This window comes from Chryseobacterium gregarium DSM 19109 (assembly GCF_000430845.1).
GTDB lineage: Bacteria > Bacteroidota > Bacteroidia > Flavobacteriales > Weeksellaceae > Chryseobacterium > Chryseobacterium gregarium.
In genome coordinates, this window is the sequence record NZ_AUMU01000012.1 from 57672 (window position 1) to 115342 (window position 57671).

Annotated in this window: 51 protein-coding genes (2 of these 51 cut by a window edge); 36 read left to right on the forward strand and 15 right to left on the reverse strand. The window is 39.9% G+C overall.

What is annotated here, in order from left to right; translation table 11 throughout:
• The 21 genes from H561_RS0114190 to H561_RS0114290 all read left to right on the forward strand — a co-directional run.
• Positions 1-126 carry the 3' end of a GH3 auxin-responsive promoter family protein gene (locus H561_RS0114190; protein ID WP_027387615.1) on the forward strand. Its footprint begins 1374 nt before the window's first position, so the window shows 126 of its 1500 coding nt (coding positions 1375-1500); its start codon lies beyond the left edge, outside the window; the stop codon is at positions 124-126.
• Positions 127-195: 69 nt separating this feature from the next.
• Complete coding sequence (locus H561_RS0114195; protein WP_027387616.1) at positions 196-561, forward strand: hypothetical protein; 366 nt, start codon at positions 196-198, stop codon at positions 559-561.
• Between the two features lie 95 nt (positions 562-656).
• Entirely contained in the window at positions 657-1892 is a 1236-nt protein-coding gene (locus H561_RS0114200; RefSeq protein WP_034762325.1) for an MFS transporter, read from the forward strand.
• A gap of 90 nt (positions 1893-1982) precedes the next feature.
• Positions 1983-4058, forward strand: a complete 2076-nt coding sequence (locus tag H561_RS0114205) for a T9SS type B sorting domain-containing protein (RefSeq protein ID WP_027387618.1) — start codon at positions 1983-1985, stop codon at positions 4056-4058.
• A 92-nt stretch (positions 4059-4150) separates the two neighbouring features.
• On the forward strand, positions 4151-6496 hold the full coding sequence (locus tag H561_RS0114210; protein WP_027387619.1) for a T9SS type B sorting domain-containing protein: 2346 nt from the start codon (positions 4151-4153) through the stop codon (positions 6494-6496).
• 130 nt (positions 6497-6626) lie between these two features.
• The gene (dnaB, locus tag H561_RS0114215; protein ID WP_027387620.1) at positions 6627-8216 is read left to right on the forward strand and encodes a replicative DNA helicase; all 1590 of its coding nucleotides are present in this window, start codon (positions 6627-6629) and stop codon (positions 8214-8216) included.
• A gap of 33 nt (positions 8217-8249) precedes the next feature.
• Positions 8250-8726: a ribonuclease HI gene (gene rnhA, locus H561_RS0114220; RefSeq protein WP_027387621.1), complete on the forward strand. Its 477-nt coding sequence runs from the start codon at positions 8250-8252 to the stop codon at positions 8724-8726.
• 162 nt (positions 8727-8888) lie between these two features.
• Positions 8889-11147: a T9SS type B sorting domain-containing protein gene (locus H561_RS23370; RefSeq protein ID WP_051349394.1), complete on the forward strand. Its 2259-nt coding sequence runs from the start codon at positions 8889-8891 to the stop codon at positions 11145-11147.
• 177 nt (positions 11148-11324) lie between these two features.
• Positions 11325-13316: a T9SS type B sorting domain-containing protein gene (locus H561_RS23375; RefSeq protein ID WP_027387622.1), complete on the forward strand. Its 1992-nt coding sequence runs from the start codon at positions 11325-11327 to the stop codon at positions 13314-13316.
• A gap of 253 nt (positions 13317-13569) precedes the next feature.
• The gene (locus H561_RS0114235; RefSeq protein WP_027387623.1) at positions 13570-14193 is read left to right on the forward strand and encodes an NAD(P)H-dependent oxidoreductase; all 624 of its coding nucleotides are present in this window, start codon (positions 13570-13572) and stop codon (positions 14191-14193) included.
• 29 nt (positions 14194-14222) lie between these two features.
• Positions 14223-15794: an L-aspartate oxidase gene (gene nadB, locus H561_RS0114240; protein WP_027387624.1), complete on the forward strand. Its 1572-nt coding sequence runs from the start codon at positions 14223-14225 to the stop codon at positions 15792-15794.
• Between the two features lie 11 nt (positions 15795-15805).
• Positions 15806-16666, forward strand: coding sequence for a carboxylating nicotinate-nucleotide diphosphorylase (gene nadC, locus H561_RS0114245; protein ID WP_027387625.1), 861 nt, complete (start codon positions 15806-15808; stop codon positions 16664-16666).
• A gap of 208 nt (positions 16667-16874) precedes the next feature.
• Positions 16875-19466 carry a TonB-dependent receptor gene (locus H561_RS0114250; RefSeq protein WP_027387626.1) on the forward strand — a complete coding sequence of 864 codons (2592 nt, stop codon included), beginning with the start codon at positions 16875-16877 and terminating at the stop codon, positions 19464-19466.
• A 92-nt stretch (positions 19467-19558) separates the two neighbouring features.
• Positions 19559-19996: a hypothetical protein gene (locus H561_RS0114255; RefSeq protein WP_027387627.1), complete on the forward strand. Its 438-nt coding sequence runs from the start codon at positions 19559-19561 to the stop codon at positions 19994-19996.
• Between the two features lie 32 nt (positions 19997-20028).
• Positions 20029-21021: an aspartate-semialdehyde dehydrogenase gene (locus H561_RS0114260; protein WP_027387628.1), complete on the forward strand. Its 993-nt coding sequence runs from the start codon at positions 20029-20031 to the stop codon at positions 21019-21021.
• 55 nt (positions 21022-21076) lie between these two features.
• Complete coding sequence (locus H561_RS0114265; protein ID WP_027387629.1) at positions 21077-22075, forward strand: cation diffusion facilitator family transporter; 999 nt, start codon at positions 21077-21079, stop codon at positions 22073-22075.
• Between the two features lie 257 nt (positions 22076-22332).
• On the forward strand, positions 22333-23352 hold the full coding sequence (locus H561_RS0114270; RefSeq protein WP_027387630.1) for an aminoglycoside phosphotransferase family protein: 1020 nt from the start codon (positions 22333-22335) through the stop codon (positions 23350-23352).
• Between the two features lie 99 nt (positions 23353-23451).
• On the forward strand, positions 23452-23880 hold the full coding sequence (locus H561_RS0114275) for a RapZ C-terminal domain-containing protein (protein ID WP_027387631.1): 429 nt from the start codon (positions 23452-23454) through the stop codon (positions 23878-23880).
• Complete coding sequence (locus H561_RS0114280) at positions 23881-24594, forward strand: nucleotidyltransferase family protein (protein ID WP_027387632.1); 714 nt, start codon at positions 23881-23883, stop codon at positions 24592-24594.
• A gap of 12 nt (positions 24595-24606) precedes the next feature.
• A complete protein-coding gene (locus H561_RS0114285; protein WP_155845800.1) occupies positions 24607-25353 on the forward strand; it encodes an LOG family protein in 747 nt (248 codons plus the stop codon).
• Between the two features lie 57 nt (positions 25354-25410).
• Positions 25411-25881 (forward strand): DUF6702 family protein, encoded by a 471-nt coding sequence (locus H561_RS0114290; protein ID WP_027387634.1) that lies wholly within the window; start codon positions 25411-25413, stop codon positions 25879-25881.
• 126 nt (positions 25882-26007) lie between these two features.
• Here H561_RS0114290 and H561_RS0114295 read toward each other — a convergent pair whose 3' ends face one another.
• Complete coding sequence (locus H561_RS0114295; RefSeq protein ID WP_051349396.1) at positions 26008-27312, reverse strand: DUF5689 domain-containing protein; 1305 nt, start codon at positions 27310-27312, stop codon at positions 26008-26010.
• A 36-nt stretch (positions 27313-27348) separates the two neighbouring features.
• On the reverse strand, positions 27349-30216 hold the full coding sequence (locus tag H561_RS0114300) for a carboxypeptidase-like regulatory domain-containing protein (protein WP_027387636.1): 2868 nt from the start codon (positions 30214-30216) through the stop codon (positions 27349-27351).
• 245 nt (positions 30217-30461) lie between these two features.
• On the opposite strand from H561_RS0114300, the gene H561_RS0114305 reads away from it, so the two are divergent.
• Positions 30462-31652 carry an endonuclease/exonuclease/phosphatase family protein gene (locus tag H561_RS0114305; protein WP_027387637.1) on the forward strand — a complete coding sequence of 397 codons (1191 nt, stop codon included), beginning with the start codon at positions 30462-30464 and terminating at the stop codon, positions 31650-31652.
• Positions 31653-31701: 49 nt separating this feature from the next.
• Positions 31702-32124, forward strand: a complete 423-nt coding sequence (locus tag H561_RS0114310; protein WP_027387638.1) for a DUF6146 family protein — start codon at positions 31702-31704, stop codon at positions 32122-32124.
• A 54-nt stretch (positions 32125-32178) separates the two neighbouring features.
• On the opposite strand, the gene H561_RS0114315 is transcribed toward H561_RS0114310, so the two are convergent.
• A complete protein-coding gene (locus tag H561_RS0114315; protein ID WP_027387639.1) occupies positions 32179-32775 on the reverse strand; it encodes a superoxide dismutase in 597 nt (198 codons plus the stop codon).
• 269 nt (positions 32776-33044) lie between these two features.
• Positions 33045-34868: a transcription termination factor Rho gene (gene rho / locus H561_RS0114320; protein WP_027387640.1), complete on the reverse strand. Its 1824-nt coding sequence runs from the start codon at positions 34866-34868 to the stop codon at positions 33045-33047.
• Between the two features lie 144 nt (positions 34869-35012).
• On the opposite strand from rho, the gene H561_RS0114325 reads away from it, so the two are divergent.
• The 3 genes from H561_RS0114325 to H561_RS0114335 all read left to right on the forward strand — a co-directional run bounded on the left by H561_RS0114325 (position 35013) and on the right by H561_RS0114335 (position 38424).
• Positions 35013-35402, forward strand: a complete 390-nt coding sequence (locus H561_RS0114325) for a DUF4293 domain-containing protein (RefSeq protein WP_027387641.1) — start codon at positions 35013-35015, stop codon at positions 35400-35402.
• Positions 35403-35617: 215 nt separating this feature from the next.
• The gene (locus H561_RS0114330) at positions 35618-36541 is read left to right on the forward strand and encodes a M28 family peptidase (RefSeq protein ID WP_027387642.1); all 924 of its coding nucleotides are present in this window, start codon (positions 35618-35620) and stop codon (positions 36539-36541) included.
• Positions 36542-36594: 53 nt separating this feature from the next.
• The gene (locus tag H561_RS0114335) at positions 36595-38424 is read left to right on the forward strand and encodes an ABC transporter ATP-binding protein (RefSeq protein ID WP_027387643.1); all 1830 of its coding nucleotides are present in this window, start codon (positions 36595-36597) and stop codon (positions 38422-38424) included.
• Positions 38425-38516: 92 nt separating this feature from the next.
• On the opposite strand, the gene H561_RS0114340 is transcribed toward H561_RS0114335, so the two are convergent.
• The 6 genes from H561_RS0114340 to rsfS form a co-directional block, all read right to left on the reverse strand.
• The gene (locus H561_RS0114340; protein WP_155845798.1) at positions 38517-38855 is read right to left on the reverse strand and encodes a T9SS type A sorting domain-containing protein; all 339 of its coding nucleotides are present in this window, start codon (positions 38853-38855) and stop codon (positions 38517-38519) included.
• A gap of 67 nt (positions 38856-38922) precedes the next feature.
• Entirely contained in the window at positions 38923-39576 is a 654-nt protein-coding gene (locus H561_RS0114345; protein ID WP_027387645.1) for a phosphatidylserine decarboxylase family protein, read from the reverse strand.
• 4 nt (positions 39577-39580) lie between these two features.
• Complete coding sequence (locus tag H561_RS0114350) at positions 39581-40453, reverse strand: phosphatidate cytidylyltransferase (RefSeq protein ID WP_027387646.1); 873 nt, start codon at positions 40451-40453, stop codon at positions 39581-39583.
• A gap of 23 nt (positions 40454-40476) precedes the next feature.
• On the reverse strand, positions 40477-41058 hold the full coding sequence (locus H561_RS0114355; protein ID WP_027387647.1) for an LUD domain-containing protein: 582 nt from the start codon (positions 41056-41058) through the stop codon (positions 40477-40479).
• A 135-nt stretch (positions 41059-41193) separates the two neighbouring features.
• Complete coding sequence (gene ftsH, locus H561_RS0114360) at positions 41194-43206, reverse strand: ATP-dependent zinc metalloprotease FtsH (RefSeq protein ID WP_027387648.1); 2013 nt, start codon at positions 43204-43206, stop codon at positions 41194-41196.
• A gap of 14 nt (positions 43207-43220) precedes the next feature.
• Entirely contained in the window at positions 43221-43589 is a 369-nt protein-coding gene (gene rsfS, locus H561_RS0114365) for a ribosome silencing factor (protein WP_027387649.1), read from the reverse strand.
• An 86-nt stretch (positions 43590-43675) separates the two neighbouring features.
• On the opposite strand from rsfS, the gene H561_RS0114370 reads away from it, so the two are divergent.
• Positions 43676-44392, forward strand: a complete 717-nt coding sequence (locus tag H561_RS0114370; RefSeq protein WP_027387650.1) for a biotin--[acetyl-CoA-carboxylase] ligase — start codon at positions 43676-43678, stop codon at positions 44390-44392.
• Here the strand turns inward: H561_RS0114370 and H561_RS0114375 are convergent.
• The 4 genes from H561_RS0114375 to H561_RS0114390 form a co-directional block, all read right to left on the reverse strand.
• Positions 44386-45495, reverse strand: a complete 1110-nt coding sequence (locus H561_RS0114375) for an LptF/LptG family permease (protein ID WP_027387651.1) — start codon at positions 45493-45495, stop codon at positions 44386-44388. The two genes, H561_RS0114370 and H561_RS0114375, sit on opposite strands and share 7 nt — an antisense overlap.
• A gap of 87 nt (positions 45496-45582) precedes the next feature.
• On the reverse strand, positions 45583-46713 hold the full coding sequence (gene tgt / locus H561_RS0114380) for a tRNA guanosine(34) transglycosylase Tgt (RefSeq protein WP_027387652.1): 1131 nt from the start codon (positions 46711-46713) through the stop codon (positions 45583-45585).
• Between the two features lie 74 nt (positions 46714-46787).
• Positions 46788-47159: a DUF4296 domain-containing protein gene (locus H561_RS0114385; RefSeq protein ID WP_027387653.1), complete on the reverse strand. Its 372-nt coding sequence runs from the start codon at positions 47157-47159 to the stop codon at positions 46788-46790.
• Positions 47156-47872 carry a polyprenol monophosphomannose synthase gene (locus tag H561_RS0114390; protein WP_027387654.1) on the reverse strand — a complete coding sequence of 239 codons (717 nt, stop codon included), beginning with the start codon at positions 47870-47872 and terminating at the stop codon, positions 47156-47158. The genes H561_RS0114385 and H561_RS0114390 overlap by 4 nt, the downstream gene beginning before the upstream one ends.
• Before the next feature lie 146 nt (positions 47873-48018).
• Here H561_RS0114390 and H561_RS0114395 point away from each other — a divergent pair, with 146 nt between their 5' ends.
• The 4 genes from H561_RS0114395 to H561_RS0114410 all read left to right on the forward strand — a co-directional run bounded on the left by H561_RS0114395 (position 48019) and on the right by H561_RS0114410 (position 51926).
• Positions 48019-48618, forward strand: coding sequence for a DUF4271 domain-containing protein (locus tag H561_RS0114395; protein WP_228372278.1), 600 nt, complete (start codon positions 48019-48021; stop codon positions 48616-48618).
• Between the two features lie 11 nt (positions 48619-48629).
• Positions 48630-49370: a uroporphyrinogen-III synthase gene (locus H561_RS0114400; RefSeq protein WP_034762357.1), complete on the forward strand. Its 741-nt coding sequence runs from the start codon at positions 48630-48632 to the stop codon at positions 49368-49370.
• 167 nt (positions 49371-49537) lie between these two features.
• The gene (locus H561_RS0114405) at positions 49538-51589 is read left to right on the forward strand and encodes a S9 family peptidase (RefSeq protein WP_027387657.1); all 2052 of its coding nucleotides are present in this window, start codon (positions 49538-49540) and stop codon (positions 51587-51589) included.
• The gene (locus H561_RS0114410) at positions 51582-51926 is read left to right on the forward strand and encodes a hypothetical protein (RefSeq protein WP_027387658.1); all 345 of its coding nucleotides are present in this window, start codon (positions 51582-51584) and stop codon (positions 51924-51926) included. The genes H561_RS0114405 and H561_RS0114410 overlap by 8 nt, the downstream gene beginning before the upstream one ends.
• Before the next feature lie 49 nt (positions 51927-51975).
• On the opposite strand, the gene H561_RS0114415 is transcribed toward H561_RS0114410, so the two are convergent.
• Entirely contained in the window at positions 51976-52467 is a 492-nt protein-coding gene (locus tag H561_RS0114415; RefSeq protein WP_027387659.1) for an SRPBCC family protein, read from the reverse strand.
• A gap of 202 nt (positions 52468-52669) precedes the next feature.
• Here H561_RS0114415 and H561_RS0114420 point away from each other — a divergent pair, with 202 nt between their 5' ends.
• The 5 genes from H561_RS0114420 to H561_RS0114440 form a co-directional block, all read left to right on the forward strand.
• The gene (locus H561_RS0114420) at positions 52670-54217 is read left to right on the forward strand and encodes a sensor histidine kinase (protein ID WP_027387660.1); all 1548 of its coding nucleotides are present in this window, start codon (positions 52670-52672) and stop codon (positions 54215-54217) included.
• 106 nt (positions 54218-54323) lie between these two features.
• Complete coding sequence (locus H561_RS0114425) at positions 54324-55010, forward strand: response regulator transcription factor (RefSeq protein ID WP_027387661.1); 687 nt, start codon at positions 54324-54326, stop codon at positions 55008-55010.
• Positions 55011-55136: 126 nt separating this feature from the next.
• Entirely contained in the window at positions 55137-55787 is a 651-nt protein-coding gene (locus H561_RS0114430) for a hypothetical protein (protein WP_027387662.1), read from the forward strand.
• Positions 55788-55806: 19 nt separating this feature from the next.
• Positions 55807-56178, forward strand: a complete 372-nt coding sequence (locus H561_RS0114435; protein ID WP_228372275.1) for a hypothetical protein — start codon at positions 55807-55809, stop codon at positions 56176-56178.
• Between the two features lie 67 nt (positions 56179-56245).
• On the forward strand, positions 56246-57671 hold the 5' portion of the coding sequence (locus tag H561_RS0114440) for a TonB-dependent receptor domain-containing protein (RefSeq protein WP_027387664.1). It continues 1241 nt past the right edge of the window; only the first 1426 of its 2667 coding nucleotides appear in the window; its start codon is at positions 56246-56248; its stop codon lies beyond the right edge, outside the window.

The following is a 57671-nucleotide window of genomic DNA, read 5'->3' on the forward strand; positions in this document are numbered from 1 at the left end:
CGTCTGAAAAAAACCGCCTTCCATGAATATGCAAAATCACAGGGCAAATTGGGAGGGCAAAACAAAACCCCGAGACTGGCCAACGACAGGAAAATTGCCGATTTACTGGAAATGCATAAACTTTAAACAGATTTTTTCAATTCCGGAAACGTTTATTCGAAAAAAATTATAAATTTGGAAAACTAAAAAATAATAATGAGAGCATCTGTACTTTTAAAATCATCTTTATTGACATCGTTATTTGTGATTTCGTCTTGTGCCACCACAAAATATACAGAAGACACCGCAAAAAACGATTACTCTAATCTTGAAGCAGGAAAAATGTATACGGTAATGATGAAAGACGGTTCAAAGAATCAAAAAATGTTATTCCGTAATGTTGATGGGGATAACCTGATCGGAACTGCCGGAAAAAAAGACAGCACAGTAGTAACCATTCCTAAATCCGGAGTGGCCGCAGTAAGAGACAGCCGGAAAGCAAGAATTACCGCAGGCGCTGTGGTCATAGGCGCTGCAGGTGTGGCAGCATTGGTATTAAGTTCATCAAGAGCAGATAACTAAAATAGATTTTATCTTTTAAGCGCTATTTAATTTATCTCTTAAAAAAAATAAGATAACCCTGCCCTCAAATCAATATTTGAGGGTATTTTTGTGAAATGATTTCATTCACCCCGCTACAGACATTGCAGAATGTTGAATTCAGAAATCTTCTTACGGGAAGATTTTTTATTGTATTAGCCTTCAGAATGCTTGCCACATTATTGGGATGGTGGGTATATCAGTTAACCAAAGATCCTTTCTCCATCGGATTAATTGGGCTTTCAGAGGTAATTCCGGCAGTAAGCTGTGCTTTATACGCAGGGCATGTCATTGATATGAATGAAAAGAAAAGACTGCTTTTATTATGTAATTATGCCTACATTTTCCTGATCGGGTTATTGCTGATCCCTGCATTTTTCAATGTTGAGCTGCATTTTACAGGACATCAGATTACTTATTTTATTTATGGGGTTATTTTCTTTACCGGAATTGCAAGAGCTTTTATCGGACCTATTGTTCCCTCCATGATCCCTAAAATTGTAAGAAAAGAAAACCTGCCGAGTGCCGTTACGTTAAACCAGGCTACATTTCTGGTTTCTTCCGTATGCGGGCACGCAGCCGGAGGTTTCTTAATTGGCTTTTTTGGAGTAAAATGGACATTAATAGCGGTTATTTTACTGATATTTTTCGCCTCATTGTTCTTTTTCCAGTTAAATAAACAGTATTCTGAATACAAAAAAGAGAATGTTAACGTTATAGAAAGTATGCGGGAAGGAATTTCTTACATCTTCAGGACTAAAGAAATTTTGGGAGCGCTGTGTCTTGATATGTTTGCTGTTCTTTTCGGAGGTGCTGTTGCCATGATTCCGGTATATGCTTCAGATATCCTGAAAGTGGGTGCAGAAGGTTTCGGGTTACTGAATGCCGCATCAGATATCGGTTCCATGTGCATTATTATTATTTTATCAATCATTCCTTTACGAAGGAACCAGGGTAAGATTTTACTGATTGCCGTTACCGGATTCGGTCTCTGCATCATCGGATTCGGATTGTCTCATCTGTACTGGCTTTCTTTCATGCTTCTGATGCTGAGCGGAATGCTGGACGGAATTTCCGTAGTAATCAGAGGAACAATTGTTCAGTTGAAAACGCCCGATCATATCAGAGGCCGGGTATTGAGTGTCAATTCAATTTTTATTATGTCAAGCAACGAAATGGGCCAGTTTGAAAGCGGATTAATGGCGAAGATGCTTGGCGTGGTGCGTTCAGTTGTTTTCGGCGGAACGATGACGGTATTGGTCGCGCTGATGGTGGGAAGCACCAATTCTAAATTGAGAAAAATGCAATATTAAAGGCATAAATACCATTTTATTAAATTAATCTTAAAAACTTTAATTTAAAATTAATAATTTTTTATATTTGTAATGTAAAATTTCCCCTTCATGAAAAAAACTTTACTTATTTTTCTGAGCATTCTCGCTCAGATGCTATATTCACAGTCAGACTGTACCTCAGCTTTGGCAGTCTGTGGAAATTCCAGCCTTTCCTATACACCGAGCGGATTTGGGAATACCCAGGAAAGCCCTTTGGGTAACGGGTGTCTTTCTACTGAACATTTCTCCGTATGGTATACATTTACCGCATCAACCAGCGGAACCCTTACCTTCCTGATCACCCCGAATGCACAAGCCGATTATGACTGGGCTGTTTTCGGGCCGAATAAGCCCTGCGGCAGTCTCGGCACTCCTATAAGATGCTCTTACGCAGCTCCTTCAGGAACGGGATTAACGGGCCTTAACATGACCGCTACCGACACAACAGAAGGTGCCGGAGGAGATGGTTTTGTAAAATATATGGATGTAATTGCCGGTGAAACATATTATTTGATCGTAGATAACTTTTCAGCCAATACCAACGGATTTGTACTGAGCTGGGGCGGCACCGCTACGCTGTCTTCCCCGTTTACGTCTGCGGTTCAGCCAAACCCTTTTATACCGCCGGGAGTACCGAATCCAACTCCGTCAGGCCCGAACGAGGTAATTATCTGTACCGATCCTGCGGTGTTCGATTTCTCAACTTTATCTGCAGGAATTATTAATGGCAATCCGAATTTCACTGTAAGCTATCATACCAATTCGAATGATGCCCTTACCGGTAACAATCCGATTGTTACGCCTCAAACCGTAAGTACCACGGCAGTATATTATTACAGCATCAGCTATGCTGATCCTGTTAACCCAAACAGTGCGATCAGTAAGTGTAAACAGACGGGAACATTCAAATTCAAACAGGGAAATATCACAGCTGTTGATGTAACGCTGACTGAATGTAACAACAATAATCAGGGTACAGCTGTATTTAATCTTACCACTGCTGACGTTCTTCCCACTGATCCTACAGCTATTAAAAAATATTACCCTACATTAGCTGACCTGAACGCGGGAACCAATGAAATTACCAATCCGTATACCTTTACGTCATCTACAGGCAAAGTATACGTAAAAGTGGAAACTTTACAGGGATGTTCCGATGTTGCCGAAATTACATTAGCTTTCTATGCCGATTTCACAGTGACTGAAGCTACCCTGAGATCATGCTTTCTTGAAACGAATCCTTCCACCGCTTCATTTAACCTGACGACAGCATCGGTAACAACACTGGCAGGAGCGGTTAAAAATTATTACCCTTCTGTACAAGATGCTATAAACGGAACCAATGAGATTACTCCTATAAATTATATTGCCCCGAACGGCGTTATCTTCATTAAAGTAACTGACGGAAACGGATGTTACAAGGTCGTTAAAGTAACCCTGATTGTATTACCACCGGTATATTCCAATATTCTTGAAGATAAGATCATCTGCATGGAAGACACCACGACACTGGATGCAGGTCCTGGGTTCACCGGTTACAAATGGAGCACAGGGGCAACAACCCAGTCTATTACAAACATTACCGTCGGAACCTATTGGGTAGAACTTAAAACCGGAGATTGTATTGCCAGACAGACCGTTAAAGTATATCCTTCTGAACAGCCTGTTATTTCAAGTATTGATATTACCGATACTTCAATTACGGCAAATGTTGTAGGCGGAACAGCTCCTTATAAATACTCAATTGACGGGATCAACTGGCAGGATTCCAATATTTTCAATAATGTATCAAGAGGAGATCATACAATATACGTAAAAGACGATTACGATTGCGATCCTATTACCGTGACCGTTATAGTACCAAACCTGGTAAACGTCATTACACCAAACGGGGACGGAGTAAATGATGTCATTGATTATTCAGCCCTGGCCGGCAAACAGAACCTTATATTAAGTATTTTTGACCGATACGGGGTAAAGGTTGGGCAGGCCGATAAAACCAACGGGTTTAAATGGGACGGAACCACGCTTGGCAAAAAAGTACCTACCGGGACCTATTGGTATTCTGTAACATGGAATGAAAACGATAAAAAAAATACACCATTTAAGTTCTCAGGATGGGTAATGGTTAAAAACAGAGATTAAACCTTAACCCTTAAAGAAAAAACCGCTTTTTCCCCAGGCGGTTTTTTTCACATAGATAAGTCTAATAATATTTTAATAAAAAATCATTTCTAATGAAGAAATTATTACTGCTGACTATTTTGTTTTTTTCACAGCTGCTGTTCTCACAATCAGATTGTATTACAGCAATTCCGGTTTGTGGAAATTCCAACATTTCCTATAACCCAAGCAGCAACGGCACCATTCCGGAAGCAACGGCCAACAGTTGCCTGGATGTGGAACATTATTCAGTATGGTATGTATTTACTGCTGCCACCAGTGGAACGATTGAATTCACAATAGATCCAAATACAGTTCCTAATGTACTGCACTATGATTATGATTTTGCAGTATATGGACCCAATATCAATTGTACCACTTGGGATTTTGGCGATGCCATCAGATGTAACTTTTCCGGGACCAGTGGGGCCACAGGATTAAGCTCCACCATAACCGGATCCCAATGGGAAGCACCACTGAATGTTATTGCAGGAGAAACCTATTATCTGCTCGTTGACAACTATATTCCAAGCAACCCATATGGATTCTCTTTAACATGGGGAGGAACAGCAACTTTAACATCTGCATTTACAGATCCGGCCATAACGCCTAACCCATTTATTGCACCAGGGTCACCGGCCGCAAACCCGTCTGATCCCAATGAAATTTTAAAGTGCGCTTTACCGACAATGTTTGATTTCAGCACTTTATCTTCCGGAATAATTAATGGCAATCCAAACTTTACAGTATCCTATCACTTAACCAGTAATGATGCCATTACAGGCAATGCACCGATTACCACACCGATTATGGTTGATGCAACAACCATTTATTATTACAGGTTGAAATATACAGACCCTGCCGATCCTGCTAATCCCATTAACGGATGTTTTCAGGTTGGTAAATTCAAATTCAGGTCAGGAAATATCGTTGTCCAAAATGCAACAATATATACCTGCAATTATGACAATACAGGGATCGGTTATTTTGATCTGAACTCCGCCGATGTTTACGGGCCTACCAATGTGATCAAAAAATATTATCCGACCATGGCCGATCTCACTGCCGGGACAAACGAGATTACGACCCCTTCTTCTTATGCATCTTCAGTACCTAAAACTGTATTTGTAAAAATTACCACAAGTGAGGGCTGTGTAGGAAGTTCTGAAATAACATTGCAGTTCTTACCGCCATTAACAGTGATTCCGGCTACCATAAAAGCTTGTAACAATAATAATGCAGGAACCGGAGTTTTTGATTTAACGGCACCGGATGTTTATCCTACATCTACGAATGTTACGAAAAAATATTATCCTACCATAGCAGATCTGAATGCAGGAATCAATGAAATCACCAATCCTGCTGCTTACACTTCTGCCGCACCAAAAACAGTATATGTAAGAGTAAGAACGCCACAGGGATGTACCGGGCAGGCGGAAATAACCTTAGCTTTTTATCCTACAGTTACTGTAAATGATGCTACTATTGAATCCTGTTTTATTGACACCAATGTCACTACAGCTTCTTTTGATCTGACTCAGGCCAATATCACTTCGCAAACCGGCATCACGAAGAAATACTTCACAACACAGGCTGATCTGCAGGCCGGGACAAATGAAATCCTAAACCCGTCGGCATATATATCAACAAGCACAGTCGTATATGTAAAAGTAATCAACGAAAATGGCTGTTTTGCCATTGCCAAAATTACTTTGAAAGTTTTACCTCCGGTAAAATCATCTGTTCTGAAAGACAAAATCATCTGTATAGAAGATACTACGACTTTAGATGCAGGATCAGGATTCGACGGTTATGAATGGAGCACGGGAGCAACGACCCAGTCTATATCAAATGTAACTGCCGGTGCCTATTGGGTAAAACTAAAGACAGGAAAATGCTGGACATTACAGGAAGTCAAGGTAAATGCTTCTGTACAGCCTGTAATCACCAATATTGAGATCACCAATGATTCATTCACGGTAACGGTAAACGGAGGAAAGGCTCCTTATAAATACTCTCTGGACGGAATAAACTGGCAGGACTCCAATGTATTTACAGGCCTTCCGAGAGGAGAAAACAAAGTCTATGTAAAAGATGCTTACGATTGCAGCTCTATTGAGGTACAGGTTACGGTTCCGAATCTGATCAATGCCATTACGCCGAACGGAGACAATATCAATGACTATATTGATTATTCAGCCCTGGCTTATAAGAAAAACCTGGTTCTGAAGATATATGACCGATACGGAAACATGATGTACACTGCTGACAAAATGAGAGACTATAAATGGGACGGTACGTCAAACGGTAAAAAGATCGTCACCGGAACGTATTGGTATACGATCACATGGAATGAAAACGACAAGAACAGCACGCCGACGAAATACAGCGGCTGGATATTGGTAAAAAATATAAAATAATTAATTTTCAGATACTTAAAAATCACCTCAGTTTTGGGGTGATTTTTCATTTCTGCTTTGTGGTACCACAGCGAGATTGAGAGTAAATTGTTAGTAATTTGCTGTCCAAAAAAACTATCTTTGCATCATTATGGCGCAGAAAGAAACTCTATCTTCATTAACGAACGGAAACTTTGCAAAAGAGCTTTCAATTGCTGACGGAAAACTACCTCCCAATGCATTAGAATTCGAAAGACTGGTTATCGGTACTTTTTTGATTGATAAAAAAGGTCTTGACGAATCTATCGATTTATTAACACCGGAGGTGTTCTATGATCCCAGACACGGTGTAATTTTTTCCACGATTTTAAAACTGTACGAAGGCAACCAGCCTGTCGATCTGATGACCATTATTCAGGCGCTGAAAAAGGAGGACAAATTAAATCAGGCCGGCGGGGACCATTACCTTATTGACCTTACCATGGGAGTGAGTTCATCAGCTCACATCGAATATCACGTGCGCGTCATTCTTGAAAAATATATTTTAAGAAGTTTAATCAATGTTTCCGCCAATGTGATTGATGCATCCTATAAAGAATCCACAGACGTTTTTGAACTTTTGGACAAGGCTGAACAGTCATTTTTTGAAATTACCAACGGAACAATTAAAAAAGGATTTGACACCGCCAATTCATTGGTAAAGCAGGCCATTGAAACCATCAAATCCCTCAAGGACAAAGAAGGCCTTTCCGGAGTTCCTTCAGGATTCCGTGATGTGGATAAGGAAACGGGCGGCTGGCAAAATTCCGATTTGATCATCATTGCGGCACGTCCGGCGATGGGTAAAACGGCATTCCTTCTTTCAATGGCAAGGAATATTGCAGTAGGACATAAAATACCAATGGCTTTATTTTCCCTGGAGATGGCTTCAGTGCAGCTAATCACCAGGATGATTGCTTCCGAAACAAGAATCTCTTCGGAAAAATTAAGAAAAGGAACCCTGGATGATGAAGAATGGCAGCGGCTGTTCTCCAATGTATCTGAATTGGAAAATGCCCCTTTATATATTGACGAAACCCCATCCCTGTCAATCTTTGACTTCCGTGCAAAATGCAGGAGGCTGGTTATGCAGCATGGTGTACGAATCATCATGGTCGATTATCTTCAGCTGATGACCGCCGGAGGTGGCGGAAAGGGAGCCGGGAACCGGGAACAGGAAATTTCCATGATTTCCCGCTCATTAAAGGCCATTGCAAAAGAACTTAATGTTCCGGTTATTGCACTTTCCCAGCTTTCAAGAAGTGTAGAAACCCGTCCGGGAAAAAGGCCTCAGCTTTCCGACTTAAGGGAATCGGGGGCTATTGAACAGGATGCGGATATCGTATCGTTTATCTTCAGGCCGGAATACTATAAGATTACCGTTTGGGATAATGACGAAGAAGGACAGGAAACCCCGACTGAAAACCAGGCGGAACTGATTATTGCAAAACACAGGAACGGGGCAACAGCCGATGTAAGGTTGTCTTTCTTAAAGCATTTTGCAAAATTCGCAGACGTGGAAGCGGCATTGGACGGAGGAATCGGAGGGTATCCTTCTAATTTCGGCTCCAGTGAGCCAAGCGGCTTTGATAAAATAAAGACGACCATCCAGCCCGGTGCCGCATTTGATCTGCCCAATAAATCACAGGTGTCAGGATCTTCAATGAATGATTTTGATGACGATGATGATTTTCCTTTTTAATTTCAGATTATAAAATTCAATCCCATACACGATTTGAGAATAGAAATATACACCGACGGAGCCTGCAGCGGAAACCCGGGAAAGGGAGGGTATGGAATTCTCATGCGTGTTCCCGAAAAAAACTATCAGAAGACATTTTCTAAAGGCTTCCGGAAAACCACCAATAACAGGATGGAACTCCTGGCTGTGATTACAGCACTGGAAAAGCTGAAGTCTCCTGATAATGACATCCATGTCTATACGGACAGCAAATATGTTTCAGACGCCATTAACCAGAATTGGCTAGCCGGATGGGTCAAAAGACGCTGGAAAAATGTTAAGAATCCTGACCTCTGGCAAAGATTTGTGGTACTGTATAATTTACACCAGCCAAAAATGCACTGGATCAAAGGGCACGCAGGACATTTCGAAAATGAACTGTGTGACAAACTCGCCGTAAGTGCTGCTGCATCAGGCAATTTAGAGATTGATACGTATTTTGAAAGCCTTGAAAACAATTCCTTATTCTAATTTGTAATGAAACTAAATTCTTATTAAATGTTTTCAGCATTTCTTATTTTAGCTTATCATTTATTGTAAAATAACCATCATATTCAGTAAAATTAATATTGAATACATATAATTCGACTGGGATTTAATATCTTTGACCCATATAATTTAAGCGTTCAATACATGAATAAAAAAAACTACCTTTTTTTGTTTGTAGGATTTTTGCTGTGCTTTTCACAACACCTTATTTCTCAGACATATCAACTTACAGGAGTTCCTGTAAATACCACAGGATGGACAATGGTTTCTCCAACAGTAGTAGGGACAGGAGGAGACTTTATCCAGCTTACTCCGGATACCAATAACCAATCCGGATCTATCAGGCTGAACGATCCCATCAACCTGAAATACTGTGATAAGTGGAGAGTGGAATTCGATTTCAGAATGGATTCCAACCAAACGGCAAACGGAGACGGCCTCGCCTTTTGGTACCTGCAAAATCCGCCGGTGGCGAGTGTCCTGGGATCAGGCCTCGGGGTCTCCCAGAATGCAGTGGGCCTTGTGGTAGGTTTTGACACGTACAACAATACGACTACAGCTGTCATGAGTAAAGTGCATGTCGGTTACGGGCAGATTGCCAATACCACTGACAACAACAACGTAGAATTTTTCAATACCGCAGGAAGTTCTTTCCACTCTCCGGACATGAATACCACCCTGCCTTTTCAGGGAACAACGTATAAACATGTTGAAGTAACAGCTGAGGTGGATACTGCTGCGCCGACGAACTGGATTATAAAGATTACCATCGACGGTAATTTAATCTGTAATCAGTCTTTCGCTCCGGCAGGTGCGGCTGCGGCAATGACTGTAGGGTATTTCGGGTTTTCGGCTTCTACAGGAGGAAACAGATCGAGACACTCCATTAAAAATGTAAAGGTTTTTGTAGATAAAGTAGCCATCAACCAGGCCACTGTTACAGATACTTTCTGTCCGAATCCCACGACAGGACAAGGGACGGTTAATTTAACAGCTTATCAGAACCAATTTGTTACCAACCCTGCAAATTACACATTCTCATACAGTGTTTCAGGAACTCCGATTACGAATCCTACCAATTACCAGTTCAGTGCCAATACAGCGGTTTCTGTCTTAATTAAAGATAATGCAGGAGTTCTGTGTGATAACCCCGACGGAAAAATACAGCTGAACCTTTCTCCGTTTACGGCAACGCCTGCCACGCTTACCGCTTGTAACAATAATAATGCTGGAACGGCAACCTATAACCTCACGCTTGCAAATGTCAACGAGCCTGCAGGATCAACCAAAATTTATTATAAAAACCTTGCTGATCTCAACGCAGGGACCAATCCGATTACGAACCCCAATGCATATGTTTCTGCAGCGGGAACCGTATATGTAAAAGTGACCACTCCGTTAGGATGCGTAGGATCCGCCGCTATTACGCTGGCGTTCTTCCCTCCCATTGTGTCAAATGATGCCACTATCGAATCCTGCTTTATTGGAAATACACCCACGACCGCTTCATTTAATCTGACACAGGCTAACGTGACGAATGCCTCAGGCGTTACTAAAACCTATTACACCACCCTGGCTGATGCTTTAGCCGGAACCAATGTGATTTCCAACTCCCTTGCTTATATTTCAACCTCATCAACAGTTTATGTAAGGATTACCAATATAGCCAACTGTTTTATTATTGTTAAAATAAATCTGATCGTTCTGCCTCCGATTTATTCTTCCGTATTGAAAGACAAAACCATCTGTATTGATGCAAAAACCACACTTGATGCAGGAGCAGGATTTGACACTTATCTTTGGAGCACAGGTGATACGACCCAGGCTATTCAGAATGTTTCTGCAGGTCAGTATTGGGTTCAGCTGAAGTCAGGGAGATGTGTGACCACACAGTTGGTTAAAGTAAATCCGGCACCTCAACCGGTTATTTCAAGTATTGATATTACCAACAATACCATTACCGTAAATGTAAATGGAGGAAAAGCACCTTACCAGTATTCCTTGGACGGAATCAACTGGCAGGATTCCAATATATTTACAGGACTCGCCAGAGGCGAAGTGGTGGTTTATGTAAGAGATGCCTACACCTGTACCCCAATTCATGTACAGATCACGGTTCCAAACCTGATTAATGCCATTACTCCAAACGGGGACAACGTAAACGATGTGATTGATTATACCGCTTTAGCATACAAAAAAAACTTGGTTTTCACGATTTATGACCGATACGGAAACAAACTGTATGAAGCCGATAAAATAAGAAATTACAAATGGGACGGAACTGCCGGCGGCAAAAAAGTAATGACCGGAACTTACTGGTACACCATTATGTGGAACGAAAATGATAAAAACAATACTCAGACTGTTTACAACGGCTGGGTACTGGTAAAAAACATAGAATAAATAATTCAGATTACAGATCACTCCGTTAGCGGAGTGGTCTTTTTTATAGGCAGCCATTAAACCAGACCATTACTGACTGATATTACTTATTCAATTAAACAAATAGGAATCATCTGAAAAAGACACTGATCAGATTCACAATTAACTAACACCATTCAAATTAATAAACTTTATCTCATGAAAAAAAAGTATATTTTTTTATTTTTCTTTATACTCCTCCTTTCCAACCCGCTGTTTTCACAAACTTACCAGCTTACAGGAAACCCTGTCAACACAACAGGATGGACGATGGTTGCCCCTACCGTTGTTAATACTGATTTTATCCAGCTTACTCCGGACAACAATGACCAATCCGGCTCAATCCGGCTCAATGAACCGATCAACTTAAAATATTGTGATAAATGGAGAGTGGAATTTGATTTCAGGATGGACTCCAACCAAACGGCCAATGGAGACGGCATTGCATTCTGGTACCTCGCCAATCCGCCGGTAGCCAGTGTTTTGGGCTCAGGTCTTGGGGTTTCCCAGAATGCAATCGGTTTTATAACCGGTTTTGACACTTATAACAATACAACGACCGCAGTAATGAGTAAGGTACACGTTGCCTATGGACAGGTTCCCAACACCACCGACAGCAACAACGTAGAATACTTTAACATTCCGGGAAGTTCCTTTCACTCGCCGGACATGAATACCACCCTTCCTTTTCAGGGAACCAACTACAAACACGTAGAAGTATCTGCAGAAGTAGACCCTGCAGCTCCGGCCAACTGGATCGTGAAAATAACAATAAACGGCACGCTGATCTGTAACCAGTCTTTTGCGCCTTCAGGGAATGCCGCAGCCATGACGGTGGGGTATTTCGGGTTTTCAGCGTCTACAGGAGGAAACAGATCGAGACACTCCATTAAAAATGTAAAGGTTTTTGTAGACAAAATCCCTTTGCTGCAGGCCGCAATCACAAAAAGCATATGTCCGGATCTTACAGGAATGTCAACGGTTGACCTGACTACATTTAATTCTCAGTTCACGGCTACTCCGGCCAATTATAATTTTACCTATTACATCACCGGAAGCGGCACCCCGATTGCCAATCCTTCGAATTTCCAGTATAGTGCAGATACCAACATCTCTGTCGTTATCAAAGACCCTTCATCCGTATTATGCGATAATAACGACGCTACCATAGCATTAAAAGTCGCGCCGACGGTTACCACTATAGACGCTACGTTAAGAACCTGCTTTATTGAAACCAATCCTTCCACAGGACTCTTTAATCTGACAACAGCACCGGTAATAGGTACTTCATCGGGGATTACCAAAAAATACTATCCTTCTTTAACCGATGCTCAAAACCAGACTAACGAAATCGCAACCCCAATCAGCTATATTGCACCGAGCGGAGTTATTTATATCAGGGTAAGCAATACATTCGGATGCTTCAGCATTGCCAAAGTTACGCTGCAGGTTATTTCTCCCGTTTTTTCCAATATTCTTGAAGATAAAGTTATCTGTATCGAAGACAAGACAACACTGGATGCAGGACCAGGATTTACTGGGTATGAATGGAGTACCGGGGCCACCACTCAGGCAATCAACAATGTAGGAGTGGGCACTTATTGGGTTAAGCTTAAAAGCGGAGAATGTATTTCCACTCAGGCGGTAACGGTGTACCCTTCGGAGCAGCCCGTCATTTCAAGTGTGGATATTTCCGGCAATACCGTTACGGTATATGCTATGGGAGGAACTGCGCCTTACCAGTATTCACTGGACGGAATCAACTGGCAGGATTCCAACGAATTAAAAAACGTTCCGAGAGGTGATGCAAAAATCTACATAAAAGATGCTTACGACTGCGACCCTATTGATATTACCATTGTTGTCCCGAATATCATCAATGTTATCACTCCGAACGGAGACGGTGTTAATGACGGTATTGATTATTCAGCACTGGCCTCAAAACAAAATCTCATGTTCAATATATTTGACCGTTACGGAGCAAAAATCCATACCGCCAGTAAAGAGAACAGATATCGATGGGACGGAACAATCGCAGGAAGGAAAGTTCCTACAGGAAGTTATTGGTTTTCCGTATCATGGAATGAAAACGACAAGAAAAATACCCCTGTAAAGTATTCGGGCTGGATACTTGTTAAAAACAGGGATTAAATGTAAATAACCATTCTGCATACTTTAAAAGATCACTTCAGATAATCTGAAGTGATCTTTTTTTGACCTTAACCCTGTTTGAATTTATTTCACAGGATAATTTAAAGCAGATTATGATGATTATGCAGATTTTTATTTGCCCTTAAAAAATTCAGCTTCAAAAGCTTTTATTACGTTTTAGACAGCCTCTATTTAGAATGAGATATTTCATCCTAATCTTATTTAATTCGTATTCTATTCTTAAATTTGTGATATGAATTATTTAGAAGCTTTAAGCAGAAGATATTCCGTAAAGAAATTTAATCAGGAAATTGTCCCTCGGGAAACCCTTCACAATATTCTTGAGTCGGGAAAATTGTCCGCAAGCTCACTCGGTCTTCAGCCTTATAAAATTCTGGTCGTGGAAAGCAAGATGATGAAGCAGAAATTAATTCCGGCCTTTTACAATCCGTCACAGATTTCCACCTGCTCTCACCTGATTGTTATTGTTTCCAAAAAAACAGTGGATGAGCATTACCTTAATGGATACTTCAGGCATATTTCGGAAGTTCGGGAGACGCCCCTCGAAAGTTTGGATCCTTTCAGAAACAGCATTGACCAGCATATTCAGAAAACCCGTGATGATATTTTCAACTGGGCGGAAAAGCAGTCGTATATCGTTCTGGCTAACCTGATGTATGCCGCCGCCATTGAAAACATAGATACCTGCCCGATGGAAGGTTTCCGGCAGGAGGTCATTGAAGAAATTCTGGAGATCAATCCTGAAACCGAAAAAGCAACGGTTACCCTTGCCTTAGGCTATCGTTCAGAGGAAGATCATTTTCAGCACCTGAAAAAAGTAAGAAAACCAGACGAGAAATTGTTTAAATTTATTTAATTTAGACGTTTGTACCTAAAGCAAGCATAATGATAAAAGCGGATGTATTAGTAATCGGTTCCGGAATTTCGGGACTTTCCTATGCCATAAAAATTTCTGAGCAGTTTCCTGATGCCAAAATAATTATCGTAACCAAGTCTGATGAAGATGAAAGCAACACCAAATATGCACAGGGCGGTCTTGCAGTGGTGACAGATTCTAAAAATGACAATTTTAACAAACATATTGAAGATACCATGCGTGCCGGAGACGGTGAAAGCAAACGCGATGTGGTAGAAATGGTGGTGAAAGAAGCTCCCGCCAGGTTTAATGAAATTGTGGAATGGGGCGCCAATTTCGACATGAAAAACGGCGAATTTGCTCTAGGCAGGGAAGGCGGGCACACCGAAAACAGGATTGTTCACCACAAAGACATCACTGGTTTTGAAATCGAAAGGGCACTCCTAGAAACCGCCAATAAAAGTGAAAATATTGAGATCCTAGACCATCATTATGTTATCGATATTATTACCCAGCACCATGTTCCGGGAAAAGAGCTTAATGAAGGCGACATCCACTGTTACGGTGCCTATATTTTAGATGAAAAGTCTAAAAAAATCAAGAAAATCACCTCCAAAATAACACTGGTCGCTACAGGGGGAGCCGGCCATGTATACAAAAACACCACTAACCCTACCATTGCAACGGGAGACGGGATTGCTTTCGTGGCAAGAGCGAAAGGAAAAGTTTCCAATATGCAGTATTACCAGTTCCACCCGACGGCACTGTACAGTAAAATAGACGGGATGCTGTTTTTAATTTCTGAAGCAGTCCGCGGTGACGGCGCCAAATTAAGAACGAAAAGAGGCGAAAAATTCATGCATAAATATGACGAGCGTGAAGAACTGGCGTCCCGGGATATTGTAGCGAGAGCGATTGACGCTGAAATGAAAGTGACCGGGGACGAATATGTAGGTCTGGACTGTAAGGACATGAATCAAGAAAAATTTCTTGAACATTTTCCTAATATCTACAAAAAATGCAAAGACGAAGGGATTGATCCTTTCAAACAGCTGATTCCCGTTGTTCCGGCCTGTCATTACCTGATGGGCGGCATTGAAGTGGACAGGGACGGGCAGTCTTCGATCAGAAACCTTTTCGCCGTCGGAGAATGTACAAATTCCGGGCTTCACGGAGCCAACCGACTGGCTTCAAACTCATTACTGGAAGGTTTGGTATTCGGACATAATGCCGCCATGAAAACCGTAGCGCTTCTACATGAAAACAATTTTAACTTCGATGATTTAAAAGCTGTTCCGGAATGGGATGAAGAAGGCATGAAGATCATGGATGAAATGGTGATTATTTCTTACCTAAGAAAACAGCTGCAGGAAATGATGAGTGACCTGGTCGGCATTGTAAGAAGCAACCGCCGTCTGAATATGGCCTTACAGAAACATCAGGAAATTGCGGCCGCTGTAAATGAAATTTACCACTACTCTATTCTTTCACCGCAGTTATCGGAATTAAGGAACTTAACCACTGTTGCCCACCTCATCATTACCCAATCCATGGAAATGACGGAGAACAAGGGTGCATTTTATAATAAAGATCTCGCTTAAAAGCATACGATATGAAAAGACCGGCATACGTTACCGACAAAGTTTTAAAACAGTTCATCAAAAATGCTTTGGAAGAAGACATTCAGGATGGCGACCACTCTACGCTTTCCACGATTCCGAAGGACCTGGAGCAGAGCGCAAAACTTCTGGTAAAACAGGACTGTATCCTTGCGGGAGTGGAACTGGCTGAAATTATTTTTAAAACATATGACAAAAACCTGACCGTTGAAACCTTTGTAAAAGACGGTGATGCGGTAAAGGTCGGAGATATTGCTTTTACAGTAACCGGAAGCGCCAGGTCTATTCTTTCCACGGAAAGGCTGGTGCTGAACTGCATGCAGCGGATGAGCGGCATTGCTACCCTTACCCATGACTGGGATTCAAGGCTGATCGGAACCAAGACCAAACTTTTGGACACCCGAAAGACCACTCCCAATTTCAGGGTCTGTGAAAAATGGGCCGTGGCTATCGGCGGCGGAACCAATCACCGGTACGGGCTTTATGACATGATCATGCTGAAAGACAATCATATCGATTATAACGGAAGCATCACCAATGCAGTGAAGATGGCCAAAGAGTATATCAAAAAGAATAAAAAGAAGCTTAAAATTGAAGTGGAAACCAGAAACCTGGATGAAGTTAAAGAAGCCATTAAAGCAAAGGTGGACAGGATTATGCTCGATAATATGGATGTGCCTACGATGGCAAAAGCTGTAGAAATGATTAACGGCGCATGTGAAACTGAAGCATCCGGCGGAATTATCCGTGAACAACTGAAAGAAATAGCTTCTACCGGCGTCACTTATATTTCTGCAGGGGCCCTTACCCATTCTGCTGAAAATATGGATTTAAGCCTTAAAGCCCTGAAATAATATTGAATTTTTAATAAAAATAATGTCTATTTATTAAAAATTCAATAATGTGTTTTTTTCATGTGAAATCTCAATTATTATTCAATACATTGCAAATCAACCAATTAAATTTTGTTAAGATTAGTTAAAAATTAACATACAGTTAATATTAGTTAAATTTTATTTCCCCAATTTTGCAGAAAATTAAATCTAACTATTACTAACGATTATGAAATTAATCAACAAATCAATGCTAACTGCGATAATTACTTTATCCACAGCTAGTATTTATTACGCTCAACAAACTCAAGATACTGTAAATAACAGATCTAAAGACATTGAAGAGGTAATTCTAAGAGGTGTTACGGATATCGCTAAAGATAGGAAAACACCTGTTGCGGTATCTACAATCAAAGCTGCCATGATTCTTGAAAGACAAGGAAACCAGGAGCTTGTTGAATTACTAAACACAACACCTTCCGTATATGCTACAAAAGGTGGTGGTGGTTTTGGAGACTCTCAGATTGTTATGCGTGGGTTTGAATCTAGAAACATTGCAGTAATGGTGAATGGTATGCCCGTAAATGATATGGAGGGCGGTACTGTTTATTTTTCAAACTGGACTGGATTATCTGACGTAACAAGTTTTATGCAGGTACAGAGAGGGCTGGGTTCTTCTAAATTAGCTATCGCTTCTGTTGGAGGTACTATGAACTTCATAACAAAGTCAGCTGATATGAAAAGAGGTGGCATTGTAAGACTGGGAGTTGGTAATAACGACTATTTAAAAACATCTTTTGCTTATAATACAGGTAAATCAGATAAAGGATGGTCTTCTTCATTTTTAATGAGCAGACAATCCGGAGCAACTTACATCCAAAATACTGACTATGAATCTTATGCATATTATTTTGCATTAGGTTGGGAAGCAAATAAAAAACATAATTTCCAGTTTACAATTACCGGAGCTCCACAATGGCATGATCAAAGATCTTATGCGCCTGCTATTGCAGACTATATCAGATACAATCCTGATAATGATGGATCTCCTGATAGAACCTATAATTCAGACTGGGGATATTATACAAATGCTGAAGGAAGAAGAGTTGCTCTTTCTAACAGATCAAACTATTATAACAAACCTGTTATTATGCTTAACTGGGACTGGAATATCAATGATAAATCCAAGTTGAGCACCGTAGCATATATGTCTAATGGTAGAGGCGGCGGAACGGCTGATCTAGGTAGAGTAAACGGAAGGAATCTTTCAACATTAGTAAATAATGTACCTTACTTCAGAGATGCACAGGGACTTTACAACTATGATAAACTATTCGCTGAAAATGCTGCCGTAAATCCAAATACAGCAGGTGCCGGAGCTACATTGATTCGTAGAGCAAGTATTAATTCTCACAATTGGTACGGGATTCTAGCAAATTTCCAACATAAGATTAATGACAACTGGAACTTTTCAGTAGGTACAGATGACAGATATTACTATGGATACCACTATCAGGTCATTTCTGATTTATATGGAGCTTCAGGATATAAAGATAGCGCAAACAAAAACATTACTCCAAACGTAGTAACACAAACTTCTGATTATCAAAAACTTTCATGGAATCCTTTTGGAGGGAAACAAGTTCCTTTGAACGAACAAATTGGGTTCAGTAATGATGGTGAAGTAATCTGGTACAGTGGGTTCGGACAGATTGAATATACAAAAGATAACTTATCAGCTTTTGTACAGGGTTCAGTTTCAAACCAAGGATACCAAAGAATTGATAACTTCCTAGTTGACGGTACTACTATAAAAGGCCAAACTGTAAACACAAAAACAGGCTTCAAAAATATTTTTGGTTATAACATCAAGGGAGGTGCCAACTATAATATTAATGAAAACCACAATGTTTTTGCTAATATCGGTTATTACAGTAAACAGCCATTTATGAACACTGTATATCCAAGTAACTTAAACATCGTTAATCCTCAATTGACTAATGAGAAAATTTTCTCTGCTGAAGTTGGCTATGGATTCAGATCCTCAAATTTAACGGCGAATGTTAACGTTTACAGAACGCAGTGGAAAGATAGAGCTCTAAGAAGAACAATCCAGGTTGCTGATGTAACTGATGCTTACGCAGAAATGAATGGAATTACAGAAATCCATCAAGGAGTTGAGGTTGATGCGACTTACAAACTTAATAAATTCTTAGAGTTTACGGGTATGTTCTCTTGGGGGGATTATCATTATGAAGGGAATGCAATAGGTACAACTTTTGACGGGAACAATAATCCTTTAACTGTGGCGGGAGACTCTAATACAACAACTCTTTATCTTGATAAAGTAAAAGTAGGAGGAACAAGCAATAACAGTATTCCTCAAATGACTGCATCATTAGGATTTACAGTGAAACCAGTAAGTGATTTAAGTATCTATGCAGGATGGCGTTATGTTGGTAAGCTTTACTCTACTATTGATATTGCAACTTTTTCAAACATTGCAAACCAAGACAGAGGAGTAGTGCAGTTACCTGACTATAACCTAACTGATATTGGCATAACTTATAAAATAAAGTTAAAAAACAATGCTCAGTATTTCACTATTGGTGCTAACGTTTACAACTTATTTGATACTACTTACATCCAAGATGGTGCAACAAACATCTTTGGAGGTGATAAAATCACAACTACGGGTGATCCTGACAATGGTAAAACTTACGAACAGGCAGGTAGAATGTATAATGGTGTTGCAACCGGTAACCGTGTATTCTTCGGATTCGGAAGAACATGGGCAGCAAACTTATCATTCAACTTCTAATAAACAAAACATTAGATTTTATTACATACCCATCCCGGCTTTTCGCCGGGATTTTTGTTATATTTGTGGACTAGAAAAAAAGAAAATAGATTATGGATTTTTACAAAATTTTACTGAGTGCACATAAAGGAATCGGATATTTGGAAATTCTTTTGGTAACCTTATTCGTTATTGCCCTTTTAACAACCATGTTCGGTTTCAGCGGGAAAATAAATAAGTTCCTGAAAAAAATCACCCTTTTTACCATGATCTTTTTCCACGTTCAGTTTCTGGCCGGGATCGTTTTACTGCTGGTTTCGCCGGGTGTAAAAGCAGCCTTATCTTCCGGAACACTGATGAGTGATTCCTATTCAAGATTCCAGTATGTGGAACATCCTTTTTCTATGCTGATCGCCGCCATTCTGATGACGGTCGTTTACAAAAAAGTAAAAGTCAATCCTACCCTTTCTTTAGCGGTAGTAATTATGGGACTGATTGCAGTCGGTTTATTCGCATTTGCTTTCCCTTGGACCAGAGTCTTCGGGGCCTAAATATATTAACATAAACAAATTTTTAATTATCAATGAAAGTAGCTGTAGTAGGTTCAACAGGAATGGTTGGCCAGGTTATGCTTAAAATTCTGGAAGAAAGAAACTTCCCTGTCACAGAACTGATTCCGGTAGCCTCCGAAAAATCCGTAGGTAAAAAGGTGAAGTATAAACAGGAAGAATTTACAATCGTAAGCATGCAAGACGCTATAGCTGCCAAACCTGATATTGCCATCTTCTCGGCAGGAGGATCAACTTCACTTGAATTTGCTCCGCTTTTCGCGGAAGCAGGGACCACGGTAATCGACAATTCTTCAGCATGGAGAATGGATCCCGGCAAAAAACTGGTGGTTCCCGAAATCAATGCAGATGTTTTGACCAAAGAAGATAAAATCATTGCCAATCCGAACTGTTCTACCATCCAGTTGGTTATGGTATTGGGACCGCTGAATAAAAAATACGATCTCAAAAGAGTGGTTGTTTCTACGTACCAGTCCGTAACAGGAACTGGTAAGGCAGCAGTGGACCAGCTGAACTCAGAGATTGCCGGAGATGATTCCGTTTCGAAAGTGTATCCTTACCCAATCTTCAAAAATGCACTTCCGCACTGTGATGTTTTTGCCGATGATGATTATACAAAGGAAGAAATTAAATTAATGAAGGAACCTAAGAAGATCTTAGGAGACGATACATTCAACCTGACCGCAACGGCAGTAAGGGTTCCTGTTCAGGGAGGCCACTCGGAAAGTGTGAACATTGAGTTTGAAAATGAATTCGATCTTGATGAGGTAAGAAAAATCCTGTCTGAAACTCCGGGTGTAACGGTGATGGATAACGTAAAGAATAATGAATATCCGATGCCGCTGTATTCCGAAGGGAAAGATGATGTATTCGTCGGAAGGATCAGGCGGGACTTTTCCCAACCCAAGACCCTGAATCTCTGGATTGTGGCTGATAACCTGCGGAAAGGCGCTGCAACCAATGCCGTACAGATCGCAGAATACCTGGTAGCAAACAACTTAGTTTAAACTAACAAAAATAAAAAGAGTCTCCACAGTGAGATTCTTTTTTTTATCAAACCTTATGAATACGAAGGAAACTCATAAAAAAGATAAGATAGGCTTTCAGAAACTGATCGCTGTTTTTGGGGTAATTCTTTTTATCGGAAAGATTATTGCCTGGAAAATGACCAATTCCGATGCGGTATTTTCTGATGCTATGGAGAGTATCGTCAATGTTATCAGTGCCTTTATGGGACTGTACTCCCTGTACCTTGCTGCAAAACCTAAAGATAAAGACCATCCCTACGGCCACGGAAAAGTGGAATTTGTCACCTCCGGCATCGAGGGAGCCCTGATTGCCATTGCCGGCATCATGATCATCTATGAAGGCATCAACAGCCTTGTGGTCGGAAAAGTTTTGAATCAGCTGGATTGGGGGATTGCCATCATTGCCGCCACCGCCGTGATTAATTATTTTTTAGGGTATATCTCCGTTAAAAAAGGCGAACAGGAAAATTCGCTGGTATTAATTTCATCCGGAAAACACCTGCAGTCGGATACCGTTACGACGCTCGGGGTAGTGATCAGCTTAATTATCGTTTATTTTACGAAAATCTATTGGCTCGATTCTGTAGTAGCCCTGATCTTCGGGATCTACATCATATTTGTAGGCTACAAAATCGTCCGTAAATCCTTGAGCGGGATCATGGACGAGCAGGACCGCGATCTTTTAGACCAGATTATTAAAATCCTGGAAGAGAACAGACGGACCGAGTGGATTGACGTGCACAATATGAAAATCCAGCAGTTCGGCGCTTCCCTGCACATTGATGCCCATATTACCCTGCCCTGGTACTACAGCCTCCGCGACGCACACAATGAAATGGAAAAGATGATTGTTCTTCTGGCAAAAAATATCAGCAGAAGCGTAGAATTCAATTTCCATATGGACGACTGCAAGCCGATCTCATGCGCGATCTGCCGGATTTCAGACTGTACTGTCCGTGAAAAAGATTTTGTGAAAAAAGTTGTCTGGACACCGGAAAATGTCACGTATTGGGATAAGCATACGGCAGAATAAGACTTTACCTCAAGGCAAAAAGATATAATCCAAACCTGCCAGAGAACATCCAGGTTTTGTGAAAACAGCCGGAAAAATTATTCCCTTAGAAAGATAAAGACCTCAATAAAAATCATTATGGAAATACGAACACAATCTTCTGTGATTTTTGTCGGGCCATATGATTCGCTTGGTTCTGTAAATACCAAAACCGTTTTGAAATCCTTCAATAATGGCAAATAAACATTACCGCGTAAATTAGTATATTTGTTTCATCTATGAATGCTGAAAACGCCAAACAATTTTTTGAGAGCTATACCGGTACAGAAGTTTCTGAATGGATCACTTTGGCGCAAAGCGGCTCTGCAAGAGTTAATTTTCTGGCGAAATCCAATGGTGAAAGGTATATTGTCACCTGTAACGAAAATATTCGGGAGAATGAAAGCTTTTTATATTTCTCAGCACTTTTTTCAGATCTGAACCTCAACACCCCCGGAATAAAAGCAGTCTCGGATGACCGGGAAATGTATATCCAGGAATTTTTAGGAAGCCATACCCTATCGGAGGTTATTGCCAAAGAAGGATTATCAGACAACATAAAATCGTTAGTGAAGCAGACCTTAGAAAAATTACATCATCTGCAGGCTTCAACAAAAAACCAGATAGATTTCAGCAAAACTTTCGAATATGAAAGCTATGATGAACTTCCTGTAATGCATGATTTGTATTACTTCAAGAATTTCATAGCAGATGTTCTCGAACTGGAATATCATAAGGCTACTCTTTTGAAAGAATTTAAAGAAATCGTAAGCCTTATTGAAAGCCTGGAACCGAAAGGCATCATGATCCGTGATTTTCAGGCAAGAAATATTATGGTAAATGAAAAAAATGAAGTTTCATTTATCGATTATCAGTCGGCAATGGAAGGCCCTCTGATGTATGATGTGATTTCTTTTCTTTTTCAGGCTAAAGCCAACTTCCCTAAAAGTTTTAAAAATGAAATGCTGAATTTTTATATCAAACAGTTTGATCAGGAAGAGATTCAAAATCAACTAAAAAAATCGGTGAATCCGATTAAAATGATGAGATTCTTACAGGTGCTGGGCGCCTACGGCTTCAGAGGCCTGATTCAGAAGAAACATCATTTTTTAGACAGTCTTGAAAAAGGAATTGAAAACATAGCAGAGTTTGCCAAGACCTGGGAAAACATGAAAGATTATCCTGAGCTGACAAGAATCATCCAGCAATTAAATTCGGAGAAAACAAAATTGAAAATTAAAGTCATTTTGAACCCTTGAGATAATTTTAAGCTGTTAGAATATTAAAGATGATAACCAGAAATTATACGGGCATACTAAACGCACTAGTTTAAAAAATAAAGTTTTAAAATAATAAAAATGCTACACATCGATATACACAGTTTCTCATACAAAAAAGGAGGAATCCCCAAAGACAACACCGGAAACGGCGGCGGGTTTACCTTTGACTGCCGCGGAATATTAAACCCGGGAAGAGTGGAAGAATATAAGATCCAGACGGGAAATGACATTGGTGTTCAGGAATACCTGGAGACCAGAACAGATATGCCTAAATTTTTAGAGCTTATTAAAAGCCTGGTTTCTATTAACATCGATAACTATCTGGAAAGAGGTTTTGAAAACCTTCAGATCAATTTCGGATGCACAGGTGGCCAGCACAGATCCGTATATTCTGCGATTAAAATTACCCGCTTCATTGAGGAAAAATACGGTGACCAAGTAGAGATCAGCCTTCACCATGACGAGCAGCATCAGCTTAATCCATCAACAATAAGCGATAAATTATAAATGAAGGCTCTTATTTTTGCAGCAGGGAAAGGAACCCGGCTGAAACCTTTTACCGATCACCACCCGAAAGCACTGGCAACAGTGAATGGCATCCCGCTTCTGGAAAGGAATATCCGCTACCTGAAAAGTTTCGGGATTACGGATTTTGTGATCAACGTCCACCACTTCGGAAGCCAGATTGTAGAATTTTTAAAGCGCAACAATAATTTTGAATGCTGTATAGAGATTTCTAACGAGTCGGATGAGCTGCTGGAAACCGGCGGCGGCCTTGTTTTTGCCAGGCGTTTTCTGGATCACGGGGAAGATTTCCTGATCCTGAACGCCGATATTTTAACAGACCTCAATATTACAGACCTGGTTAATTATCATAAAAAGATAAAAGATTTCGCTACATTAGCCGTTTCGGACCGGGAAAGTTCAAGAAAGCTGCTTTTCAATGATGAGATGGTTTTAAGAGGATGGCTGAATGTTCAGACCGGCGAGCAGAGGCTGGCCGAATTTAACAAAGGTTTTAAACCTTTAGCATTCAGTGGCATTCATTGCATCAATCCTGTTATTTTTAATAAGATAAAAAGAACCGGCAAATTTTCAATAATGGAAGAGTATCTGGACCTGATGCAGACCGAACTTATCCACGGCTTTGTGCACAACAGCACCCTTATTGATGTAGGAAGACCCGAATCCATCATAAAAGCCGAGAAACACTTTAAATAATTTACCATGGAAATGGAAGGAACTAGAGACGAAAGTTTGGTAAATCCCGAACTTGAAAATAATGAAATCAGATTACACGACAGCCTGAGACAGAAAACCTGGGATGAAACCATTATGAAGGACAGCTGGATGGTTTTTAAGGTCATGGCCGAGTTTGTAGACGGCTATGAAAAGCTGGCTAAAATTGGTCCGTGTGTGTCTATTTTCGGTTCTGCAAGGCTGAAACCCGAAAGCAAATATTATGAAATGGCGGTGGAAATTGCGGAAAAGATTACGAGAATCGGCTTCGGAATTATTACAGGAGGCGGCCCGGGAATTATGGAAGCAGGAAATAAAGGCGCTTTCAATGCCCAGGGAAAATCCATCGGACTGAATATCGATCTTCCTTTTGAACAGCATTTCAACCCTTATATTAACAGATCCTATTCTATGAACTTCGATTATTTCTTTGTAAGGAAGGTAATGTTCATCAAATATTCTCAGGGATTTGTGGTAATGCCGGGCGGATTCGGAACGCTGGACGAACTGACGGAAGCTTTAACCTTAATTCAGACCAATAAGATCGGGAAGTTCCCGATTGTTCTGGTAGGCTCGGAATTCTGGGGCGGACTGCTGGACTGGTTCAAGACTACCCTGCTTAAAGAAAAGATGATTAATGCCGATGACCTTAATCTTTACCGTGTGGTGGATACAGCAGATGAAGCAGTAGCCCATATCAAGGCATTTTATGATAAGTATTCTGTTAACGTCAATTTTTAATGGCATGTTATTTGTCACTTTAATTAAACAATCATGATTGTAAATATATTATTCAAGATGAAAAAAATTTTATGTATTACAGGATTTTTAACACTCTTGGTGTTAATGAGTTTCACGTATGTAGACTTTTTCTCTTCAATGACCAAAGTGGATTATATTGACGGAAGCAAAACATTGAAGTTTACCACAAAAATGAATACCAGTCATATTTCCGATGCTATTAAAATCAATCCGAATACAGCCGGGTTTGAAGCAGAAGTAAAAAGATATGTAAACAATAATTTTGATGTGTATGTCAATGGTTCGCCGAAAACAATAACTTTCACCGGAAGTCAGGTAAGCGGAGAAACTGTATGGGTATATTTTGAAGCCGGGGGCGTTTCAGATATCAATACCTTAAAAATTAAAAATACGATCCTCCTGAGTACTTTTCCCAAGCAGAGTAATGTTGTTACCATTGCTTATAAAGGAAGTCAGAAAGTGATGAATTTCCAGAGGGGAAAGGAAACGAACGAAGTTTCTTTCTAAGAAGAATTTAACAAATGATACGAGCCACTGCTGATGCGGTGGTTTTTTTGTTGCTTAAACCTTTTATTATCGAATATAAACGGGCTGCCTTTTCTCAGACAACCCGTTTTACAGTGTTCAATATTATTAGTTACCGATTACCCTTACATTATCCAGCTCCCAGGTGGCTGCCGCTGATGTTGTAGAGGTATATTTGAAAGCGATGCGAACCTCTTTGTTAACAAAAGACGTTAAACTGATATCGCCTGAATAGGTCCATGTATTGAATGACGCATTGTTCGGATCCATTGTTGCTGATAATGCCGTCCATGCCGTTGTAGCAGGATTTCCTGTATAGCTATCCGTTACAAAAACTTCAAGGACATTTCCTGCATATCTTACGTCTGTTTCGAAAGATAACACGGCAGACGTAAATCCCTGCAATGAAATGGGTTTAGAAATCAGCCAGTCTTCATTCGCATTGTTCCCGCCGGCAAAACCGTTCATTACCACGCATGGTTTAGGATTACCAAACTGCTGAATATTCCAAACCTGGGTTCCCAGAACGCTCACCGTTTCCCAGCTGTCTGTAAGAGCACCATCAAAACCTTCGAAAAAGAATCTTTTTCCTTTGAAATCGACATCTTTGGTACCTCTTATCGACATCTGCCAATTGGCATTATAACGGCTCACGACGAAAGTAAGATCTCCTTTACCTTCAGGAATTGCAGCAGAACCGAAACTTGCAAAACCGGAGTTTCTGATGACAGTAGCATTTCCTGCCTGATCAACGATGCTCCTATCCGTATCCACTCCCGCTCCGTTTTCATAATTGATATATTTTTTTCCTAATTCCCCTGCTGCGAACTGTACGTTCGGTACTTTAACCAATACATTGATGTATTTTTCATCCATTGCTGATTTTAACGTTGCCAATTCCACCGGCTTCATAGCTGCGATATCCAATCCGTTACCGTTACAGACTCCGGAAACATATCTGCTGAACAAGGCTCCCGGAATCCTTCCGATCGGGTAAGTATCATCTACGGATCCTAATTTTACAGAACCCCTGTCCAGACCCACCCTTAATCCTTTGGCATTGATTCTGATGTGTGCCCCGACAGGGAAATCGGCATAGTTATTTGCTCTGTCAACTTCAATCTGTAATCCCACGGTAGGATTTTCCGGCTTATCCTGGAAAGAAATTGTTTTGTAGAAGTTTCCGTTTTCATCGGAAGAAATTACATATCCGTCGAAAATCTGATCGGTTGTAATTAATGTATATCCTGCTGCAGGCGCTAATGACTTAATAGCCGTCATCGTCGTATTCGGTTCAGCAAATTTGTTTTCGCACTTGATGGGTGGTGTTTCCCACTCGTCTTTTTGCACACAAGATGTAACAGCAAATACAGCTGCTGTTACCAAGCTTAAATATTTGTTTATATTATTCATCTTTATAGTTTTATTAAAGTAGTTAATGGGTATTGATCAGAATCTGACCTGTAGGTTTAAGAAATAGGATCTTCCCTGGGTATACCAGTATTTTGGTCCGAATAAAGTAAATTCTCTATCAGCATCCTGTACAAAATCCGGGAATTTTGCATTCCTGGTCTGTTCAAATCCGCCGGTAATATATTTTCTGTTGTTCAAAATATTGTTAACCGAGGCCGAAATCAGCACGTAATATGTACCGATCATCCAGGATTTGCCTGTATTCAAATTCAGAAAAAACGAAGATGGCAGTCTTGTCGGTTCTAAAACTCTTCTCAGTTCAGATTCTGAGAGGTTATAATACGGCGTACCGGAATTATTATTCTGAACAAAAGATTCGGTCCTGATTAAAGCGGAAGGATCAAGATAGTTATCATCGAAATAATTCCAGTTGGCTCCTGCCCACCAATATTTGGGACTGTTGTAACGGGCTCCTAAAGAGAATGCCTGCTGAGGAGTTCCTCCCTGACGGTAATTATTGATATATGCTTTTCCTAAATTTAAATACGGAAGACCATTTGACAAAGTTCCTGCCGCATCAGAAGCAAAATAGGTGGTCGGGTCATTTCTGTAGGTATATTGCCCTAAGCTTACCAGACCCTGAACTGATAGTGTCGGAACAACTTTCAAATCAGCCCCCAGCTCCACTCCCATATTTCTTTTTTTCACATCGGTCATCACCTGAGTCACGAAAGCACTCTGAACAATGGTCTGGTCTCCCTGGTCATCAGCATTATTCAGCTGAATGCCGTCCGCAAAGAATCTCTGAACGGTTGTTTCATTATCTGTGTCAACCCAATATCCTGTTAATCTTAATTTTAAGAAAGGTGTAGAAATTATATAACTCAGGTCATTAGCCCTTACCTTCATATTTTTCACATTGGGTGCTGTAGATCCGTTGACTCTCGGGTTAATGAATAAATCTTCCAAATAAGGCGCCTGGGAATAATAGGCTCCGTTATACACAAAGAAATTCCTGCCGTTAAGCCTGTAAACAGCCTGTCCTTTCATTCCGAAATTCCAGTAATTAAAATTTGCTCCTTTACCGTAAGAATCTTTGTACAGATAATGATTAAATAACCCTTCCCGGTTTGAAGAAGAATAAGAAGCCATGGCAGAAACAAATATATCAAATGCTCCAGTTCTGAATTTCAGTCCAGGGTTCGCTTTCACTTCCTGCCTTCTGAAAATATAATCATAGGTCATTTTATCCCCTACTCTCTTAGCGACGTTTTCCTCACCTTGATTAAAAAGTCCTGATTTACTCGGCTGGTTTGTCGCGGCAAACGGATCTCTGTTTAAGACAAAATCAGAACCCAAAAGATCATTAACTTCTCTGTATTGTTCCGTACGGTAATTCTGATAAGATATATTAAATAAGAATTTTGTTGTATCGTTGAAATTATGGATAAAATGCGCAGCAGCATTCCATATCTTATCGTCACTTACATCATTTACCAGATAATACAAAGCTCTTTTACCGGTCTGCCCATAATAGGTACCTGCAGTCTGTTGCTCATTTCTCCTGTATAGCCTGTCCCAATTTAATTGAGTAATATTCAGATCTCCTGATTTCCATGCTGCTAAAGATGTTTGATAGGCCTCCTGAATCGTTGTCATGGTTTCGTCAGGATTTTCTACAGAAGCATCCGGATTTACTGAATCGTAATAACTTGGCAGATTTCTGTAATAAGTCGGAGACGGGTTCTGAACATTCTGCCAATCTAACCGGGATCCTTTATCTTTCCCGAACTGATAGGAAACGGTAGTCCAGAGGCTGGAGTTTTTACTGATTTTCCAGAAATCCTGAACCTGAAAGATCGGCTGGAATCCTTTTCTCACCCTTTCACTTCTCTGTTCACCGCCCTGATATCCCCAATAAGAATTATAATGGACTCCTTTGTAACCGTAAACTTCCTGAGTACTTGGACTGGAGGTAGATCTCTTGTAAGGCGCACCGATAAAGTTGAATGTCACTGAATGTTTATCATTAAACTTTTTCTCAACGCCTAAATAAGCGCCGTAAGCATTATAAAAAGTGCCCTCCTGAATACCTTCTTCTGCCCATCTTCTCGCTCCCATTGCAGTAAATGCCCATCCTGAGCTGCTCATTCCTGAGCTATACCTTAAGGATGTTCTGTTTCGGTAATTTCTGTTTGTCAGGGACTGAGTGAATTGAAATCCTTTTTTGTATTCACTGGCTTTGGTATTTTTATAAATAACCGAACTGTTTCCGCCGAATGCATATTCCGATGGCGAATGGTTTGAAGAAATTTCAGGATACCTTGTGATTTCATTAAGCCCGCCCCAGTTTCCAAAATCAATTGTACCGTTATCAGATTTAATCATGGAAACACCATTTAACATGATTTCCCCAAACCTTCCGTCTATTCCTCTCGGCCGGAACCAATAGAATCCCAGATCAAATGCAGCAATCCTGCTGAAAACATCCTGAGATGACTGTAATAATCCAACCGTAGAAGCCTGTCCGCTACTACCGTCTTCGTCATCGCCGTCACTGTCAATAATTGCCAGCCCCTGATCCGCATTTGTAAGGGCAGAATAAAGGGTTATGATCCCTAAATCCTTTTTCTTCTCGTCGGCTACATCAAACTCCATTACTTTTGTTTCGTAATTCGGTTTGGTAATCACAATCTGATAATGTCCCGGCATCAGGTCTGCAAACTGGAAATATCCGATTTTGTCAGCCGTTACATCATTGCTTTTCCCTTTAAGATCTACTTCTGCCTTTTCAACAGGCTTTCCGTCAGCATCCTTAAGATAGGCATAAACTGTAGTCTGTGCAAAGTAATAGGATGCCGGGAGCAAAGTAAATAAAGAGACTAATGATAATTTTTTAATCATGATTATATTTATTTAAAATACTTTCTTGTTAATTCTCAACAGTTTAAATTCGGGGATACAAACTGAGTTAAGACTCACAATTCACAATCTATCTAACACTGGGTTCTCTTAATTTTACAAAGATTTAATAATGGCTACACTAATAAATCAACAAATGGTGTTTTAAATTTACAAATATTTAGAACATGATTAGTTAAAAAAAAGTAAATTTGAAAATCAAATATGATTAACAATAACTTTAGAGAATGAATAGATTTCTGGATTTATTTGCCATCCTTTTTTCAGTGATGTTATTCTCACAGCAACAAGGAAAATTGAGAAAAGTAGCTACCGTAGGTTTTTTAAATGTAGAAAACCTTTGGGATACCATCCGCTCAGCAGATTATATTGACGGTACTAAGGACATAAAGAATCCTGCCTTTCACAGAAGCATTCCTATGGACTCCATCAGGTTTTTAGAAGCCGAGAAATATGACGGACCTTGGAGCGACGGTGATTTAACAGGTAAGAAAGCGGTAAGATATCAAAGCGGATCGGCAGAATTCACTCCACGGAGCGCAAAAAACTACAATACGAAGATTTACAAAGCAAAACTGGCTAACGAAGCCAAAGTAATCTCTGAAATAGGAGCCCGTTACACTAAAACAGCACCGGTTATTGTAGGCTTGATAGAAGTTGAAAACAGACAGGTCATTGAAGACCTGGTTAAAGAACCCATTCTTAAAAAATACGATTATGGAATCATCCATTACAATTCTTATGACTACAGAGGAATTGATGTTGCTCTAATTTATCAGAAAAGAAGATTTACCCCTACCAATTCTTTAAAAAAAGAGCTTAAGATTTTCAATGACAACGGAAAAAGAGAATATACAAGAGACATCTTGGTGGTAACCGGTTTTCTGGATAATGAGAAAGTAGCCTTTTTTATGAACCACTGGCCTTCTAGAAGAGGCGGCGAAGCTATTTCTTTGCCCAAGAGAAATGCAGCGGCAGCATTGCTGAAACAACAGATGGACAGTATAAGAGCCGCAGATCCTGCAACAAAGCTGTTCGCAATGGGTGACTTTAATGACGACCCCGTCAGCTCAAGTTTAAAAAATTATTTAAAGGCCCGGGCAAATCCGAAAGATTTGAGTGAGAGTACTCCCTACCTCAACCTGATGTATCCTTTATATAAGAAAGGTGTGGCCTCACTCGCTTATCAGGATGCCCCGAACTTATTCGACCAGATTATTGTTTCCAAAAATCTGATTTCAGATCAGGTGACAAAAGAATACTCTGTTTACAAAGCGGAGATTTTTGCACCTGCTTATCTTGTCAATAAAGAAGGAAATTATAAAGGTTATCCCTTCAGATCATGGAACAGTGATCAGTTTACAGGAGGATACAGCGATCACTTCCCTGCATTTGTTGTCCTTCAGAAAGAACCATAAAATAACCGGGACACTCAAGATGAGTGCTTTTTTATGTAACTTTATGAATATGAAAAATATAATCCTGATACTAATGGTTTCTTTTATTCCTTTCAGCTGTGCAGCACAGGCTGAACCTAAAAATGACCGAGAGAAATCTGAGATGAAACCCTCTAAAAATGAAGACGGCGAGTGGGATCTTACCGTTATCGACACACAGTTTGATTATTTTCTCAATGCAGTTGCCAAACCGATGAGTCAGTATTCAGAAGCTTATCTGAAAAACAGAAATACATTATCGGTCACAGAATGGAATTCTTATAATTCTTCCGGAAGGTACAGGAACGTCATAGAATCATCCATAGATTATGATCCGAGAGAGAAGTACGGTCTGAAATTCGAATACAAACTGTATCAGGTTTTTGCCTATGTAAACTGGAAATACGGCTTAAGGATGAGCGGGCTTTCAGGAAGTGACACGACACGATATTAAAATAAAAAAGGTTCAGAGTATTCTGAACCTTTTCATTTTATAATAGTTTAAAAATTATTTGTTGAATAATTCCTCTACTTTATCCCAGTTCACCACATCGAAGAATGCAGCTACGTAGTCAGGTCTTCTGTTCTGGTAGTTTAAATAATAAGCGTGCTCCCAAACATCCAGACCTAAAACCGGAGTTCCTTTGGCATCAGCTACAGGCATTAACGGGTTATCTTGGTTTGGCGTAGATGTTACGGCAACAGAACCGTCGTTATTTTTTAACAGCCATGCCCATCCGGAACCAAATCTTGTTTTGGCAGCCTCAGAAAAATCAGTTTTGAACTTCTCAAGCCCTCCGTAATTTTCAAGCGCAGCTTTTACATTCCCTACAGGCTCTTTGCTTCCGCCCGGTGTCAGGATCTCCCAGAATAAAGAGTGGTTGAAATGGCCGCCTCCGTTATTTCTTACCGCCGGCTTATCCGTACCGGTCTGGCAGATTTCTTCAATGGTTTTTCCTTCCAGTTCTGTTCCCTCAATGGCTTTATTTAAATTATCGATGTAAGCCTGATGATGTTTTGTATGGTGAATTTCCATCGTTTTTGCATCTATCGTCGGCTCTAATGCATCATAAGCATATCCTAGTTTTGGTAGTTCGAATGACATAATTTTATTTTTAATGTTATTACTCAAATTTAGCCATATTTTGTGCGAAACTCAAAAAATGTGTATTATTTTAATAAATCTTTAACATAGAGCGATTAAGTAACTTAAAGAATTAAAGACGAATGACAGAAAACATCCATACCCCATTAATGTAAAGTCACATAGACTTACCATTATACGGATATTTAAAATCATCAAATTCCAATTCTTTCCAACAAAAAAGCACGGACTCATAAGTCCGCGCTTCTATATTAACAAAATTAAATTCGTTATCTATTCATAGACATCAGGAATTCTTCGTTATTCAAAGTTCCTTTGATGTTTTTATTGACAAATTCCATGGCTTCAATAGGATTCATTTCAGCGAGGTACTTTCTTAAAATCCACATTCTCTGGGAAGTCACCTCATCCAAGAGAAGATCATCCCTACGGGTGCTGGATGCAACCAAATCAATGGCAGGGTAAATTCTCCTGTTGGCAATTTTCCGGTCTAACTGGAGTTCCATGTTACCTGTTCCCTTGAATTCTTCAAAGATCACTTCGTCCATTTTAGAACCTGTATCAATAAGAGCCGTTGCAATAATCGTCAGAGATCCTCCTCCTTCAATTTTTCTTGCCGCCCCGAAAAATCTTTTCGGCTTATGAAGCGCATTGGCGTCAACCCCTCCGGAAAGCACTTTCCCGGATGCAGGTGTTACAGTATTATATGCTCTTGCCAGTCTCGTGATGGAATCCAGTAAAATAACCACATCATGACCGCATTCCACCATTCTCTGTGCTTTTGCCAGAACAAGGTTTGCCACTTTCACATGTTTGTCTGCAGCCTCATCAAATGTAGAGGCAATAACCTCTGCATTAACGCTCCTTTCCATATCGGTAACCTCTTCCGGACGTTCGTCAATAAGAAGCACCATCATATATACTTCAGGGTGGTTGGATGCAATAGAATTGGCAATATCCTTCAGCAGCATGGTCTTACCCGTTTTAGGCTGGGCAACGATCATGGCTCTTTGTCCTTTTCCTATCGGCGCTATTAAATCAACAATCCTGGTTGACATCGTAGCATTATTTCCCGTCAGGTTAAACTTTTCCTCAGGGAAAAGCGGTGTTAAATATTCAAAAGCAACACGATCTTTGATGAATGCCAGATCACGTCCGTTAACTTCCGTAGGCTTCAGTAAAGAAAAATATTTCTCTCCTTCTTTCGGGAGCCTTACGATTCCTCTTACCGTATCTCCGGTTTTTAAACTGTAATTCCTGATCTGCGCCGTAGAAACGTACACATCATCAGGTGAAGAGATATAACTGAAATCTGAAGAACGTAAAAATCCGTAATTATCCGGTAAAATTTCCAAAACCCCTTCGATACTGACCATTCCGTCGAAACTGAACTCTTTTCTCTGTTCCGGGTGCTGCTGTTGTTCATCACTTCTTTCAGAATGCTGTTGCTGCTTATTCTGATTTGGGTTCTGGTTCTGGTTTGGGTTTCTGTTCTGGTTTCCGTTGTTGTGCGGATTGTTGTGTTGCGCTCTTTGAGGCCTGGCCTGAGACTGGGGAGTATTCGGCTTTTCTTCTGCAGGAACAGATTGCTGGGATTCTGAATTTTTAGGAACTTCTGTTTTCTCTTGTGGAACTTCAGGGTTTTCTGTATTTGGAGGAGTAACCCTCTTCCTTTTTCTCTTGGCAGCAGCGGCTGAATCTTCCGTAGCGGCAGCCGGTTCGGCTTTTGTTTCCTCTGCTTTAGGTGCTTCCGCGATCGGTTCTTTTACCTCCTCTGCTTTTTCTCCAACCTCTGGTTTCTGCTCTGCCGGAGCCTTTGTTTCTGTTTTCGGCTTGGTTACCGTTTTCTTGGGAGCCGCTTTTTTAGCAGGTGCTCTTACAGGTTTTTCTGCCGGGGTTTCCTCAGTAGTGATACTGGTTTCAGTTGCGCTGAAATAATCTTTGGCAACCTTAGGATTTGAAGCCTGAAAGTCAAGAACGGCAAAGATTTTATCATTCTCATTGCTGTTTCTTGCAACTTTAACGCCCAAATCCTTTAAGATTTTAGTCAGTTCCGTTACGGATTTTGACCTTAACGTTTCAATGTTAAACATATTTATGTAAAAAATGTAATTAATTGTGAGTAAGAAAAGTAAGTCCGGTGACTTTTATTTTCAAGTACATTGTATAATGCAAATCTACACTTATTTTTGAATTGTGCAAAATTTATGCTACTTTTGCCTAGATTAAAATATTCAATGTTACAAAGAATACAGACCATATGGACTTTTTTAGCAGTTTTGGCTGCGGTATTCCTGTTTGTTACGGCACAGGATGTGATTATTTCCGATCAGTTTCCAGTGATCAATATTGCCTGTGTAGCCCTTGTTTTAATTGGATTACTGAGTGTGTTCAGTTATAAGAACAGAAAAAGACAAATTTTGCTGAATACCATCAGCATCATTATAAACGCTTTGTTGATTGGTGTATTGGCGTACTGGTTACTTAACTTATCCGGAGGAATTCAGTTTCCTGAGAAGGGTATTGAGCCGGTTTTCCCATTGATTGCGGTGATCTGTTTGTGTATTGCAAACGTATACATCAAAAGAGATGAGAGGCTCGTAAAATCGGTAGACCGACTCCGATAGCCTGACAACGATTTTTTGAGTAAGGACAGCTTCTTTTCAGGAGCTGTTTTTTTATTTAATCCTGTGCAGATTCCGGATTTGCCCAATGGTTTGCCTTCCATTTAGGTCAACAATTCACGCACATCTTCAAAAGATGGAGGAGAAAAAATTATTTTATATTATTTCGTGCAACATTTCCGGTAAACATGCGACAGATTGTTTATAAATTTATTTACATGAAAAAACTTACCTACCTTACTTTTTCACTCTTCTCCGTATTCGCTTTTTCACAGCAGGTTACTGAAGAGAGAATCAGGACCGTACTTTCAACATTGGCTTCCGATGAAATGAAGGGCCGTGAAATCGGGACGCCGGAAAATGACAATGCCGCCCAGTATATTGCCAGGCTTTTTAAAGAAAACAATTTAGACTACTGCACCGGAAATTCTTACCTGGTTCCTTTTCAGTATAAGGGGAAAACGGTTTACAATGTATGTGGTGTCAAAAAAGGAACAACAGATCAATATCTCGGTTTTTCAGGACATTTTGATCACATTGGAACAAGCAAGAAAAGCGGGGACAACATCTACAACGGTGCCGATGATGATGCCAGCGGGATTACCACCCTTGTAGGAATCGCCGATTACTTTAAGAGTAAAAAACCTGAATTCTCCATGGTTTTTATGGCCTTCAACGGTGAAGAAAAAGGCATGCTGGGATCAAAAGCCATTTCTAAAGATCAGAATCTGGATAACATCTATCATAACCTCGCTGCTCTTTTTAATTTTGAAATGGTAGCCACAGAATCGGCTTTCGGGAAGAATGCTTTGTTTATGACCGGTGATGAATTTTCAGACCTGGATGAATTGTTCAACCAGAATGCCACCAATGGCCTGAAGATCAACCCTGACCCTTACGCTGCCCAACAGCTATTCTACCGGTCAGATAATGTAAGCTTTGTTAAAAAGAAGATTATTGCCCACTCCCTTTCAACAGTCGACATGACGAAAGCAGCCCACTACCACAATGAAAGCGATGATGTAAATATTGTTGATTTTGCCAACATGATGCAGATCATTAATAATTTCGGAAAAACGCTGGAGAAATTAACTCCTGAGAATTTCACCCCGAAGTACAACGATAAAGTAAAACTGGATTAGAAACGTCCGATCTATTAATTTTCCTTACTTTTGTTTGATTAATCTAAAATTTAATGAGTTATTATAAACGAGCGATAGAAAATATACTTCCGTATAAGAAATCTATTGCAGCCGGTATTTTCTTTAATGTTCTTTATGCTTTATTCAATATCGTTGCCATGCTTTTTTTCATGCCTGTTTTGAATATCCTTTTTGATAAAGAGACTAAAAAAATTGATTCCCCGCCTATTTATGAAGGGGTTTCCAATGCCGGCACATTTCTTAAAGACAGCTTCAATTATAACATTCAGCAACTGCAAATTGAAAAGGGACCAGAATATATCCTATTGATTACCTGCATTTTGTTCATATCAATGTTCTTTCTGAGAAACATTTTCAGCTATTTATCAGAATTTTATCTTACGTTTTCAAGGACCGGTGTTTCAAGGGATTTCAGGATCAGGCTGCATGACAAGATTTTAGAGCTGCCGGTATCATTTTTCACCAACTCCAGAAAGGGAGATGTGTTTGCGAGAATAACGTCTGATGTCAGTGAAGTGGAATCTAATATTTTAAACAGTTTAATTGATATCATCCGTTCCCCTATCGTTATTATTATTACGATGGGATATCTTTTGTATTCCAATTTTCAGCTTACGATTTTTACTCTGATTGTATTCCCTATCATGGGTACATTAATTTCAATTATCGGGAAAAGCCTGAAGAAAGATACGGGTGAAGCTCAGAATGAACTCGGAAAAATGTATTCTTTTGTGGATGAAACCCTGGTGGGATTGAAAATCATCAAGATTTTTGATGCTTCTCCCCAAATCAAGAAAAGATTCGATGATGTTCTTAACAGAATAAGATATCTTTCCTTACGCTTGTTTAAGAAAAAGGCCCTTGCCTCTCCTGTAAGTGAGCTCCTGGGAGCCATTACCATAGGTATGATTGTGTATTTCGGCGGCCGGCTTGCAATTCAGGGGAAAGGATTATCCGGAAGTGAATTTATAACATATATTGCTTTATTCTATACCATATTACAGCCTCTAAAAGCTTTATCTTCCGCTATATCGAATCTTCAGAAGGGAGAAGTTTCGGCCAAAAGGATTTTTGAAATCCTTGATGCAGATTATCATATTAAAGAACTGAAACATGCGAAAGAAATAAAAGGATTTGAGAAAAATGTTGAATTTAAAAATATTACTTTCGGGTATGAGGAGAGAGATATTCTTAAAAATTTCTCACTGTCAATCCCCAAGGGCAAAACCATTGCTCTGGTAGGCCAGAGCGGCAGCGGAAAAAGCACAATAACCAATCTCATTACCCGTTTTTACGATGTCAATAACGGGGAAATTCTGGTGGATGGTGAAAATATAAAAAATATAAAACTTTCGAACTACAGAAAGTTATTCGGACTGGTAACACAGGACAATATATTGTTTAACGATTCCATCAGAAACAACATATCATTGGGCAAGCCCAATGCATCACTAGACGACATTCAAGCTGCTGCTAAAGTAGCAAATGCTCATGACTTTATTATGGACCTCCCGGACCAGTATGATACCAATATCGGAGATGCAGGCGGAAAGCTCTCCGGCGGTCAGAAGCAGAGGATTTCCATTGCGAGAGCGGTACTGAAAAACCCGCCTATCATGATCCTTGATGAAGCCACTTCAGCCTTGGATACGGAATCAGAGAGATTCGTTCAGGATGCGCTGGAAAAAATGATGGAGAACAGGACTTCCTTGGTTATTGCCCACAGGCTGTCCACCATCCAGAAAGCCGACTGGATCGTGGTCATGGAGAAAGGAAATATTGTAGAGCAGGGAACCCACCATGAACTGATTGCCAAAAGAGGCATGTACCATAAACTGGTAGAACTGCAGAATTTCGATTAGTATAAAGCCTTGCCGAGATATGATAAAAAAAGAGAAAGCCCGAATAAGCTTTCTCTTTTTTTACAGGTTTGTTGCAAAAAATTATTTTTTTATCATCTTATTCGTAAACTGGATCCACCTTCCAGTTGAATATTCAGCAGATAGGTTCCTACAGGGTAAGAGGTAAGATCAATTTTTGAATGATCCGTTTCAGACAGTTTTCTTCCTTCCATTGATAAAACGGTAACACCGCTTACTTTCTTTCCTCCTTTAATCATTACATAATCAGAGGTGGGGCTGGGATAAACCGAAACGTCCACTACAGATATATCTTTGACAGATAAGGTCTGGTTCAAGCTCTGCATATATAGGGAGAGTACAATCTCACCACTCTGTCTGTAAAACACCGCTGTAAGCACTTCATATTTAAACGTATGACTTCCGGTAGACAATGACAATATCACTTAAAACAAAAGAACAGCGTCCGCTGTTCTTCTATATTATTTGAGTTATCTGATCTTATTCCTTCATTTTGGCAATTACATCCAGACCGCCTTTTGTTATATCACCGATTTTGCAGACAATCTCCGTATCCAAAGGCAGGAAAACATCCATTCTTGAACCAAATTTAATGAAACCAAATTCATGTCCGGCTTTGGCTTCATCCCCTTCGTTACAATAAAAAACAATTCTTCTGGCCACGTAACCTGCAATCTGCCTGAAGACCACTTTATGATGGGTTAAGCTTTCTACGGCAATGGTTGTCCTTTCATTATCTGTAGATGATTTCTCATGCCAGGCTACCAGGTACTTTCCCGGATGGTATTTTTTATAAATGACTTCCCCCGAAACCGGATATCTGCAGATATGGACATTTAAAGGAGACATAAAAATAGAAACCTGAATCACTTTTTCTTTAAGGAATTCATTTTCTTCAACTTCTTTAATCATCACTACCTTTCCGTCAACCGGAGCAATAACATTCTCTTTGTGCTCAAGAATATCACGGTTGGGAACCCGGAAAAACCAGAATACCAAACTGTAAATTACCAATAACGGCAGAATGATCGTCAATGACCACATTTCAAGAAAATAAATGGCCAGTGCTCCCACAATAATAAATAAAATGGTGGCAACAGCAATCGTTCCTTTTGATTCTCTGTGTAATTTCATGAGATTATATAAATTTTTCTAAAATAAAATACAAATATACGACAGGCACGCAGATTAAAAAACTATCCAGGCGGTCTAAAACACCTCCATGGCCCGGAAGAATGTTTCCACTATCCTTTACCCCGAAATTTCTTTTCAACTGGCTTTCCACCAGATCTCCTGCAGGAGCGAATGCAGCCACCAGAAATCCTACGACCATCCAGTTTCCGCGCAGTTCAGGCTGATACTGTTCAATGAAATAAGATAATACAAGAGTTAGGATAACACCACCGATATAACCTTCCCAGGTTTTTTTAGGCGATATTTTGGGAGCCATTTTATGCTTTCCAAAAAACTTACCGGTGAGGTATGCAAAAGTATCACTGCTCCAGATCAGAATAAACAGGAACAGCACCTCCAAGGAAAACCGGTCATCAAAACTCGAAAATTTAGGAAGACCCAGCGCAAAACTGAACGGAAGCGCTACATAAATAACAGTAAAAATAAGTTTCCCACTGTCATAATAAAGCTCATTGGGATATTTAAAAAGCGTAACAACCGCAATAACGATTAAAAGCATAGCAAGAATTTCACTGATCCTGAAATCAAAGAAAAAATCAAAATGAAAATACCTTTTGGAAAAAACGTAAAAGATAAAAATGATTAAAGGCAAAACGACCCATTTTTCATAGCCATCCCCGAATTTCATCATCTTAACACATTCCCAGGAACCGACACCCAACAAAAGAGTAATCAAACCATAGTATAAATATTCCTGTTTTACAAGACCCGGAGCAATCCCGTTGATCAGCTGAGCTCCGAGCGGAGTCGTGCAGAGAATAATGATGGCGACATACACAATTCCGGAAAGGGTTCTTTGAATAAGATTTTTGTCCAAGATATTAAATTTAAAGTTGATGCCTAATCTTCAAGCAGCAATAAAAAAAGTTTCGGATTGGTTGTGGAAGAGGTATCCATTTTAGACTGCCCTCCGCTGATAGACGTAAGGTTTTTGATATTCCCGTTCCGCTTTATCTTTCCCATGGCATCATTGAGATTGCTGACAATTTGTGAAACATTAGCCATGATGATAATTTTATTCGGCAGCCTTGAAGAATGGTAATGAAGAATATTGTTATGCGAAAGCATGATCCTTCCGTCATAGGCAATAAGGTATTCACAGGTAATAAAACTGGCATCATTGGTACTCTGTAGCTCGGAAGAATACGGTGTTTTTACCACATTCAGAAAGTTCTGAAGATCTTTGTCCCAACAGAAGAGATTACCGATCCCTTCTATCTTGATGATCTGGTTTAAAGTCTGCAGTGCCTCAGCCTCATCCGCGCAGTAATTAAAAAAGCCTCCTGAATGCGTAAACAACTGCGCAAACTTATAGTCAAGATCCGCATTTTTCAGTGAATCTCCTAGTTTTTCCAGACTTTGTTTTTCTTCTTCTTCAGACTGGCTGGTAAGTTTGCTTACAATTCTTTTGAATAAATTCAACTTAATTTATTTTTAATCATCTTTATACAAAAATATAAAAATTAATCAAATAGGAATCTATAAACATACTTATAAATACGAAAAAACCTGACAATTTAGAACTGTCAGGCTGAATAATTTATTTTAAAAGAGTTTTTAAAGCTGAGTCGGGCTGTCGGGAGCCTGAATTTCATTTTCCCCTTCTTTATCTTTAATGATAATTTCTTCCTGGGGCTCTTTTGATAACGGAATGGTATTGGTAACCGGCTTCTCCGTCAATTCCGGGTCCCAGGCTCTTTTCCCGAATACTTCTTCCAGATCTTCTCTGAAAATAACTTCTTTTTCCAGAAGCTTAGCAGCCAAAGCATCCAGTTTATCTTTATTATCCGTCAGGATCTGAACGGCTCTGTCGTACTGAGTTTCAATGATCCCTTTGATCTCAATATCGATTCTCTTGGCCGTTTCTTCAGAATACGGTTTCCCGAAAGAATATTCAGACTGGCCTGAACTGTCATAATACGATATATTTCCGATATTCGGGCTCAATCCATAAATGGTCACCATGGCCTGAGCTCTCTTCGTCACACTTTCTAAATCGGAAAGTGCTCCTGTGGAAATATTATTGAAAATCACCTGCTCTGCCGCTCTTCCTCCCAATGTTGCACACATCTCGTCCAGCATCTGCTCCGTAGTGGTCAGCTGCCTTTCTTCCGGAAGGTACCAAGCTGCTCCTAAAGAACGTCCTCTCGGAACAATGGTTACTTTTAAAAGAGGGGAAGCGTGTTCCACCAACCATGAGATAGTAGCATGACCTGCTTCATGATAAGCCACTCTTCTCTTTTCAGACGGCTTGATCGCTTTATTTTTCTTTTCAAGACCTCCGATAATACGGTCTACTGCATCAAGGAAATCCTGCTTGTTTACCGATTCATGATTGTTTCTTGCGGCAATCAGTGCTGCCTCATTACATACATTGGCGATATCCGCTCCGCTGAATCCCGGAGTCTGTTTTGCCAGAAACTCCCGGTCTACATTATCACTAAGCTTGATTTTCTTTAAGTGAACATCAAAAATCTGTCTTCTCTCGTGCAATTCCGGAAGGTCAACATAGATCGAACGGTCAAAACGTCCGGCTCTCATTAAAGCTTTATCAAGGATATCAGCTCTGTTGGTGGCAGCCATGACAATAACGTTGGTATCAGTTCCGAAACCGTCCATTTCCGTAAGAAGCTGGTTGAGGGTATTTTCTCTTTCATCGTTTCCGCCGGAGAAATTATTTTTCCCTCTTGCTCTACCGATGGCATCGATCTCATCAATAAATATGATTGCAGGAGACTTGACTTTAGCCTGAGCAAAAAGATCTCTTACTCTGGAAGCTCCCACACCCACAAACATTTCTACAAAATCGGAACCTGAAAGTGAGAAAAAAGGAACCTTAGCTTCCCCTGCAACAGCTTTAGCCAAAAGGGTTTTACCAGTTCCCGGAGGCCCTACCAAGAGTACTCCTTTGGGGATTTTACCTCCCAGCTTCGTATATTTCTCCGAGTTCTTCAGGAAATCCACAACTTCCTGCACCTCTTCTTTGGCACCTTCTAACCCTGCAACGTCTTTGAACGTCACCTGGATTTTTTCTTTTTCATCAAACAGTTTGGCTTTGGATTTTCCGATAGAGAAAATCTGCCCGCCGGGACCGCCTCCGCTTCCCATCTTCCTGAAAAGTAGGAAATAAAATAATCCCAAGATGGCAATCCACACCAATGCCTGAACAAGGAATCCCATCAAAGGGCTTTCCCCTTCCGCATAATCTTTAGCGGTTTTTATGGCCGGGTTCTGCAACTTTAAAGCGTCGAACTTCTCCAAGAAAAGACGTAATTCTCCGTATTTAAGGGTATAATCCGCTTTCGGAGTCATCACTAAACTTGAAAAAGGGTTTGCTTTTTCATCTTTTTTTACCGTAGCGGTCTTAGCAGCCTGTGTTAAAAATACGTCAGCCTTCTGGGCCTGTTTATCTATTAAAACTCTCTGGACCTTTCCCGCCTGCATTTCTCTGAAGAAACCGTCCTCATCTATAGATTTTGCATTGTTGTCGCCCAAAAGGCTGGGAACAAAAAATAACAAAAGGGCTATGATCGCAATCGGAAAAAACCAGTTAAATCCTTTATTGTTCATTGATAATTTTTAAGTTAATATTCATTTTCAATTTTGGTAATGACGGCGTCACCCCAAAGTTCCTCGATGTCATAATACTCACGGGTCTGCTTCTGGAAAATGTGCACCACTACGGAAACGTAGTCTACCAAAACCCACATGGCGTTTTCTGTACCTTCCACGTGCCATGGCCTTTCCTTCAACTCATTCCTCACTTTTTTCTCAATGCTTCCTGCTAAAGCCGCAACCTGAGTGTTGGAATTCCCACTACATATGACAAATGTTTCAGCGACAGAGTTTTCTATGTTGGAAAGATCAAAGATCATTACATCTTCACCTTTTACATCCTGAATTGCCTCAACGATTTTATCTAATAATTCTTGTTTTTCTGCTGTTTTATTCATTAAAAAATACTATAATCTGCAAATTTATTGTTTTTCTTTTACTTTAGCCTTACTTTTATCCCCCGAATGTCTTAAAGTTTTCTTAAATGAGTCAACTATTCTATATTAAAGAGTGCTCTTCTACTAATGACGAAATTTCAAAGGTTTTACTTTATGAGGATTCAGATTTTATTGCGGTACACACATTTAATCAAACTGGTGGCCGGGGCCAGTATGGAAACACATGGTTATCAGCCGCTGATAAAAATTTAGCGTATACGCTTGCGGTAAAGTCCCGGGATTTTATACTGTCAGACTTTATGTTCAATTATTATACCGCAATCATCATCTGTGATTTCATTGCCAATCTGGCTGATACTGCCGTAAATATCAAATGGCCTAATGATATTATTCTCAAAAATAAAAAGATTGCCGGGATTTTAATCGAAAAGAAAAAAGTCAGCCAAAACAATTATTTCATTATCGGATTGGGTATCAACGTACTTCAGGAAAAATTCCCTGAAGTTTCCAATGCAGGATCATTACTGACACAAACCGGAAAATATTTCGGACTTGAGGAACTTACGGCAGACCTCAACCAATTTTTGGTTGAAAAATTAAAGAATACCCCTTCGGAAAAGGAAATTATAGAACGTTTTAATTCCAATTTATTCAGAAAGGATCAGATCTCGGTTTTTGAAATTAATAAAGAGAGACAAAATGGCATTATAAAAAATGCTGATGAAAACGGTGAAATCTGGATTGATCTTGAAAATGACGGTCTTCGCTCTTTCTACCATAAAGAAATAAAACTTCTTTACTGATTAGCTCTTTTAAGGTATAAAAATAAAGCAAGCGGGGAAAAAACCAGATTTGGGAACCACATCGCCAATGCCGGCGACATGCTTTTGTTCTCTGAAACCACTTTTAACGCCTCAAATGAGAACACAAAGACAAACGCCAGGGAAATTCCTAATGCCAGGTTAATTCCGAGCCCTCCACGCTTTTTCTGAGAAGAGAGCGAAAGGGCGAGAAACGTCAGGATTACAATGGAAACAGGCATTGAAGTTCTCTGATGCAGCTCATTTAAGTGGGCATTCAGATTGCTGTTTCCTTTTTCCGTTTCCCTTCTGATGAATTTTAAAAGTTCGGGAGTCGTTTTATTCTGTCCCAGAAGTTCATTGGGGAAAAGCTCTTCAGGATCGTGCCGGTAACTTTTCTTCAGGTCAAAACCATTTGACAATTTTTCGGTATCGTTTTTATTGATGGTTTTTTCCGTATATGAATTCAGGACGAAATGTTTTTTAGCCTGGTCCCAGGATACATCGGAAGCTTTAAGCTCATAATTCAGCCTTCTATTTTTGTCAAACTTCTGATACACGAACCCCGATCCTCTTTTTTCTCTTTTATTCCAGGAATTGATAAAAATATATTCCGTTTTGCTCAGCTGAGCGGAAACAGGGGCAGTACCTAAAACTTTTTCTTTATTGGCAGCATTGTAGGTATACGCTTCCAGCTGGTTTTTCTGAATATTGGCCCATGGCAGAATAAAGTGGTTGATCCCCAAGGACAGAACGGCAATAAATAAGGAGGTCAGCAAATAAGGCCTGGCAAAGCGGTGAAAACTCGCCCCGCTGCTTATAATGGCGACAATCTCCGTATTGTTGGCCATTCTTGAGGTAAAATAAATTACCGATATGAATACCAGAATCGAAAGGAACGTCATGACCAGATTAATAATCCAGAACGGATAAAAGTGAATAAGGAAATACGTCAAATTCAGCTTTGCATCGATAGCAGTTGCATTTTCAATTCTTGGAATTTTTGACTGCACATCAATGACGAGCACTACTATAGACAGCAATATCAGCATGAAACTGAAGGTCCCAAGATATTTCCTAACAATATACCGGTCTATAATTTTCAGCATCCTTTCTTTTTCAATGCGTTTTACTTATTTAAATTTACAGAATCCTTCTGTTTATATCCTGTGTGATTCGCCTGTATCTTTTATTTAAAGCCTCTGTCTGAGAACCGGCACTACGGATTTTTTCCATTCATAGAAATCGCCTGCCATAATATGCTCCCTGGCCACTTTCACCAGCTCCAGATAAAATGCCAGGTTATGAATTGAGGCGATCTGCTTGGCAAGGTATTCTTTGGAAACAAACAAATGCCTCAGATAAGCTTTTGAATATTCCCGGTCTACAAAACTTGTCCCCAGTTCATCCAATGGCGAAAAGTCTTTTTTCCACCTTTCATTCTTCATATTCATCACCCCTTTCCAGGTAAACAGCATGGCATTCCTTGCATTTCTTGTCGGCATCACACAATCCATCATATCAATTCCCAAACCAATTGATTCCAGAATATTCCACGGTGTTCCGACACCCATTAGATATCTCGGTTTTTCTTTAGGTAAAATATCCGTTACCTCATCGGTGATCCTGTACATTTCCTCTTCAGGCTCCCCTACGGAAAGTCCGCCGATGGCATTCCCTTCTGCCCCGGATTCAGCAATCACTTCAGCAGAAATTTTCCTTAAATCCGAATAGGTTGACCCCTGAACGATTGGGAAGAATCTTTGTTTATGACCATATAATTCCGGATTTTTCTCATTCCAATCAATACATCTTTTCAACCATCGGTGCGTCATTTCCATAGAAATTTTCACCTGATTATATTCGCAAGGATAAGCAACACATTCGTCAAAAGCCATAAAAATATCGGCTCCGATCTGTCTCTGAATTTCCATAGATTTTTCCGGAGTGAATAAATGAACGCTTCCATCAATATGAGATTTGAATTTTACTCCTTCTTCAGACATCTTTCTTGTTCCCGAAAGCGAAAACACCTGAAACCCTCCTGAATCGGTAAGAATGGGAAGATCCCAGTTCATAAATTTATGCAGGCCTCCCGCTTCCTGTATCACTTCCATTCCCGGACGAAGATACAGATGATAGGTATTGCCTAAAATAATCTGGGCTTTTATATCGTCTTTTAATTCTCTCTGGTGAACGGTCTTTACACTGGCAACTGTCCCTACAGGCATAAAAATCGGGGTCTGGACCTTACCGTGGTCTGTGGTCATTTCGCCGGCCCTAGCCTTCCCTTCCGAGGTTTTTTCTATATTAAAAAATTTCATTCGTCTATTTTTTTAATTCACCGCCAATGGCAGTTTATGCCTGTGTCGAATGGAACACGTTCTGCATCTTAATATTATTTTGCGAAATCCGGTACATTTCCGTTTTTCTTTAACTGATCTTTTACATATTGATCCGCTTTAGGATCTTTTTCCAATATTATTTTCTGTGCGTCTTCAGCAATCCCGTTCATTTTTTCTCTGATGACATAATATTTGAAGCTTGCAATAAAGTCATCGGGTTTTACCTTATGGGTTTTCAGAACATATCTCGTTCCGGCTTCCAGATTGGAATTCGGGTACATGAATGTTGCCTGGTCATTGATAGCAAGGTCGGCTAAGATTTCTGCCATCTGGCCCTGCGGAATAAGATTCTCAGGCTTATCAATATAGTTTCCTCCACAGGAAACCATAAAAAGCATAATGAAAACAAAGATTATTTTTTTCATAACCTGTTGATTATCGATTTCCATTTTAAATTCAGCACTCCAAAAACGGCTTCATGAATAATCCCTCCGTTCATTTTGCTTTCCCCCAATATCCTGTTGGTAAAAATAATAGGAACCTCTACGATATTAAACCCTTTCTTAAAAGCACGGAATTTCATTTCAATCTGAAAACCGTATCCTTTCAGCTTAACATTATCAAGTCCGATCTCTTCAAGAACCCTTCTCGAAAAGCAGACGAACCCTGCTGTTGTATCATGGGTCGGAAGCCCTAAGACAAACCGCACATATTTTGAGGCGAAATAAGAAAGCAACACTCTTCCCATAGGCCAGTTTACTACATTTACGCCTTTCGAATACCTTGAACCAACCGCCATATCCGCCTTTAAGCAGGCTTCATAAAGTTTCGGAAGGTCATTCGGATTGTGGGAAAAATCGGCATCCATTTCGAAGATATAATCATACTGGTATTCTAGGGCCCATCTGAAACCATGAATATAAGCTTTCCCCAGGCCATCCTTGACTTTCCTGACCGACAGGTGCAGATGGTGCGGAAATTTTCTCTGCAAATCCTTTACCAGGTCCGCCGTTCCGTCCGGAGATGAATCATCAACTACTAAAATATGAAAGTCATCTTCCAATGCAAAAACTGCGGAAATAATATTTTCAATATTTTCCTTTTCGTTATAAGTAGGAATGATGACCAGCTTTTTCATTTCAGTGTGCAAAGATAGTTTATTTAACCTTTTTATTTTATACAAAATAATCTATAATTTTGCAAAAAATATTTCCGTTGCCACGATCACAACATTTTATCAACCAAATAAGAATTCCTGAAAATAACGACTGGGTCATCTTTATATTGCTGGGCTGTATCTTTCTTTATCTTTTTATGATGAACATCGTAGAAAGAGAAGCCAACCTGAAAGACTTCCTGCTTCAAAAATATTTTGACGCCAGTAACAACCTTCCGAGCTGGGTAATTACCTCCTGCATTATCTTTCTTATGCTGTCGGTTTTAATCTCACAATACATTCCTACAGTCCCTAAATATGTGGCCGACCTACAGATTCTGGGGTATCAGCTGAACAAATTCGGGTTCTGTTTGCTTGCCGTCATGCTTTTTTATCTCATAAAATCTGGACTTGGATTTTTATTTTTCCAAAGTATCGGTGACGGAAAAAAATGGACTATTTTTTACTTTACCTCTACTAAATTTTATTTTATCCTGTCATTTTTGCTACTCATTCTATGTGTAACCCACTATTATTTCCCCATTGACAGAGATAAAATGTTTTTATATTATATAATATTCTTTTCTTTCGTGTTCATTTTCAAGGTTTTTTTCTATTTATTTCACAGGAACAACATACTACCTGAAAAATGGTATTATAAATTTTTGTATATTTGCACCCTCCAAATAGCACCTCTTTTGCTGCTTTGGAAATTATTATTTTTTTAATAAAGTCAATGATGAGAATAAAGTCTATTTTGGTATCTCAACCAGTCCCTAGCGAGTCATCTCCGTATCTGGATATTGCAAAGAAGGAAAAAATAAAGATTGATTTCCGTCCTTTCATCCATGTTGAAGGGGCTGATAACAAAGAACTTAGAACACAAAAAATTGATCTTACGCAATATACCGGGATTATTTTCACGAGTAAGAATGCGATAGACCATTATTTCAGGTTAGCTGAAGAGCTGCGTTTTGCAGTGCCTGATACGATGCGGTATATCTGTCAGTCTGAAGCTATTGCCAATTATCTTCAGAAACACATTGTGTACAGAAAAAGAAAGATCAGCTTTGGGGAAAAGAATTTCTCAGACCTGCTGCCTCTTTTTAAAAAGTTCCCGGGTGAAAAATACCTGCTGCCATCTTCGGATGTTTTAAGTCCGGATATTGTAAAAACTATGGAAGCTTCCAATGTAGACTGGAAAAGGGCGATCATGTACAGAACAGTTTGCAGTGACCTGACGGATATCAACGTTAAGGATTATGACATGCTGATTTTCTTCAGCCCTCAAGGTATTAAATCATTACAGCAGAATTTCCCGGAATTCAAACAGGAAGAAACAAAAATCGGGGTATTCGGAACGACAACTTTAGCCGCAGCAGAAGATGCAGGTTTAAAAGTGAATCTGATGGCTCCTACAAAAGAAACCCCATCCATGACCATGGCACTGGAAAAATATATTAAGGCACTTCATAAGTAGTTCTAATATAAAATATATAACAGCCGTCTTTTCTACAGGAAAGATGGCTTTTTTTTAATTAAATTTGGCCAGAAATTAATATGGAATGAAACGTCACAAAAAGCTTCGATAAGATCAAGTGTTTATAAAGACGTTCAGCCCGGTCATCATAAAAAATCTAAATTCAGATGAAAGCTCCACAAGCAAAAAAAATAGAAAAAGTACTGGAAATACATGGTGATAAAAGAGTTGACCCTTATTTCTGGCTCAATGAAAGAGAGAATCCCGACGTCATTAAATATCTGGAAGAGGAAAATGCCTATACGGATTTCATCATGAAAGATACAGAATCTTTTCAGGAAGAGCTCTTCGAAGAAATGAAAGCCCGCTATAAGAAAGATGATGAGTCTTTGCCTTATTTCTTTAATGGATATTGGTACATCGTACGGTATGAAGAAGGAAAAGAATACCCTATATTCTGCAGAAAGCACCAGAGTTTAGAAAATGAAGAAGAAATCATTCTCGATGTCAACGTATTGGCAGAAGGCGAAAGCTATTTTGAAGTGGGAAGCGTAGCGGTTGCTCCCAATAATGAACTGGCTTCTTTCTCATCAGACAATGTAAGCCGGAGAATCTACAGCATTAATTTTAAAAATTTACGAACCGGAGAAATACTTCCTGATAAAATTGAAAATACGACCGGGAAGGCAGTCTGGGCCAATGACAATGAACATGTCTTCTACATCAGAAAAGATGAAAGCCTGCGCGCGTTCCAGGTATACAGGCACAGACTCGGGACTGATACTTCTGAAGACATCCTGATCTTCCATGAAGAGGATGATACTTTTGATGTAAATGTTTTCAAAACGAAATCAATGGAATACATTTTCATGGCAAGTTCAAGTACCATTTCTGATGAGCACCGTTTTATCCCTTCTGATAATGTTTTTGCAGACTGGACAATTATTCAGCCGAGAATTGATGACCTTGAATACTCGGTGGAGCATTATGAAGATGAATTTTATATTATAACGAATGCGGATGATGCCTTTAATTTTAAGATCGTAAAGACTAAAATCAACAACTGCGGGATGGAAAACTGGGTAGACGTCATTCCTCACCGGCCTGAAGTATTATTGGAAGGTTTTGAGATTTTTAAAAATTACCTGGTGCTGGAAGAACGGGAAGAAGGCTTATTGCAGATAAAAATTATCGATGAGAAAACCCAGGAATCGTATTACCTGCCATTTTCAGATCCTACCTATACCGCTTATATCGGGGTTAACCTGGAATTTGACACAGAAATTCTACGTTACGGATATACCTCACTGACGCAGCCAAGTTCTACCTACGAATATAATATGAAGGAAAAAACCACCCAGCTCCTGAAACAGCAGGAAGTTTTAGGCGGAACATTCTTTCCGGAAAATTATGTTTCCGAAAGGATATGGGCAGAATCCAGAGACGGTGAGGCAAGAATCCCGATTTCGCTGATATATCATAAAGACACCAAAAAATCGGCAGATACGCCGCTACTTCTATACGGTTATGGAAGTTACGGGCATACGGTAGATGCAAGCTTCTCTAATGTGAGGCTGTCAATTTTGGACAGAGGATTCATTTATGCCATTGCCCACATCAGAGGCGGGGAATATTTAGGCAGGGAGTGGTACGAAGACGGAAAAATGCTGTTTAAGAAAAATACATTCTTTGATTTTATTGATGCCGGGAAATATCTGATCCAGGAAAACTACACTTCTTCAAAACACCTTTACGCGATGGGCGGGAGCGCGGGAGGATTGCTGGTAGGCGCCGTAATGAATTATGAACCTTCTTTATTCAACGGTATCGTGGCACAGGTGCCTTTCGTAGATGTGGTTACTACCATGCTGGATGAAACCATCCCTCTGACCACCGGGGAATATGATGAATGGGGAAACCCGAATGATGAAGAATATTATCAGTATATGAAATCGTATTCGCCTTATGACAATATAGAAGCCAAGAGCTATCCGAATATCCTAATCACCACCGGACTTCATGACTCCCAGGTCCAGTATTGGGAACCCGCAAAATGGACCGCAAAACTGAGAGAACTGAAAACGGATGACAATATTATGGTTTTTAAAACAGACATGAGCGCCGGACATGGCGGGGCAAGCGGAAGATTTGAATCATTAAAGGAAGATGCACTGGAATATGCGTTTTTATTAAAATTAGAAAGCAGAAAAGATGACTAACGACGCAGAATACTGGCAAAAAATACAACAGTTTTTTATTGAAAATTTTGATACTGAAAAAGATGCTCCGATTGAAACCTATTTATTTCTGATCGGATTACAGGAACTGGGCAGCGGACAGCAGAAATACACAAAAGACGATAAAGTCAATTTACTTCATATTGCAGTCTGCAGATTGCTGGAACCGTTCGGATATTATAAATTCTCACATTATGACGATGACGGATACCCTCATTTTGAAGAGAAGGAAAAACTCCCTGAACTCAGGCCCAATGAACAGCAGATTCTGATGAAAAAAGCCATCATCCAGTATTTTCAGGATGAAGAACTGATCTAAAAAACAAAACCGGAAAGAGATAATATTATACTTTCCGGTTTTTTATTGCTTAGCTGCCTGTTAAAAGTTCTTTTAATTGTTTCAGAGCAGTTGTAAATCCTTCCTCAAATCCCATGTCAACAATCTTTTTCATTTCTTCTTCAGACCGGAAGTGAATATTAACCGTTATTTTAGTGCCCTCTTCTACCCCCGTAAAGCCGACCAGCCATTTTACCTCGGGGAAATTTTCATCCAGATTTCCGCTTTCATCGCAGAAAGCATCGGTGGCATCAAAACTGCGGTGTTCAGTGATCTCACCATATTTCATCCGGGCATTATGTTTTTCTCCGTGCGGCCCCAGCATAGCGTACTGCCAGACTCCGTCTGCATTGAAATCCTGGGCTACGGTTTCACATCTCCAGGGTTTAGGAGCCCACCACTGGTCCAGCAGAGCCGGTTGGGTAAAATAATTCCATACTTTGGATACATCAGGATGATATATAGCCATGACATATATACTGTTTGCATTAAAATCTTTTTTGAAAATAAGATCAGATTTCATATTGATTATTTATTGGGTGATGATTTCTTCTCCGGGATTGAAAAATTTCTCTATTAAAGATAACTAAAAGTTTAATAAATAAATGTTAAAAAACATTCTTTTAAGAAAAATCATACAATTTTATGCTTCATTTTTTGTTTAGCAAGTCATAAAATGATTAATTTTAACATTATCTTTCTTAAAAAATTATAAAAAACACTACATGAATAATAAATTCATTCCGATAATCTCGGTGTTTATGACAATTTCCCTGATTGTATTCGTAACACTGCAGTTTTATTGGCTGAAACGGTATTACGAAGCTTTGGATCAGGACTTTTCCTCCAAAGTTTATTCCGCTTTGGAAAATACTTCAAAAATTATAGGTGAAGTTGAAGTGGACAAGTACCTTAATACTGATAATAAAAATTTCAGGAATAATATTCTTGCCAGCAGCAGCCAGCCATCTTTAACAGCCATTCAGCAGGTTACAGACTCCGGTACGCAGCGCCAGATTGTCTATTCAAAAAATATTATCGAAAGAAACCAGCTTCCGCTTTCCCAGAAAGGAGATTCCTTAAAACTGACCACCTTGTATTCTGATGAAGCGGCCTATAAGATCAAAAGGGATACAACCAGCAGGGAGCTCCTTACCGCTGACCTTAACCGAGACATTGAAAACGGCGATTATGCAATGAAGGAATTTGTGAAGGTTAACGGCAATAATTTACCCATCACCAAAAGGGTGGATGAAAAAATCCTGGACTCCGTGATTACAAAAGAGTTAAGGATCAGAGGAATTTCAGCAACATTCGGATATGGAATTACCGATAAAAGCAATAAACTGACCAGCGTGGTAAATAAGCTGTATAAAGATAAAAAAGACAACAGTACCTACAGTTATCCCCTTTTTACCGATTCCAAAGAAAGAACGCTCTATACACTGGCGCTGGTTTTCCCGAAAAAGGAATATTCACTCGCTATGAACAACTGGCCGATGCTTCTGGGAACCTTCCTCTCACTGCTGACGATTCTGGGCATTTATATTATCTCCATTAATTATATGATGAGGCAGAAAAAGCTTGCGGAAGTAAAAACGGATTTTATCAATAATATGTCTCACGAGTTCAAAACTCCGTTGGCTACGATTTCCGTGGCAACCGACTCATTAGCGAATGATAAGATTGCCACCAACCCAGATAAGGTTAAATACTATTCCGAACTGATCAAACAGGAAAATTTAAGAATGAAGAAGCAGGTGGAAAACGTTCTGAATATGTCTAAGCTTGAAAGGAACGAAGTCCGGCTGTTTTTGAAAGAAGCCAACGTGAGAGAGCTGATCAGAAGGACCACAGAATCTTTCAACCTGATTATCCAGCAAAGAAACGGAACCCTCAAACAGGAATTCAACGCCACGAATTATATCTTTAAAATCGATGAGTTCCATATTTCCAATATGTTGGTGAACCTGCTTGACAATGCTAATAAATATTCCCCGGAAGCTCCTGAAATTTCCATAAAAACAAGTAATGAAGGACATTGGTACGTGATTGAAATTTCCGATAAAGGAATGGGGATGGAAACCCAGAACAAGACCAAGATTTTTGAAAAATTCTTCAGGGAAGAAGCCGGGAATATCCATAATGTGAAAGGACAGGGATTAGGCCTTTCTTATGTAAAAAAGATCGTAGAGCTTCATAAAGGGCTGATCATTGTAGATTCCCAAAAAGAACAGGGAAGTACGTTTACGATAAAACTGCCGATGAGTTAACTTGGCATTAGCATAAAAACGATTATACAACAGCAACCAAATAAACAAATAGAGAAGAAAAAGAGTGACCCGTTCATTCTAATTATTAATTTTTAACGAATAAATTATGAGCAACAGAATATTATTAGTAGAAGACGACCAGAGTTTCGGTGCAGTACTGAAAGATTATTTATCCATCAATAATTTCGAAGTGACGCTCGCTGTAGACGGAGAACAGGGATTAAAGGAATTTACGGAGAATGAGTTCGATATCTGTATTTTCGATGTCATGATGCCTAAAAAAGACGGCTTCTCGTTAGCCGAAGATGTTAAAAAAATCGACAAAAATACCCCGATCATTTTTCTTACGGCAAGAAATATGCGTGAAGATATATTAAAAGGCTACCAGCTGGGAGCTGACGACTACATCACCAAACCGTTTGATACCGAGTTGCTTTTATATAAAATCAAAGCGATCCTTCAGAGAAGTTCCACACTGGAAAATGAAGAGCAGGAACAGTTCAAGATCAGCAATATTTTCTTTGATTCCATGCTGAGACAGCTGAGGGTTGGAGATAACGAATATAAACTTTCTCCTAAAGAAAATGAACTTCTAAAACTGCTATGCATCCACAGAAACGACTTTATGCCGAGAGATTTAGCATTAAGAAAAATTTGGAAGAAAGAGAATTATTTCACGGCAAGAAGTATGGATGTATATATTGCCAAACTCCGTAAATTACTGAAAGACGATGAAGGCCTTGAAATCATCAATGTTCACGGAGAAGGATTCAGGCTTTTGGTGAAGAATTAATATCGGAGACCATTTATTCTGATTACATAGAAACAAAAGATCTGAAAATAAGAATATAAGGCACATTGTCATGATAAATATAAAATTAGCAAAGCAATTGAAAATGTTTTGCTAATTTTGTTTTATATGAAGAATACCCTTTTAGGTTTAATCGCCTTATCTATAGCAACAATCTCCTGCAAAAAAGATGAAAGAGCAACATATTTAACAGAAGAAGCCAGTGTTCAGCAGCCGGCCGTAGCAGTGAACAACACCTCTAAAACATCTCTTCTGGATCAGGCAGGTATACAGAGCGTACAGAATTCAGCTGCCGCTGCAGTAACGGCACCGGGAATGAATCCGCCTCACGGCCAGCCGGGCCACAGATGTGACATCCCTGTCGGACAACCTTTGAGTTCTGCTCCGGCACAAAATACATACCAGGGAGCTCAGAATGCCGCTGTAAACGCCAATCAGGGCCAGACGATACAGATCGATCCTAATTCCTTACAGCCCGGAAAATTTACAGTGGATAATAGTGGCAAAGCAGCCACCGTGAAAACGGCAAAAGGAATGAATCCTCCGCACGGAGAACCTGGCCACCGATGTGATATCCCGGTAGGCCAGCCTCTGAACAGCAAACCGGCACCGGCAGCAGCTCAACACGCACAGACCGTAGCACAGAATATGCCTCCGGCATCCACACCGGCGCCTACAGGGGAAAAGCCGGCATTAAACCCGGCTCACGGGGAGCCCTGGCATAATTGTGCTGTAAAAGTTGGTGAAGCTTTGCCATAAATTCCGTATTTTTGCAGCAGTGAAATTATTTCAGATCATAGCTATTGTTTTCTGTTTGGGGATTTTTTTGATTCCCAAAGACAATTTCTATGCTCAGAATATTCAGGAAATCTGCTGTAAGGAGAACTCCGGAACAGACTGCTGCAAGAATGACCATCAAAAAGAACATTCAAAAAGCCAGCAGAAAGATCAGAAGCCGTCTTCCTGTAATAATGATACCTGCTGCTCTGTCTGTGTATTTTGCTTCACTTTTATTGAAGCTCCGTTTTCCAGAAGCCTGCAGCTGGAAATATCCTACTATAAAGCCAACAAAAATTTACATGATCAGTACGCTGATCCTTATCTTTCAGGCCGTTTAAAAGAAATCTGGCAACCGCCTAAAATAGGTTAATTCAAACAAACATTATGGTTCATTATACCTTAATGAACAGTTTTTATTAATCTAAATTTTAAACAAAATGAAATTATATATTTCCAGGATTATTCTTGGTATATTCTTACTGTCTGCACAAACTATATTTGCCCAAAACCTTTCCAAAAGCCAGTTTAAAGTAAAAGGAAACTGTGATATGTGCAAAGCCAGGATTGAGATCACAGCCCTAAAAGCAGGAGCCAGACATGCATCATATTCTGTTGATTCACAAACATTAACACTTGAAACAGAAAACAGCATTTCTACTGATGATATCCTTAAAAAAGTGTCTGAAGCCGGCCATGACAATGAAAAATTCAAGGCACCGGATCCGGCGTATGAAGCCCTTCCGGGATGCTGTCACTATAACAGAGCCCCGCAATCGGTAACCGCAAACGCACATGAGCATCATTCAAAAAAAGAGAATGAATTTTATGTAAAAGGAAACTGTGAATCCTGCAAGGCAAGAATTGAGAAGGCCGCCCGAAATGCCGGTGCAGATACTGCCGAGTGGGATGCGGAAAAACAGTCAGTTACCTTAGCTTTTGATCCGGCAAAGACCTCTTCAGATAAAATCCTGAAAAAAATTGCAGAGGCAGGGCATGATAATGAAAAGTACACATCCAGCGATACAACCTATAAAAATTTACCTTCCTGCTGCCTGTATGACAGGGAAATCGCTTTTGGAGAACCCAATCCGAAAGTACATCTTGAAGAAGCTGCCGATTCAGGGCATGCAGACCATACCTCAGTGGAAAACCAAGGAAAAGATATCGAAGGCGTGACCGTAACAGGCTCAAAAGCCGCTACTTCTTTAAATAAAAAAGAAGCCGGTATGGTTTTCAATATCGACCGGAAAGAACTTTTAAAAGCAGCCTGCTGTAATTTATCAGAAAGTTTTGAAACGAATGCCACGGTTGATGTTTCCTTCAGCAATGCGGTAACAGGCACCAAGCAATTGAAAATGTTAGGTTTAGACCAGAAATACACGAGTTTAACAAAAGAATTATTGCCCGAAATCAGAGGCCTTGCATCGGCTTACGGATTAAACTTTATTCCAGGAAGGTGGATTGAAAGCATTCAGCTGACAAAAGGCGGAAGCACGGTGACCAACGGTTATGAAAGCATCACCGGCCAGATCAATACCGAACTGCTGAAAAACGCTGAAAAACCTGAGACCTCCCTGAACCTTTTTGCTGATTTCAATGGCAGGGCTGAAGCCAACATTACCAGTGTTTCAAAAATCAATGACCAATGGTCCCAGACCTTCCTGCTGCACGGAAACGGAACGTTCGGTAATACGGATATGAATGATGACGGTTTTCTCGACCGGCCGAAAGGGACACAGATCAATGCGGCTTATCTGCTGAATTATAATGATCTGGAACATTCAGGATTCGGTTCGCATTTCGGAATCAATTTTATTAAAGACGAAAGAACTTCCGGACAGACCGGTTTTGACAAAACCATTT

What these genes read in the sequence shown, in the direction of transcription:
- H561_RS0114195 (WP_027387616.1), top strand. Translation starts at nt 196, where the DNA reads ATGAGAGCATCTGTACTTTTAAAATCATCTTTATTGACATCGTTATTT.
- H561_RS0114200 (WP_034762325.1), top strand. Translation starts at nt 657, where the DNA reads ATGATTTCATTCACCCCGCTACAGACATTGCAGAATGTTGAATTCAGA.
- H561_RS0114205 (WP_027387618.1), top strand. Translation starts at nt 1,983, where the DNA reads ATGAAAAAAACTTTACTTATTTTTCTGAGCATTCTCGCTCAGATGCTA.
- H561_RS0114210 (WP_027387619.1), top strand. Translation starts at nt 4,151, where the DNA reads ATGAAGAAATTATTACTGCTGACTATTTTGTTTTTTTCACAGCTGCTG.
- dnaB (WP_027387620.1), top strand. Translation starts at nt 6,627, where the DNA reads ATGGCGCAGAAAGAAACTCTATCTTCATTAACGAACGGAAACTTTGCA.
- H561_RS23370 (WP_051349394.1), top strand. Translation starts at nt 8,889, where the DNA reads ATGAATAAAAAAAACTACCTTTTTTTGTTTGTAGGATTTTTGCTGTGC.
- H561_RS23375 (WP_027387622.1), top strand. Translation starts at nt 11,325, where the DNA reads ATGAAAAAAAAGTATATTTTTTTATTTTTCTTTATACTCCTCCTTTCC.
- H561_RS0114235 (WP_027387623.1), top strand. Translation starts at nt 13,570, where the DNA reads ATGAATTATTTAGAAGCTTTAAGCAGAAGATATTCCGTAAAGAAATTT.
- nadB (WP_027387624.1), top strand. Translation starts at nt 14,223, where the DNA reads ATGATAAAAGCGGATGTATTAGTAATCGGTTCCGGAATTTCGGGACTT.
- nadC (WP_027387625.1), top strand. Translation starts at nt 15,806, where the DNA reads ATGAAAAGACCGGCATACGTTACCGACAAAGTTTTAAAACAGTTCATC.
- H561_RS0114250 (WP_027387626.1), top strand. Translation starts at nt 16,875, where the DNA reads ATGAAATTAATCAACAAATCAATGCTAACTGCGATAATTACTTTATCC.
- H561_RS0114255 (WP_027387627.1), top strand. Translation starts at nt 19,559, where the DNA reads ATGGATTTTTACAAAATTTTACTGAGTGCACATAAAGGAATCGGATAT.
- H561_RS0114260 (WP_027387628.1), top strand. Translation starts at nt 20,029, where the DNA reads ATGAAAGTAGCTGTAGTAGGTTCAACAGGAATGGTTGGCCAGGTTATG.
- H561_RS0114265 (WP_027387629.1), top strand. Translation starts at nt 21,077, where the DNA reads ATGAATACGAAGGAAACTCATAAAAAAGATAAGATAGGCTTTCAGAAA.
- H561_RS0114270 (WP_027387630.1), top strand. Translation starts at nt 22,333, where the DNA reads ATGAATGCTGAAAACGCCAAACAATTTTTTGAGAGCTATACCGGTACA.
- H561_RS0114275 (WP_027387631.1), top strand. Translation starts at nt 23,452, where the DNA reads ATGCTACACATCGATATACACAGTTTCTCATACAAAAAAGGAGGAATC.
- H561_RS0114280 (WP_027387632.1), top strand. Translation starts at nt 23,881, where the DNA reads ATGAAGGCTCTTATTTTTGCAGCAGGGAAAGGAACCCGGCTGAAACCT.
- H561_RS0114285 (WP_155845800.1), top strand. Translation starts at nt 24,607, where the DNA reads ATGGAAGGAACTAGAGACGAAAGTTTGGTAAATCCCGAACTTGAAAAT.
- H561_RS0114290 (WP_027387634.1), top strand. Translation starts at nt 25,411, where the DNA reads ATGAAAAAAATTTTATGTATTACAGGATTTTTAACACTCTTGGTGTTA.
- H561_RS0114295 (WP_051349396.1), bottom strand. Translation starts at nt 27,312, where the DNA reads ATGAATAATATAAACAAATATTTAAGCTTGGTAACAGCAGCTGTATTT.
- H561_RS0114300 (WP_027387636.1), bottom strand. Translation starts at nt 30,216, where the DNA reads ATGATTAAAAAATTATCATTAGTCTCTTTATTTACTTTGCTCCCGGCA.
- H561_RS0114305 (WP_027387637.1), top strand. Translation starts at nt 30,462, where the DNA reads ATGAATAGATTTCTGGATTTATTTGCCATCCTTTTTTCAGTGATGTTA.
- H561_RS0114310 (WP_027387638.1), top strand. Translation starts at nt 31,702, where the DNA reads ATGAAAAATATAATCCTGATACTAATGGTTTCTTTTATTCCTTTCAGC.
- H561_RS0114315 (WP_027387639.1), bottom strand. Translation starts at nt 32,775, where the DNA reads ATGTCATTCGAACTACCAAAACTAGGATATGCTTATGATGCATTAGAG.
- rho (WP_027387640.1), bottom strand. Translation starts at nt 34,868, where the DNA reads ATGTTTAACATTGAAACGTTAAGGTCAAAATCCGTAACGGAACTGACT.
- H561_RS0114325 (WP_027387641.1), top strand. Translation starts at nt 35,013, where the DNA reads ATGTTACAAAGAATACAGACCATATGGACTTTTTTAGCAGTTTTGGCT.
- H561_RS0114330 (WP_027387642.1), top strand. Translation starts at nt 35,618, where the DNA reads ATGAAAAAACTTACCTACCTTACTTTTTCACTCTTCTCCGTATTCGCT.
- H561_RS0114335 (WP_027387643.1), top strand. Translation starts at nt 36,595, where the DNA reads ATGAGTTATTATAAACGAGCGATAGAAAATATACTTCCGTATAAGAAA.
- H561_RS0114345 (WP_027387645.1), bottom strand. Translation starts at nt 39,576, where the DNA reads ATGAAATTACACAGAGAATCAAAAGGAACGATTGCTGTTGCCACCATT.
- ftsH (WP_027387648.1), bottom strand. Translation starts at nt 43,206, where the DNA reads ATGAACAATAAAGGATTTAACTGGTTTTTTCCGATTGCGATCATAGCC.
- rsfS (WP_027387649.1), bottom strand. Translation starts at nt 43,589, where the DNA reads ATGAATAAAACAGCAGAAAAACAAGAATTATTAGATAAAATCGTTGAG.
- H561_RS0114370 (WP_027387650.1), top strand. Translation starts at nt 43,676, where the DNA reads ATGAGTCAACTATTCTATATTAAAGAGTGCTCTTCTACTAATGACGAA.
- tgt (WP_027387652.1), bottom strand. Translation starts at nt 46,713, where the DNA reads ATGAAATTTTTTAATATAGAAAAAACCTCGGAAGGGAAGGCTAGGGCC.
- H561_RS0114385 (WP_027387653.1), bottom strand. Translation starts at nt 47,159, where the DNA reads ATGAAAAAAATAATCTTTGTTTTCATTATGCTTTTTATGGTTTCCTGT.
- H561_RS0114390 (WP_027387654.1), bottom strand. Translation starts at nt 47,872, where the DNA reads ATGAAAAAGCTGGTCATCATTCCTACTTATAACGAAAAGGAAAATATT.
- H561_RS0114400 (WP_034762357.1), top strand. Translation starts at nt 48,630, where the DNA reads ATGAGAATAAAGTCTATTTTGGTATCTCAACCAGTCCCTAGCGAGTCA.
- H561_RS0114405 (WP_027387657.1), top strand. Translation starts at nt 49,538, where the DNA reads ATGAAAGCTCCACAAGCAAAAAAAATAGAAAAAGTACTGGAAATACAT.
- H561_RS0114410 (WP_027387658.1), top strand. Translation starts at nt 51,582, where the DNA reads ATGACTAACGACGCAGAATACTGGCAAAAAATACAACAGTTTTTTATT.
- H561_RS0114415 (WP_027387659.1), bottom strand. Translation starts at nt 52,467, where the DNA reads ATGAAATCTGATCTTATTTTCAAAAAAGATTTTAATGCAAACAGTATA.
- H561_RS0114420 (WP_027387660.1), top strand. Translation starts at nt 52,670, where the DNA reads ATGAATAATAAATTCATTCCGATAATCTCGGTGTTTATGACAATTTCC.
- H561_RS0114425 (WP_027387661.1), top strand. Translation starts at nt 54,324, where the DNA reads ATGAGCAACAGAATATTATTAGTAGAAGACGACCAGAGTTTCGGTGCA.
- H561_RS0114430 (WP_027387662.1), top strand. Translation starts at nt 55,137, where the DNA reads ATGAAGAATACCCTTTTAGGTTTAATCGCCTTATCTATAGCAACAATC.